51 protein-coding genes are annotated in these 57284 nt (G+C 62.1%); 37 read left to right on the top strand and 14 right to left on the bottom strand.

Features of this window, described 5'->3' with window-relative positions; genetic code table 11:
* The first annotated feature begins 55 nt into the window (after positions 1 to 55).
* Together HNP49_RS09315 and HNP49_RS09310 are read left to right on the top strand one after the other, a co-directional pair.
* Positions 56 to 1450 carry a transglycosylase SLT domain-containing protein gene (locus tag HNP49_RS09315; RefSeq protein ID WP_184682646.1) on the top strand — a complete coding sequence of 465 codons (1395 nt, stop codon included), beginning with the start codon at positions 56 to 58 and terminating at the stop codon, positions 1448 to 1450.
* A gap of 101 nt (positions 1451 to 1551) precedes the next feature.
* Positions 1552 to 1986, top strand: a complete 435-nt coding sequence (locus HNP49_RS09310; protein ID WP_184682644.1) for a DoxX family protein — start codon at positions 1552 to 1554, stop codon at positions 1984 to 1986.
* 59 nt (positions 1987 to 2045) lie between these two features.
* On the opposite strand, the gene HNP49_RS09305 is transcribed toward HNP49_RS09310, so the two are convergent.
* Both HNP49_RS09305 and HNP49_RS09300 read right to left on the bottom strand, forming a co-directional pair.
* Complete coding sequence (locus HNP49_RS09305) at positions 2046 to 3083, bottom strand: lipase secretion chaperone (protein WP_184682642.1); 1038 nt, start codon at positions 3081 to 3083, stop codon at positions 2046 to 2048.
* Positions 3084 to 3151: 68 nt separating this feature from the next.
* Positions 3152 to 4087 (bottom strand): triacylglycerol lipase, encoded by a 936-nt coding sequence (locus HNP49_RS09300; protein WP_184682641.1) that lies wholly within the window; start codon positions 4085 to 4087, stop codon positions 3152 to 3154.
* A 554-nt stretch (positions 4088 to 4641) separates the two neighbouring features.
* Between HNP49_RS09300 and HNP49_RS09295 the strand changes: the two genes are divergently transcribed.
* Positions 4642 to 4953 (top strand): class I SAM-dependent methyltransferase, encoded by a 312-nt coding sequence (locus HNP49_RS09295; protein ID WP_184682639.1) that lies wholly within the window; start codon positions 4642 to 4644, stop codon positions 4951 to 4953.
* A gap of 17 nt (positions 4954 to 4970) precedes the next feature.
* Here HNP49_RS09295 and greB read toward each other — a convergent pair whose 3' ends face one another.
* From greB to HNP49_RS09280, 3 genes are read right to left on the bottom strand one after another with little or no spacing between them, the layout of a single operon-like run.
* The gene (gene greB, locus HNP49_RS09290) at positions 4971 to 5468 is read right to left on the bottom strand and encodes a transcription elongation factor GreB (RefSeq protein WP_184682637.1); all 498 of its coding nucleotides are present in this window, start codon (positions 5466 to 5468) and stop codon (positions 4971 to 4973) included.
* A gap of 28 nt (positions 5469 to 5496) precedes the next feature.
* The gene (locus HNP49_RS09285; protein WP_184682635.1) at positions 5497 to 7989 is read right to left on the bottom strand and encodes an ABC transporter permease; all 2493 of its coding nucleotides are present in this window, start codon (positions 7987 to 7989) and stop codon (positions 5497 to 5499) included.
* A complete protein-coding gene (locus HNP49_RS09280; protein WP_184682633.1) occupies positions 7989 to 8672 on the bottom strand; it encodes an ABC transporter ATP-binding protein in 684 nt (227 codons plus the stop codon). Before HNP49_RS09280 ends, HNP49_RS09285 begins: the two co-directional genes overlap by 1 nt.
* A gap of 10 nt (positions 8673 to 8682) precedes the next feature.
* Here HNP49_RS09280 and HNP49_RS09275 point away from each other — a divergent pair, with 10 nt between their 5' ends.
* The 3 genes from HNP49_RS09275 to HNP49_RS09265 all read left to right on the top strand — a co-directional run bounded on the left by HNP49_RS09275 (position 8683) and on the right by HNP49_RS09265 (position 10668).
* Entirely contained in the window at positions 8683 to 9288 is a 606-nt protein-coding gene (locus HNP49_RS09275; RefSeq protein ID WP_221445176.1) for an arylesterase, read from the top strand.
* A gap of 56 nt (positions 9289 to 9344) precedes the next feature.
* The gene (locus HNP49_RS09270) at positions 9345 to 9626 is read left to right on the top strand and encodes a hypothetical protein (protein WP_184682631.1); all 282 of its coding nucleotides are present in this window, start codon (positions 9345 to 9347) and stop codon (positions 9624 to 9626) included.
* A 76-nt stretch (positions 9627 to 9702) separates the two neighbouring features.
* Positions 9703 to 10668: a L,D-transpeptidase family protein gene (locus tag HNP49_RS09265; RefSeq protein WP_184682629.1), complete on the top strand. Its 966-nt coding sequence runs from the start codon at positions 9703 to 9705 to the stop codon at positions 10666 to 10668.
* Positions 10669 to 10786: 118 nt separating this feature from the next.
* On the opposite strand, the gene HNP49_RS09260 is transcribed toward HNP49_RS09265, so the two are convergent.
* A complete protein-coding gene (locus HNP49_RS09260; protein WP_095938783.1) occupies positions 10787 to 11032 on the bottom strand; it encodes an Lpp/OprI family alanine-zipper lipoprotein in 246 nt (81 codons plus the stop codon).
* Between the two features lie 328 nt (positions 11033 to 11360).
* On the opposite strand from HNP49_RS09260, the gene HNP49_RS09255 reads away from it, so the two are divergent.
* Both HNP49_RS09255 and HNP49_RS09250 read left to right on the top strand, forming a co-directional pair.
* Positions 11361 to 12629, top strand: a complete 1269-nt coding sequence (locus HNP49_RS09255) for a hypothetical protein (RefSeq protein WP_184682627.1) — start codon at positions 11361 to 11363, stop codon at positions 12627 to 12629.
* Between the two features lie 18 nt (positions 12630 to 12647).
* The gene (locus tag HNP49_RS09250) at positions 12648 to 12926 is read left to right on the top strand and encodes a GNAT family N-acetyltransferase (RefSeq protein WP_184682625.1); all 279 of its coding nucleotides are present in this window, start codon (positions 12648 to 12650) and stop codon (positions 12924 to 12926) included.
* Between the two features lie 55 nt (positions 12927 to 12981).
* Here the strand turns inward: HNP49_RS09250 and HNP49_RS09245 are convergent, their stop codons facing one another.
* Together HNP49_RS09245 and HNP49_RS09240 are read right to left on the bottom strand one after the other, a co-directional pair.
* Entirely contained in the window at positions 12982 to 14055 is a 1074-nt protein-coding gene (locus HNP49_RS09245) for a 3-deoxy-7-phosphoheptulonate synthase (RefSeq protein WP_184682623.1), read from the bottom strand.
* A 130-nt stretch (positions 14056 to 14185) separates the two neighbouring features.
* A complete protein-coding gene (locus HNP49_RS09240; protein WP_184682621.1) occupies positions 14186 to 14599 on the bottom strand; it encodes a PilZ domain-containing protein in 414 nt (137 codons plus the stop codon).
* Here HNP49_RS09240 and HNP49_RS09235 point away from each other — a divergent pair.
* The 5 genes from HNP49_RS09235 (at position 14598) to cysB (ending at position 18477) form a co-directional block, all read left to right on the top strand.
* Entirely contained in the window at positions 14598 to 14984 is a 387-nt protein-coding gene (locus HNP49_RS09235; protein WP_184682619.1) for a thioredoxin family protein, read from the top strand. The genes HNP49_RS09240 and HNP49_RS09235 overlap by 2 nt on opposite strands.
* The gene (locus HNP49_RS09230; RefSeq protein ID WP_184682617.1) at positions 14984 to 15919 is read left to right on the top strand and encodes a putative 2-dehydropantoate 2-reductase; all 936 of its coding nucleotides are present in this window, start codon (positions 14984 to 14986) and stop codon (positions 15917 to 15919) included. Before HNP49_RS09235 ends, HNP49_RS09230 begins: the two co-directional genes overlap by 1 nt.
* 12 nt (positions 15920 to 15931) lie before the next feature.
* Positions 15932 to 16837 (top strand): 5'-nucleotidase, encoded by a 906-nt coding sequence (locus HNP49_RS09225; protein ID WP_184682615.1) that lies wholly within the window; start codon positions 15932 to 15934, stop codon positions 16835 to 16837.
* A 39-nt stretch (positions 16838 to 16876) separates the two neighbouring features.
* Entirely contained in the window at positions 16877 to 17377 is a 501-nt protein-coding gene (locus tag HNP49_RS09220; RefSeq protein WP_184682613.1) for a universal stress protein, read from the top strand.
* 125 nt (positions 17378 to 17502) lie between these two features.
* On the top strand, positions 17503 to 18477 hold the full coding sequence (gene cysB / locus HNP49_RS09215; protein ID WP_184682611.1) for an HTH-type transcriptional regulator CysB: 975 nt from the start codon (positions 17503 to 17505) through the stop codon (positions 18475 to 18477).
* Positions 18478 to 18533: 56 nt separating this feature from the next.
* Here the strand turns inward: cysB and HNP49_RS09210 are convergent, their stop codons facing one another.
* Positions 18534 to 19268 (bottom strand): phosphoadenylyl-sulfate reductase, encoded by a 735-nt coding sequence (locus HNP49_RS09210; RefSeq protein WP_184682604.1) that lies wholly within the window; start codon positions 19266 to 19268, stop codon positions 18534 to 18536.
* A 192-nt stretch (positions 19269 to 19460) separates the two neighbouring features.
* Here HNP49_RS09210 and thrH point away from each other — a divergent pair, with 192 nt between their 5' ends.
* A complete protein-coding gene (gene thrH, locus HNP49_RS09205) occupies positions 19461 to 20078 on the top strand; it encodes a bifunctional phosphoserine phosphatase/homoserine phosphotransferase ThrH (protein WP_095938794.1) in 618 nt (205 codons plus the stop codon).
* A 54-nt stretch (positions 20079 to 20132) separates the two neighbouring features.
* On the opposite strand, the gene pabB is transcribed toward thrH, so the two are convergent.
* Positions 20133 to 21479, bottom strand: a complete 1347-nt coding sequence (gene pabB, locus HNP49_RS09200; RefSeq protein ID WP_184682602.1) for an aminodeoxychorismate synthase component I — start codon at positions 21477 to 21479, stop codon at positions 20133 to 20135.
* 164 nt (positions 21480 to 21643) lie between these two features.
* Between pabB and HNP49_RS09195 the strand changes: the two genes are divergently transcribed.
* The 7 genes from HNP49_RS09195 to HNP49_RS09165 all read left to right on the top strand — a co-directional run bounded on the left by HNP49_RS09195 (position 21644) and on the right by HNP49_RS09165 (position 32417).
* Positions 21644 to 24355, top strand: a complete 2712-nt coding sequence (locus tag HNP49_RS09195; protein WP_311772094.1) for a LuxR C-terminal-related transcriptional regulator — start codon at positions 21644 to 21646, stop codon at positions 24353 to 24355.
* Positions 24355 to 27063 carry a LuxR C-terminal-related transcriptional regulator gene (locus HNP49_RS09190; protein WP_184682598.1) on the top strand — a complete coding sequence of 903 codons (2709 nt, stop codon included), beginning with the start codon at positions 24355 to 24357 and terminating at the stop codon, positions 27061 to 27063. The genes HNP49_RS09195 and HNP49_RS09190 overlap by 1 nt, the downstream gene beginning before the upstream one ends.
* A 242-nt stretch (positions 27064 to 27305) precedes the next feature.
* Positions 27306 to 27749 (top strand): DUF6160 family protein, encoded by a 444-nt coding sequence (locus HNP49_RS09185; RefSeq protein WP_184682596.1) that lies wholly within the window; start codon positions 27306 to 27308, stop codon positions 27747 to 27749.
* 84 nt (positions 27750 to 27833) lie between these two features.
* Positions 27834 to 28601 (top strand): C39 family peptidase, encoded by a 768-nt coding sequence (locus tag HNP49_RS09180; protein WP_184682594.1) that lies wholly within the window; start codon positions 27834 to 27836, stop codon positions 28599 to 28601.
* Positions 28602 to 28639: 38 nt separating this feature from the next.
* Positions 28640 to 29644, top strand: a complete 1005-nt coding sequence (locus tag HNP49_RS09175) for a transporter (RefSeq protein WP_184682593.1) — start codon at positions 28640 to 28642, stop codon at positions 29642 to 29644.
* 18 nt (positions 29645 to 29662) lie between these two features.
* The gene (locus tag HNP49_RS09170) at positions 29663 to 31255 is read left to right on the top strand and encodes an outer membrane protein transport protein (protein WP_184682591.1); all 1593 of its coding nucleotides are present in this window, start codon (positions 29663 to 29665) and stop codon (positions 31253 to 31255) included.
* A gap of 1 nt (position 31256) precedes the next feature.
* Complete coding sequence (locus HNP49_RS09165) at positions 31257 to 32417, top strand: MalM family protein (protein WP_184682589.1); 1161 nt, start codon at positions 31257 to 31259, stop codon at positions 32415 to 32417.
* A gap of 57 nt (positions 32418 to 32474) precedes the next feature.
* Here HNP49_RS09165 and HNP49_RS09160 read toward each other — a convergent pair whose 3' ends face one another.
* The 3 genes from HNP49_RS09160 to HNP49_RS09150 are packed head-to-tail and all read right to left on the bottom strand — an operon-like array spanning position 32475 to position 35527.
* Complete coding sequence (locus HNP49_RS09160; protein ID WP_184683428.1) at positions 32475 to 33458, bottom strand: alpha-L-glutamate ligase-like protein; 984 nt, start codon at positions 33456 to 33458, stop codon at positions 32475 to 32477.
* 6 nt (positions 33459 to 33464) lie between these two features.
* Positions 33465 to 34988, bottom strand: a complete 1524-nt coding sequence (locus HNP49_RS09155; protein ID WP_184682588.1) for an inactive transglutaminase family protein — start codon at positions 34986 to 34988, stop codon at positions 33465 to 33467.
* Between the two features lie 5 nt (positions 34989 to 34993).
* Entirely contained in the window at positions 34994 to 35527 is a 534-nt protein-coding gene (locus HNP49_RS09150; protein ID WP_184682586.1) for an ATP-dependent zinc protease, read from the bottom strand.
* Between the two features lie 263 nt (positions 35528 to 35790).
* Here HNP49_RS09150 and HNP49_RS09145 point away from each other — a divergent pair, with 263 nt between their 5' ends.
* The 5 genes from HNP49_RS09145 (at position 35791) to prpF (ending at position 42549) form a co-directional block, all read left to right on the top strand.
* Entirely contained in the window at positions 35791 to 36519 is a 729-nt protein-coding gene (locus HNP49_RS09145) for a GntR family transcriptional regulator (protein WP_184682585.1), read from the top strand.
* Positions 36516 to 37403 (top strand): methylisocitrate lyase, encoded by an 888-nt coding sequence (gene prpB / locus HNP49_RS09140; protein WP_184682584.1) that lies wholly within the window; start codon positions 36516 to 36518, stop codon positions 37401 to 37403. Before HNP49_RS09145 ends, prpB begins: the two co-directional genes overlap by 4 nt.
* Before the next feature lie 32 nt (positions 37404 to 37435).
* Positions 37436 to 38563, top strand: a complete 1128-nt coding sequence (gene prpC / locus HNP49_RS09135; RefSeq protein ID WP_184682583.1) for a 2-methylcitrate synthase — start codon at positions 37436 to 37438, stop codon at positions 38561 to 38563.
* A gap of 64 nt (positions 38564 to 38627) precedes the next feature.
* Positions 38628 to 41237 (top strand): Fe/S-dependent 2-methylisocitrate dehydratase AcnD, encoded by a 2610-nt coding sequence (acnD, locus tag HNP49_RS09130; protein WP_184682582.1) that lies wholly within the window; start codon positions 38628 to 38630, stop codon positions 41235 to 41237.
* A 124-nt stretch (positions 41238 to 41361) separates the two neighbouring features.
* The gene (gene prpF / locus HNP49_RS09125) at positions 41362 to 42549 is read left to right on the top strand and encodes a 2-methylaconitate cis-trans isomerase PrpF (protein ID WP_184682581.1); all 1188 of its coding nucleotides are present in this window, start codon (positions 41362 to 41364) and stop codon (positions 42547 to 42549) included.
* Positions 42550 to 42601: 52 nt separating this feature from the next.
* On the opposite strand, the gene HNP49_RS09120 is transcribed toward prpF, so the two are convergent.
* Positions 42602 to 43420, bottom strand: coding sequence for a pyruvate, water dikinase regulatory protein (locus HNP49_RS09120; RefSeq protein ID WP_184682580.1), 819 nt, complete (start codon positions 43418 to 43420; stop codon positions 42602 to 42604).
* Positions 43421 to 43579: 159 nt separating this feature from the next.
* Between HNP49_RS09120 and ppsA the strand changes: the two genes are divergently transcribed.
* The 11 genes from ppsA (at position 43580) to HNP49_RS09065 (ending at position 56726) form a co-directional block, all read left to right on the top strand.
* Positions 43580 to 45949, top strand: a complete 2370-nt coding sequence (gene ppsA, locus HNP49_RS09115; protein ID WP_184682579.1) for a phosphoenolpyruvate synthase — start codon at positions 43580 to 43582, stop codon at positions 45947 to 45949.
* A gap of 75 nt (positions 45950 to 46024) precedes the next feature.
* Complete coding sequence (locus HNP49_RS09110) at positions 46025 to 46978, top strand: alpha/beta fold hydrolase (RefSeq protein ID WP_184682577.1); 954 nt, start codon at positions 46025 to 46027, stop codon at positions 46976 to 46978.
* 145 nt (positions 46979 to 47123) lie between these two features.
* Complete coding sequence (gene rraA, locus HNP49_RS09105; RefSeq protein WP_184682575.1) at positions 47124 to 47612, top strand: ribonuclease E activity regulator RraA; 489 nt, start codon at positions 47124 to 47126, stop codon at positions 47610 to 47612.
* A gap of 56 nt (positions 47613 to 47668) precedes the next feature.
* Positions 47669 to 48661: a zinc transporter ZntB gene (locus HNP49_RS09100; protein ID WP_184682574.1), complete on the top strand. Its 993-nt coding sequence runs from the start codon at positions 47669 to 47671 to the stop codon at positions 48659 to 48661.
* Positions 48662 to 48721: 60 nt separating this feature from the next.
* Positions 48722 to 48967, top strand: coding sequence for a CrfX protein (locus HNP49_RS09095; RefSeq protein ID WP_184682572.1), 246 nt, complete (start codon positions 48722 to 48724; stop codon positions 48965 to 48967).
* Between the two features lie 2 nt (positions 48968 to 48969).
* Positions 48970 to 49794, top strand: a complete 825-nt coding sequence (locus HNP49_RS09090; RefSeq protein WP_184682571.1) for a mechanosensitive ion channel family protein — start codon at positions 48970 to 48972, stop codon at positions 49792 to 49794.
* A 93-nt stretch (positions 49795 to 49887) separates the two neighbouring features.
* Positions 49888 to 50466 carry an RNA polymerase sigma factor SigX gene (sigX, locus tag HNP49_RS09085; RefSeq protein WP_260407125.1) on the top strand — a complete coding sequence of 193 codons (579 nt, stop codon included), beginning with the start codon at positions 49888 to 49890 and terminating at the stop codon, positions 50464 to 50466.
* 112 nt (positions 50467 to 50578) lie between these two features.
* The gene (locus HNP49_RS09080; protein WP_184682567.1) at positions 50579 to 51616 is read left to right on the top strand and encodes an OmpA family protein; all 1038 of its coding nucleotides are present in this window, start codon (positions 50579 to 50581) and stop codon (positions 51614 to 51616) included.
* Positions 51617 to 52055: 439 nt separating this feature from the next.
* The gene (locus HNP49_RS09075; protein WP_184682565.1) at positions 52056 to 54302 is read left to right on the top strand and encodes a molybdopterin oxidoreductase family protein; all 2247 of its coding nucleotides are present in this window, start codon (positions 52056 to 52058) and stop codon (positions 54300 to 54302) included.
* 18 nt (positions 54303 to 54320) lie between these two features.
* Entirely contained in the window at positions 54321 to 56291 is a 1971-nt protein-coding gene (locus HNP49_RS09070; protein WP_184682563.1) for a DmsC/YnfH family molybdoenzyme membrane anchor subunit, read from the top strand.
* 57 nt (positions 56292 to 56348) lie between these two features.
* On the top strand, positions 56349 to 56726 hold the full coding sequence (locus tag HNP49_RS09065; RefSeq protein WP_184682561.1) for a hypothetical protein: 378 nt from the start codon (positions 56349 to 56351) through the stop codon (positions 56724 to 56726).
* Positions 56727 to 57284: the final 558 nt, after the last annotated feature.

Here is a 57284-nt window from a genome sequence, read left to right as displayed (position 1 = left end):
TCACCCCGGCCGCAGTGGTCCGGCTTATGCCCAGCCTGTCCGGTCAGGCGCCGCGTTGCTGAGAATTCTGTTGGGCCTTTGGCTGGCGCTGCTGTGCATGCCGGCCAGCGCGCGCCTGGCCGATCCGCAGCAGGCCTGGAACAGTCCGGCGGCGCGCGATCTGGCGCAGATCCGGCGCAGCGGCGAGTTGCGTGTGCTGGTCAACGAGAGCCGTGCCAGCTCTGGCGAAGTGCGTGGCCAGGCGGTGGGCGGGGAGTACCACCGGCTCAAGGCATTCGAGCGCTACCTCAATCAGCGCCAGCAGGGCAGCCTGCGCCTGAAACTGCTGCCGCGGCCCAAAACCGACCTGCTCAAGGCCCTGCAGCGTGGTGATGGGGATCTGGTGGCCAGCAGCGAGTTGTTGCAGAGCGAGGCGGCCATTCATGTCAGTTCCAGCCAGGCGCTGCGCGAGGCGGTGCCGCTGGTGGTGGTGACTCGCCAGGGCGTGCGGCGCAACCTGCGCTTCGAACATATGGCCGGGCGTAGCCTGGCGCTGCCGCGCGGCAGTGCGGCGGTGGAGGCGGTACGGCGGATCAACCAGCAACTGGCCGAGCGCAAGCTGGCACCGCTGATGATCGAGTGGGTGGACGATTCGCTGGCCGTGGAAGATGTGCTGGAGATGGTCCAGGCCGGCATCTACAACTACAGCGCGGTGGAGCAACCGCTGGCCGAGCGCTGGAGCAAGGTGCTGCCGCGCCTGCGTATCGACCGCCATCTGGTGCTGGATAACCGCCGCGATCTCAACTGGTACGTGCGGCCGGATGCACCGACCCTGCGCGCCAGCCTGGATGCGTTTCTGGAGGATTACCGCGCGCCTGCGGATCAGGACAGCGCGTTTCAGCGGGTCTACCGGCGTTCGTACAAGGTGCATTACCCGCTCAACCGTGCCGATCGCCAGCGTTTGGAAAAGGTCCGGCCGGTGTTGCAGAAGTATGCCGCCCAGCAGGATTTCGACTGGCTGGCGCTGGCGGCCATTGCCTACAAGGAGTCCAGCCTCAACCCGGCTGCGCGGGGTGCCAACGGGGCGAGCGGGCTGATGCAGATCACCCCGGCGGCAGCTCGCAGTGTGGGGGTGGGCAATATCGCGGCACTGGACAGCAATGTGCAGGCGGCAACGCGCTACATGGCAAAGATCCGCCGCAGTTTTTTTGCCAATCCGCGCCTCGATCCGGATGAGCGCCTGGCGTTCATCCTGGCGGCCTACAACATGGGCCCGCAGCGGGTGCAGAGTCTGCGCGCCGAAGCCAGGCGCCGCGGGCTGGATGCCGATCGCTGGTTCTTCCAGGTCGAGCGGATTGCCCTGGAACAGGTCGGCATGGGGCCGGTCAGCTATGTGGCAGCGGTCAACAAGTACCGCCTGGCTTTCGATCGGGAGCGCGATGTGCTGGAGCCGCGAGTCGTGCATAAATAATCAATTAATTCGATATTTTTACGGAATTTTTTGCGCTTTTTATATCGATTAGCCGCATCTAAGCTGTCTCTCACCTGCTACCCATTCGTGAGGACTTCACCATGCACAACCTTCGTCGCGTTCTGTTCAATACCCAGGCCGGCTATGCCATCACTCTGCTGCGCATCACCACCGGTCTGACCTTTGCCGCCCATGGCGCACAGAAACTGTTTGGCTGGTTTGGCGGCTACGGGCTGGAAGGCACCGGGCAGTGGATGGCATCGATCGGCCTGGAACCGGGCGTGCTGATGGCGTTGCTGGCCGGCAGTGCGGAGTTCTTCGGCGGGTTGTTGCTGGTCATCGGCCTGCTGGTGCGTCCGGCCGCTCTGTCGTTGATGGTGGCCATGCTGATCGCCCTGTTCTGGGTCCACCTGGGCAACGGTTTCTTCATGGCCAGCAATGGCTTCGAGTACGCCATGACCCTGGCGGTGATCAGTGTGGTACTGCTGGTCGAGGGGGCTGGGCGGCTGTCGGTGGATGCCCGTCTGCAAGGCTGATCCTCTGAGGATCTGACAGGTTATGAGACTCCGGGGCCGCTAATGCGGCCCCGGTTGTTTCAATTGCTGTTGTTGTCCTGCCGGCTTTGATGGAGTGCCAGGGCGGCGTCGAGTCGCAGGCGCTCCTGTTCGTTGAAGTGGCTGGCGATCAGTTCGTCGAGGGCCGCCTGCCTGTCCGTCTGGCTGAGTCCGGGGTTACTCTCGATTTCGGCTTTGGCGCTGCTGTATCGCTTGAGGCGTTGCTGCCAGTCGGCACGCTGCTGGTCCAGCGCCTCCAGGCGAGCGGTGGCTTCGCTTCCGACCAGTTGCTGGCGCAGGGCGCGTAATTCCTCGGGGCTGCCGTTGCGCGCTCGCAAGGCTTGGGTCTGCTGGTGCAGCTCGCTTTGCAGCTGGGGCAGTACGGCTTGTTCGAGGATTTCCGGCAGGCTGTCGCGCAGTGCCTGCATGGCCTGGCCCTTTTGCTCGGCGCTGAGGCTGGCGTCGTTCTGGATGCTCAGGCGGTTGAGGGTGAACTGGTTGTAGGCCTCTTCCTCGGCGAAGAACGCCTGATGAGCCTCCTGGCTGAACAGTCGGGCGCGCAATGCGCTGACGGCCTGCTCGCGCTGACGAATGCCATCCAGATGAGTCAGCTGTGGCAGGTCGCGTTCCAGGTCGACCAGCTGGCGTTTGTAATCGAGGTATTGCTCAAGCAGCTGCAGGGCCTGGCCTTCGGCCGGCTCCGCCAGTTGCGCGGTGATATAGCTCTGCAGGCGTTCGATGCTGGCCTTGAGTGGCTCTTCGCCGAAGCTGCTGAGGAAGTAGTCGAAAAGGTGGCGAATCTCGCCTTCGATGATCAGGTTGCCGCTGGCATCGACGCGCAGGCGGCCGTCAATCTCGGTGCCCTGAAAAGACGCCGGCAGAGGCTGCAGCGTGTTTGGCAGCGGTCTGGCCGCTTCTTCTCGGCTGGCTGTGGGCGTAATGATGCTAACGGCTGCGGCGCTGGGACCGCTCGGCTGGGGTGTATCCGTCGCCGGCTGCGACCACCAGACCACGCCGGTGATGGTGGCCAGCGCCAGAGTCAGCGTCAGTACATAGGTCCTGCGTTCGGTAGGCTTCATCAGGCAGGCAGTCTCGCAATCGGAAGAGAAGGTGCAGGGCGGGAGCCCTGCACCGGGTCTAGCGGGTGTCAGACACCGTCGTTCTTCAGGCGGTTGGCGACCTGGCGGTAGACCGTCACCGGGCTGGTTTCGAACAGGCTGGTCAGGCCAAAGGCCTGGTTCACTTCGTCGAGGTGGTTCATCCGGTAATTGTCGCGAATGACTTTGCCCAGGTGCGAGCTGCAGCGCCCGACCAGGCCGTCGTTGGGCTCGTCGAAGGTCAGCGAGGCGGCGCCGGTGAGCAGGTCGCTCGGGTCGAGCATGTTGGTCAGCGGGCTGGTGCCGCTCCAGGAGTAGTAGCGCACGCCATTGACCTTGTAGGCGCCTTCACCGCAGGCGCTGGTTGGCAGGCCTTGCGGATACTTGGCGTTGAACACGGCAGCGCCCTTGCTGTTCAGCGACTCCAGGCTGCCGAGGGCGTTTTGCGGCGTCATGCTGCTGCTACCGGAGAGGAAGTTGATCACGGTGCCGAGGGCATTGACGATGCCGACCAGCAGCGGGGTGGCAACCGGGCCAACGGGGCTTTCGGTGATCGACTTGAGGAAGTCGGCGGTATCCGAGCCCTTGTGCGGAGCGCCAACACTGACGGCGGAGGCCACCAGATCCGGGCGCACGGCAGCGACATAACGGATGGTCGGGCCACCATGGCTGTGGCCGATCAGGTTGACCTTGCCGGCACCGCTGATGGCGGCAATTTCTTCGACCTGTTCCAGCAGCTCTTCGCCGCGAGCTTCAGAGGTGTTCAGTTGCGACACCTCGCTGATGTAAACCTTGGCGCCGCCGCTGCGCAGGGCCGAAGGAATGCCGTACCAGTAGTCGATGCCCAGCAGGCTGTCGAAACCGAGCATGCCGTGGGTCAGCACGAGCGGGTATTTGGTCTGGGTATAGGAGGCCTGGCTGACCTGGGCGGTAGCCGCCAGACCGAGACCAATGCAGACAGCGAGCAGAGTCTTGTTCTTGTTCATGGATGCTCTCAAAAGATGGTTGGGCAGAACCGTCCTTGCAGGCTGTCACGCCCCTCCTGGACGTGCACATCAGCTGGCGGGGATATGGCAGGAACCATGCCATAAGGGCTCAGAATTAGAGCGAAGGCTCTAGTTCGGGCTGTATGGAAATACAGTGAACAAATGTTCACCTTCTGTGTGTCTGTGCCGGCGTTACAGGGCGCTACGGTCACAGTGGCCTACGGTGTCAGTGAGCTGCGCCGAAGTGCCCGGAAATGCGGCATTTTCCAGGCCGTTTTGGGGTGAGACAGGCGTGTTTCGCGGCCCGCCCCATCAAAGGTTGGTGTGCCCGTTGGCTATGCGCCATCCGTGTGGCGTTGAGGACGGGGCGAAGAGCGTTGAAGGTGTCCGATAACCTTGACAGGGCCGGGAGGCATTTTTACGATTGCTGCCTGGCGCCGATTTAACAGCAAATTGCGGGGCGCCGCCCGGTTGGGCACATACCGCTAAAGCGCTGGCCTCGGTGTCGCCTCCCACCGCTGCCCGGCGGTAACTCCGAGGCCGAGATCGATGCCATGAGCTGTCCACGTCCCCAGCTGCAATTCTCTCCGCTGCCGTCCTGCAGTGTCGTTCGCCACCCGCATGTTCTGCTGATCGGTCAGCACTCGCCGAGCCTGCTCAAATACCTCGAAGGCTGGCCCAAGAACTGGGCGGCCGACCGTCAGAGCCTGCTGAAGTTTGCGGCGGCACAGGCTGCCGAATTGCGTGAACTGCCGGACGCGGCTTTCGATCTGGTGGTGCTTGGTGAATCGTCCAGCGTGCTGACGGACGAATTGCTGCACGAGGTACTGCGGGTCGCACGCCAGGGGCTGATCTGCTTGCGCTGAAGTGCTGCAGGCGACCGTCAGGGATAGTCGATCGCGGTGATCACGTAGTACTGCTCGCCAGTCGGCGTCTGCACTTTGACTTCGGCATCCAGCGGCTTGCCGACCAGGGCTCTGGCCAGGGGCGAATCGATGCTGATCAGGCCCTGGCGTAGATCCAGTTCGTCCGGGCCGACGATGCGATAGCGGGCCTCGCTGCCGTCTTCATCTTCGACGGTGACCCAGGCACCGAAATAGACTTTGCCGGCGTCTGCCGGGCGGTCGCTGACCACCTTGAGGTTTTCCAGGCGCTTGCTGAGAAAGCGCACGCGGCTATCGATTTCGCGCAGCATCTTCTTGCCGTAGGTGTACTCGGCATTTTCCGAGCGATCACCCTGGGCGGCCGCTTCGCTGACGGCCTGGGTTACCTGCGGCCGGCGCACATGCCACAGCTCGTGCAGTTCGGCGCGCAGGCGCGCCTCGCCTTCCGGGGTAATCAGGGGAGTGCCGGCACTGCGCGGCGGACGATAACGACTCATGGCGACTGTTCGTTCAGCTCTTTTTGTTTCAGCTTTCGCGCAACACCGACAGCGGGCTGGCGTGAATTACCCGGCGGGTTCCCAGGCTGCCGGCAAGGCTCACCAGCAAGGCACCGGCCAGTGGCAACAGGAGCAGCCAGGGATGGGGCTGCCAGGCGATATCGAGGACGAAATGATACAGCAGGTAGCTGACCAGCTCGCAGCCGAGCATGGCCAGGATGCCGCTGCTGGTACCCAGTAGGGCGAATTCGCGCAGGCGTGCCTGTTGCAACAGGCGCCGTGAACTGCCCAGGGCGCGGAGAATGGCGCCCTGCTTGAGGCGTTCGTCGAGGGTCGCCTGCAGGCCGGCGAACAGCACGCAGAGGCCGGCGGCCAGCACGAACAGCAGCACGTACTCCACGGCCAGGCTGACCTGAGCCAGGATGCTGCGCAGCTGTTCGAGAATGGCGTCGACCTGCAGCAGGGTGACACTGGGGAACTGCCGCGACAGCGGCAGCAGGGCGTCTTCCTGGCTCTTGGGCAGATGGAAGCTGGTCAGGTAGGTCAGCGGCAGGTCATCCAGCACGCCGGGGGCGAAGACCATGTAGAAGTTCGGCTGGAAGCTGTCCCAGTCGACTTCGCGCAGGCTACTGACTTCCACCTCGCGGGTTTGCCCGGCGATGCTGAAGGTCAGGCGGTCACCTAGCTGGATTTTCAGGTTTTCCGCCAGTTTGCTTTCCACCGACACACCTGGCAGGCCACTGCGTGTGGTACCCAGCCAGGTGCCGGCAGTCAGCTTGTTGCCGGCTGGCAGGTCGCCGGCCCAAGTCAGACCGAGATCACGCTGGATCGCCCGTTCGCCCTGGGAGTCCTTGCTGACGAGCTGCTGCACGGCCTGCTGATTGATGGCGATCAGGCGGCCGGGGACCAGCGGGAACAGTGGCTGACTCTGCGCGCCCTGTTGTTCGAGGGCGCTGACAAAGGCCTGCCGCTGCTCGGGCAGGATGTTCATGGCGAAATGGTTGGGCGCATCGCTGGGTAGCTGGTTCTGCCAGTTGTCCAGCAGCTCGCCACGCAGCAGGCCGATAACGCCCATGGCAAGCAGAATCAGGCCGAACGCCATGGCCTGGCCGGTGGCCGCCAGTGGATGGCGCAGCAGTTGGCCAAGTCCCAGGCGCCAGCTCAGTGTGGCGTTTTCCAATATCCGGCGCAGGCTGCGCAAGGCTAGCCACAGCAGGCTGCCGAGCAACAGACAGGCGAACAGGCCGCCGCCGAGCAGGGCCAGGGTCAGGCGCCAGTCTAGACTCAGTCGCCACATGATCAGGCCCAGCGCGGCGATGGCCAGGGCATAGCTGAGCCAGGCCGCGACGGGAAGGGGCTGCAGGTCCCGACGCAGCACCCGCAGCGGCGATACGCGCCCCAGGTTGAGCAGCGGTGGCAGGGCAAAGCCGGCCAAGGTAATCAGGCCACTGGCGATTCCCGCCAGGGCCGGTAGCCAGCCAACGGCCGGCAGTTCTTCCGGTAGCAAGCCGCCCAGCAGATGCAGCAGGCCGAGATGGCCAAGCCAGCCGAGCAGGGCGCCGAGCAGGCTGGCAAACAGTCCCAGGGCCAGCAACTGGATGCAGAACAGCTGGGTGATCTGCCGGCGTTGCAGGCCAAAGCAGCGCAGCAGGGCGCTGGTGTCATAACGGCGTGTGGCAAAGCGACTCGCCGACAGCGCCACGGCGACGCCGGCCAGCAGCAGGGCGGCCAGGCTGGCCAGATTGAGGTAGCGCTCGGCCCGGCTCAGCGCGCCCCCCACCTGGGTGTTGCCGCCACGGGCGTCGAGCAGTTGCTGATGGGCGGCCAGGCCAGGTTTGGTCTGCTGCCGGTAGGCCAGGACGGCTTCGGCAGAGCCCCGCCAGTAATCGCGGTAACGCACCCGGCTGCCCGGCTGTACCACCTGCGTGGCAGCCAGATCGCTCAGGTTGATCAGGGCGCGCGGCGTAAGGCTGTAGAAGTCACCGGCGCGATCCGGTTCATAGGTGAGCAGGCGGGTCAGGGTCAACTCTATCGCGCCAACCTCGATCCGTGCGCCTGGCTCGATGCCCAGGGCCTGAGCCAGGCGTGCTTCGGCCCAGAGCTCGCCCGGTTGCGGCAAGCCGCCGGCCTGTTCTTCAGCAAAGCGGCGGGGAGTGGATTTCAACTCGCCACGCAGTGGGTAGGGTGCCGCCACGGCCTTGACGCTGGCCAGTTGCAGGCCCTGGGCGCTGGCCAGCATGCTGGGGAACTCGACGCTCTGCGCATGCTGAAGGCCTAGGGCCTGTCCCTTGTCGATCTGTGCAACGGAAGCTGGCTGGCTGCCACTCAAGACCAGATCGGCGGCGAGAAACTCGCTGGCGCGCAGCACCATGGCTTCCTGCAGGCGGGCGCTGAAGAAGCCGATGCTGCAACTGGCGCTGACGGCAATCAGCAGCGACCAGAACAGCGTGCGCACCTCGGCGGCGCTACGCTCGCGCCACAACAGGCTCAGTGCCAGACTCAGCAGGGCTGGAGTACGCATCAGGGCTCCACGCTCGCCAGCAGGTGCCCGGCTTCCAGGCGAATCTGCCGGTGGCAACGGTGCGCCAGGCGCTCGTCGTGGGTCACCAGGACCAGGGTGGTGCCTTGCTCGCGGTTGAGTTCGAAGAGCAGGTCGCTGATGCGTTCTCCGGTCTGGCTGTCGAGATTGCCGGTGGGTTCGTCGGCGAACAGGATCGCCGGGTTGCAGGCAAAGGCACGGGCCAGGGCAACCCGCTGCTGTTCACCGCCGGAGAGCTGGCGAGGCAGGTGGCGCAGGCGCTGGGCCAGGCCGACCCGCTCCAGGAGTTGCTGGGCATGTGCGCGGGCATCGCGGCGCCCGGCCAGTTCCAGCGGCAGCATGACGTTTTCCCAGGCGCTCAGGCTGTCGATCAACTGAAACGATTGGAAGACGAAACCGACCCGTTCGGCCCGCACTGCGGCGCGCTGGTCTTCATCCAGCGTGGCGAGTTCAAGTCCGTCGAGCACAATCCGACCCTGGCTGGGCAAGTCGAGTCCCGCGAGCAGGCCGAGCAGGGTGGATTTGCCCGAGCCGGAACTGCCGACGATAGCCAGGCTGTCGCCGGCTTGGAGATCAAGACTGAGTGGGTGCAGCAGGGTCAGTTCACCTTCCGCCACGGGGACCACTTTGCTAAGGTCTTGCGCACTCAGAATACTGTTGCTCATGGAGATCTCGATGTTGCTGCGCCTGCGCTGGATCGGCCTTGCCCTGTTGCTACTGGCAGCGCCGCTGCGTGCTGAAGTCTGGCTGGTGGTGGGCGATAGTATCAGCGCCGCTTTTGGCCTGGATACGGCGCAGGGTTGGGTTGCCCTGCTGCAAAAACGCCTCGATAAGCAGGGCAGGAGCATCCAGATCGTCAATGCATCGATCAGTGGTGATACCAGTGCAGGCGGTCTGGCCCGCCTGCCGGCGCTGCTTGCGGAGCATCGACCGGCACTGGTGCTGATCGAACTTGGGGGCAACGATGGCCTGCGCGGGACCCCTTTGGCGCAATTGCAACAGAATCTTGCCGGCATGATCTCGGCAAGCCAGGCTAGTGGCGCGCAGGTCATGCTGCTGGGGATGCGTTTGCCTCCCAACTACGGCAAACGCTACACCGAGGGTTTTGCTGGGGTCTATGAGCAACTGGCCGCAACCCATCAGGTGCCGTTACTGCCCTTTTTCCTTGACGGCGTGGGCGGTGTGCCTGGCTTGATGCAGGCTGACGGTATCCACCCAACGGCGGACGCCCAGCCACGCCTGCTCGACAATCTCTGGCCCTTGCTGGAGGCGCGCCTCTGAGGCTTTTCCGCGCCAGGCCTTTCGGCTAAGGTGGCGCACCTTCTCCGGAGCCTTCGATGCCGCGCTTTGTCTGGTCCCTGCATGCCTATCAGCTGATCGAGCCTGACGAACAGCTGGACCTGTTTGCCTGCCGGGAAGTGCGTGTGCATCTGCTGGCGCGTCAGCTTGAGCTTGGCGGCTACGCCGACCGTACGCTCTGTGGTGGCCTGCTACCGGCGCAACCCCAGCTGTTGCCGCTGACGCGGGGCGACCTGCGTGATCGTCGTTTGTGTGCCGAGTGTGAGCGTGTCCTGCGCGCGCAAAAGGCCGGTCAGCGCCTGCCCTGGGGCGACGACTGAGGTCTCCCCGGCCTTGGCGGGCCTGGTGTACAATTCCGCATCTTTTTCTCAACTATTGCTAATCAAGGACTTTCGGATGTTGTCGCGCGTATCTGCCGTCGCCCGTGGCCTGTCGGTCGCTGGTTTGTGTCTGGCTGGCCAGGCTGTTGCTCTGGAATTGCCCCTGCCGCCGCCAGGCGAGGATGTCGTCGGTGAAGTCCGGGTCATTCAAGCCAAGTACGAAGACACCTTTGCCGATATCGCCACGGCCAACGATCTGGGCTACCTGGAAATGGTGGCCGCCAACCCAGGCGTGGATGCCTGGCTGCCGGGTGCCGGCACTGAAATCATCCTGCCGACCCGCTATATCCTGCCGCAGGGGCCGCGCGAGGGTATCGTGATCAACCTTGCCGAGTACCGCATGTACTATTTCCCGAAGGGCAAGAATGTGGTGCATACCTATCCTCTGGGTATCGGTCGCGAAGGCTGGGGTTCGCCGGTCGCCACCACGACCATCATCGGCAAGCAGGCCAACCCGGCCTGGTATCCGCCAAAGTCGATTCGTGAAGAGCACGCCGCCGATGGCGATCCGCTGCCGACCGTGGTGGCGCCGGGGCCGAACAATCCTCTGGGGCCGTTCAAGTTCAGCCTGGGTACTACGGGATACCTGATTCACGGCTCGAACAAGAAATTCGGCATCGGCATGCGCGTCAGCCATGGCTGTTTCCGCATGCTCAATAACAACGTGCTGGAGCTGGCCAAGATGGCACCGGTGGGTACCAAGGTGCGCATCATCAATGAGCCCTACAAGTTCGGCGTGAGCGGCGGCAAGATCTATCTGGAAGCCCATGCGCCATTGACCGATGCGCCTGAAGGCCAGGTTTCCGCTGTCGACAAGAATGCCGCCGTGGTCAATGCCCTGCTCAAACGCGAGGATCTGGTGCAGCAGGTGCAGATGGACTGGGATCGCGTTCGTGAGGTGGTTACGGCCGAAGACGGTCTGCCGGTACAGATCGCCGCGCCACATGAGGCGATGGCCAGCAGCGAAACACCGCTGCACTGATCCTGTCCTGAGTAAAAAGCCCGCCTAGTGCGGGCTTTTTCATGCCTGGTGAAAAATGTCAGGCATAAAAAAACCGACCCATTGCTGGGTCGGTTTCACAAGATAGCCTGAGGGGCTATTACTTGCGGCTGGCTTTTTCCAGCATGCGCAGAGCGCGCTCGTTAGCCTCGTCAGCAGTCTGCTGGGCTTTCTGAGCAGCGGCCAGAGCTTCGTCGGCCTTGTTGTAGGCTTCGTCAGCACGAGCTTGAGCGCGGGCAGCGGAGTCTTCAACAGCGGTCAGACGGGCTTCGGTTTCGCTGGAAGCACAGCCGGTAGCCAGAGCAGCGGCCAGGGCCAGAGCAGAGAATTTCAGAACGTTGTTCATTGGTTTCCCCTTAAGGTGGACTTTTTCCATAAAAAGCAATTCCCCAAGGCTGGGAAATTTGCCGGCCTACATAGTACCCGTTAGTTGTCGTAAGTAAACCGACAGCAGTAACTACACGCTGTTTTTTTTGAGTTGTCTGCCGACATTGTGAATGTGTTGTGGGTGGGTTGTTCAATAAACATCCAAACTGAGCAAAGTTTGTTCAGTGTTGCCGAGCAGCTGCGTGCGTTGCTGTTTAGATGGCTCAAGGGGCGTGGCTGCAGTTGCCTGCGCCTGATAGGCTTGGCGTCAGCGCAATTGTTGCGAAACATCATCAGGGAAGACTTGCATGTCGAAACTTATCAAGTGGCTGGTACTGGCTGTAGTCGCCGTTGCACTGTTGATCAAGCTGTCACTCTGGTGGTCGGTGCGCAACATCATGGAAGAGGCTGCCAATAGCCTGCAGCCGTTTGCCGAGATCACTTACCGAGGGGTCACGTCATCCTTTGATGGCCGTGTAGGGCTCGAGGGATTGCAAGTTCGGGTGCCGATGGCGCGCGACAGCGTCACCATCGAGCATGCCCAGCTCAAGTTCAATGGGCTCGGCGAGCTGTTGCGCTTCAAGGAGCGTCTGGAACAGGGCAAGTTTCCAGAGCAGATGGCCATCGATCTCAAGGGTATTGCCCTGGAAGTGCATGGTCCTTTCATGCAGACGCTTTACGATGCACCGGCCGAGCGCAGCGTGTTCACCGCCATGAGTGAAGTCAGCTGCGGCAAGATCAAGCACATCGGCACGGTCGAGCTGCTGGACATGGGCTATCGCACCCTGGAAACGGATGCCGAGTTTTCCTATCGGCTGGAGCCTGGTGCGCAGAAGCTCACCTTCAACCTGCTCGCCGACACGCGCGATATGCTGGAAACCCGTCTGAGCATGGCGCTGATCAACGTCTCGGATAATCCGGGCGATCTGCGCATGAATCCGCCGCGGGTTTCCTCGATGACGTTCGAGATGAATGACAACCAGTACCTGCGCAAGGTGCAGGCTTTCTGCGCTGGCAAGCTGGGGCAGAGCGAGGCGGAGTACCAGCAGACCGCATTGGCCAAGTTCGATGCGGTGCTGCGTAGCCAGCGCGTCGGCCTTGATCAGCCGGTGCTTGATGCCTATGCGCGCTATCTCAAGGATCCGCAGTCGTTGCGTCTGGAAATCAATCCTACCGAAGGCATGGCCTGGGATGGCTTGCAGTTCTTCGAGGCCAAGGATGTGCTGCAGATGGTCAATCCGGTGCTGTTGATCAACCAGGAATCGGTACAGCCATTGAGCTTTGCCTGGGTCGATCCGGGGCAGATTCGCGAGATGGGGGCGCTGGAGAAGGTGGTGGCCGAGGAGTCGCAATCGTCTCGCGAGAACTCGTCCCAATATGACTTCGTGCCGGTGGAGCATTTGGCGCAATATGCCGGTAAACGCTTGCAGTTTCTCACCTATGATGGCACCTATTACCAAGGCATCCTGCACAAGGTGGAGAATGGCAGGGCTTACCTGACGGTTCAGTTTGGGGCAGGTAGTGCCGAGATGTTCCTGCGGCTGGACAAGATCGACAAGGTTCGAGTGAATTTCTGAGCGGAGGTGAGAGGCGCGATGAAGCAAAGCCTGCCCATTGAGCATGATGTGATCAAACACCAGTTCGAGTTGGTGGTGGATGGTCATCGCGCCTATCTGGCCTACATGGACTTGGGCAAGCAGACCCTGGATTTCTATCGCACCTTTGTACCCAATGACTTGCGTGGGCGGGGTATCGCCGCGCACCTGACCGAGCATGCTCTGGATTACGCCGAACGCATGGGCTACAGCGTCATTCCTTCCTGCTCCTACGTCGAACGTTACATGCAACGGCGTGACCGGCATCCGCCGGCCTGAGGCTGAGGCACAAAAAAACCGGGCATTGCCCGGTTTTTTTGTGCCTGCAGAAAACTCAGCGCTGACGTTTGGGCAGTACGTCCTTGAGTTTGGCGTGCATGCTGCGCACGCTCTTCTCGGTAGCTTCCCAATCGATGCAGGCGTCGGTGATCGAAACACCGTATTGCAGTTGGCACAGATCCTTCGGAATGGGCTGGCTGCCCCAGCCGAGGTGACTTTCCACCATCAGGCCGACGATCGAGTTGTTGCCTTCGAGAATCTGATTGGCGACGTTGTCCATCACCAGTGGCTGCAAGGCCGGGTCCTTGTTGGAGTTGGCGTGGCTGCAATCGACCATGATGTTGGCCTTGATCTTGGCCTTGCTCAGCTCCTGCTCGCAGAGCGCGATACTGACCGAGTCATAGTTCGGCTTGCCATTGCCGCCGCGCAGAACCACGTGGCCGTAAGGGTTGCCTTTGGTGGTGACGATGGAGACGCCACCCAGCTGATTGATGCCGAGGAAGCGATGCGGGCTGGAAACCGATTGCAGCGCGTTGATGGCGACCGTCAGGCTGCCGTCGGTGCCGTTCTTGAAGCCCACGGCCGAGGACAGGCCGGAAGCCATCTCGCGGTGAGTCTGCGATTCGGTAGTGCGTGCGCCAATCGCCGACCAGCTGATCAGGTCCTGCAGGTACTGCGGGGAAATCGGGTCGAGGGCTTCGGTAGCGGTCGGCAGACCCATTTCAGCGAGGTCGCGCAGCAGTTGGCGACCGATGTGCAGGCCGTCCTGAATCTTGAACGAGTCATCCAGATACGGATCGTTGATCAGGCCTTTCCAACCGACCGTGGTACGCGGCTTCTCGAAGTAAACGCGCATCACCAGGAACAGGGTGTCGGAGACTTCGGCGGCCAGAACCTTGAGGCGCTCGGCGTATTCCTTGGCGGCTTTGAGGTCATGGATCGAGCATGGACCGATCACCACGAACAGGCGGTGATCCTTGCCATCAAGGATGTCGCGAACGACCTGGCGGCCATGGGCAACGGTCTTGAGCGCTGCATCGCTCAGGGGGATTTCGCGCTTAAGTTGCTCGGGAGTGATCAGGGTTTCATTCGAGGCAACGTTAAGGTCGTCAATCGGTAAATCAGCCATCGGGGTACTCATCAGGTCACGGATGCCGGCCGCCAGCCTCCCCGCGCGGCGGAGCACAGCACGACGGGCGCTGCGGGGAAGGCCGAACCTTAGCGCGTCGGGCGGGCGGAAACAATGGGCAGGGCGGGCTTCAGGCGTGGCCGGATGCCGCAAACGCTGCGCCGTGCAAGGCAATCCAGTCGCGGGCGACCTCTTCTATCGGTAGGCTGTGGCCGACTTCGGCTTCGCGTTGCAGGCGATAGCACTCGATCTGGCAGACCTGTTCGACCATGCGTGCGCGGAACAGGTTGTCTTCGTCGGTGAAGGCGATGCCCACCAGATAGTCGCTGGCGCGCTTGCGGCACCAGGCAATCACGCCGCTGTAGTGGGCTTCGCTGCCGAGTAGGGGCACGTGCAGCTCGACCCAGAGGCCGCGTTTGAAGTTGCGCTGCGAGTTGCAGGCAACCCCACCGAGACTGATATTGTTGAGCTGCTGGTGCACCTGCTGCTTGCGGGCAATCAGCTCCACCGGCATTTCTGTAGGGTGACGCAGGTATTGACGCATGGCGGCGTACTCCGAGTGCCGACAAACGCAAGGCGGTGATGTCAGTATAGTGGCTAATCTGCGGCTGTCGGATCTGGATGCCGATCGCCAGTTACTGGATCTGCCGGGCGCCTCGCTGGTGATCTTTACCAGCATGGGTTGTGCCAGTTGCCGTTTTCTGGAGCAGTGGTTGCCTAAACAGGCGCTGCCCGTTCAGCGATTGATCTGGATCGATGCCGGCGAGAGTCAGGGATTGGTCAGTCGTTACGAGGTTTTCCATCTGCCAGCTCTGTTTCTGGTCCGTGATGGTCATTTTTTTGGCGAGGTGCGCGCAGCTCTGCGTGGCGACTCGCTGGTCAAGGCGCTGGCCGTGCAGTGGCAACAGCCAGCCGAGGAGCTTCCCTGATGGTTGAACAACGCTCGCCGCGGATCGGCATCATTGGTGCCGGGGCGATTGGCGGTTATTACGGCATACTGCTGGCCCGTGCCGGTCTGGATGTCCATTTTCTCTTGCGCAGCGACTACGCCGTTGTAGCTGAACAGGGCCTGCGACTCGACAGTGTGGTGCATGGCCAGCTGCATCTGAGCAACCTGCAGGTCTATGCCGATGCGGCCAGCATGCCGGCGTGCGATTGGCTGCTGGTGGGAGCCAAGACCACCAGTAACGCCGAGCTGGCCCCACTGCTGGTGCAGATTGCCGCACCCGGAGCCAAGGTGGTGTTGCTGCAAAATGGGTTGGCTGTGGAAGAGGCGCTGCGCCCGCTGCTGCCGGATTCCCTGCATCTGCTGGGCGGCCTGTGTTTCATCTGCGTGCACCGTGCTGCCGCCGGGCAGATCGTGCATCAGGCTTATGGCGGCATCAATCTGGGCTACCACTCGGGCCCCGGTGATGGCGAGGCTGTGCTCGCCGAAGGCGTGGCACTGCTGCGACAGGCTGCTATCGAGGCCAATCCGGTCGCCAATCTGGCGCAGGCGCGTTGGCAGAAGCTGGTGTGGAACGTTCCCTATAACGGGCTTTCCGTGCTGCTCAACAGCGGTACGGCAGCCATGATGCAGCAGGCCGATAGTCGTGCCCTGATTGCCAGCCTGATGGAAGAGGTGATCGCAGCGGCCGCCGCCTCTGGTCATGCGTTGCCGGAGGGCTTGGCGGACAAGCTGCTGCTGGCGACCGACCGCATGCCGGATTATCTGCCGAGCATGTACCACGACTGGCAACTGGGCCGGGTGATGGAGCTAGACGCGGTTTATGCTGCACCGCTTGCCGCTGCGGCCGCCGCGGGCGTACGCATGCCGCAGACGCGCATGCTGCTGCAAAGCCTGCGCTTCCTCGAAGCGCGCTGAAGGAGCCTGATCATGGCCAAGGGATTGGGCGACAAACTGGTGGTGGCGATTTCCTCGAGTGCCTTGTTCGACTTGAGTGCCAGTCACCGGGTCTATGAGACAGAGGGCATCGAAGCCTACCGGCAGTATCAGATCGAGCATGAGGATGAGTGTCTGCAGCCTGGCGAGGCCTTTCCGCTGGTGCAGAAACTGCTGGCGCTCAACCCTCCGAGCGGTGAAGCGCGTACCGAGGTGATCCTGGTGTCGCGCAACAGCGCCGATACGGGCCTGCGCGCATTCAATTCGATCCAGCAGCATGGCCTGCCGATCTCCCGTGCGGCATTCGTGGGGGGGCGCAGTCCCTATCCCTATCTGGCGGCGTTTGGCTGCCATCTGTTTCTATCGACCCATGCCGAGGATGTGCGCAACGCGCTGGCCGCTGGTTTTGCCGCGGCGACCATCCTTTCCGGTGGCAGTCGCCGGGCCGACAGTGGTGAGCTGCGCATTGCCTTCGACGGCGATGCCGTGCTGTTTTCCGATGAGTCCGAGCGGGTCTACCAGCAGAGCGGGCTGGATGCTTTCCAGCGTAGTGAGCGTCAGGCAGCGCACCAGCCGCTGGCGGGCGGGCCGTTCAAACCCTTTCTGGCCGCCCTGAACCGGTTGCAGCAGGCCTTTCCGATAGAGGCTTGTCCGATTCGCACGGCATTGGTCACGGCGCGTTCGGCGCCTGCCCACGAGCGGGTGATTCGCACCCTGCGCGACTGGGACATCCGTCTGGATGAGTCGCTGTTTCTCGGTGGCCTGGACAAGTCGGGGTTCCTCGAGGCTTTTGCTGCCGACGTGTTTTTCGATGATCAGCTGGGCCACTGCGAGAAGGCCCGCGGTGTTGTACCAACTGGTCATGTGCCCCACGGCATCAGCAATAGCGAGCAGGGCTGACTACCCTGTAGAAGCCACGTTGGTAGTTAAGGAAGTCACATGGTGCAGTCGATCCTGTATGCCACTGATCTGGGCCTGTATTCGCCCTACGTCCTGCAGCACGCTCTGAGTCTGGCGCGGTCATTCGGCGCCCAGTTGCATGTGGTGCATGCCGTGGAGCCACTCAGTCTGTTTGCCGAGTCGGTGTTGCAGACCTATGTCGAGGAAACGCGTTTGCGCGAGTTGCGCGAGAAGGGCATGCAGGTGGTGCTGGAGAGTATCCGCCAGCGTGTGCTGGAAAGCTTTCGCGAGGAAATGCAGGACGCCGGGCAGGACATGCAACTGATTGCTTCGTTGCAAGTGGTCCAGGGTGATCCGCCACAGGTGATTCTCGATGAGGCCAATCGATTGGGCGTGGAGCTGGTGGTGGCGGGAAGCCACAGCCACGGCACCGCCTGGGATGCGCCGCTGGGCCGAACGGCTCTGCGCTTGCTGCAGCTGGCCGAGGTGCCGGTGTACCTGGTGCCCATGCTGCAGCACCGCGGGCGCGGGGATTTCTGATAGGTCGTCGGACGGACGGCAAGCAGAATAAAAAAAAGCGACTAGCTTTACTGGTTAAACCATTAATATGGTTATAACAAAGGTCGTTGTTGACGGGGGCGGTGCCGCCGCTCCGAGGGAGAGTCATGAAACTGCAGCAGCTGCGCTACATCTGGGAAGTCGCGCACCATGATCTGAATGTCTCGGCGACGGCGCAGAGCCTGTATACCTCGCAACCGGGTATCAGCAAGCAGATTCGTCTGCTTGAGGATGAGCTGGGTGTCGAAGTGTTTGCCCGTAGCGGCAAGCACCTGACCCGCATCACCCCGGCGGGTGAGCGGATCATCACCACCGCCGGCGAGATTCTGCGCAAGGTCGAGAGCATCAAGCAGATTGCCCAAGAGTTCTCCAACGAGAAGAAGGGCACCCTGTCGATCGCCACCACCCACACCCAGGCGCGCTATGCATTGCCGCCGGTGATCAGCAGTTTCATCAAGCAGTACCCCGACGTGGCGCTGCACATGCATCAGGGCACGCCGATGCAGATTGCCGAGATGGCCGCCGACGGCACCGTCGACTTTGCCATTGCCACCGAGGCGTTGGAGCTCTTCGGCGATCTGGTGATGATGCCCTGCTATCGCTGGAACCGTTGCGTTATCGTGCCTCAGGGGCATCCGCTGACCAAATTGCCGAAGCTGACCCTGGAAGCATTGGCTGATCAGCCGCTGGTGACCTATGTATTTGGCTTTACCGGGCGCTCGAAGCTCGATGATGCCTTCAGTCATCGCGGCCTGACCCCGAAGGTGGTGTTTACCGCCGCCGACGCGGACGTGATCAAGACCTATGTCCGACTGGGGCTGGGCGTCGGTATCGTGGCGCACATGGCGGTTGATCCCAAGCTCGACAGTGATCTGGTAATGCTCGATGCCAGCGAGCTGTTCGAATCCAGCGTGACCAAGATCGGTTTCCGCCGCGGTACCTTCCTGCGCGGCTTCATGCATGACTTCATCGAGAAGTTCGCCCCGCACCTGACCCGCGAACGGGTGGCCAAGGCGCTGCAATGCCATAACAAGGCTGAGCTGGATGAGCTGTTCGAGGGCGTCGAGCTGCCGGTTTACTGAGGTTCTTCTGCGCAACAAAAAGCCCGGCCTAGGCCGGGCTTTTTCATGGCACTCGATCAACCTTTAGTAATCAGGTTGCCGGCGTGCAGGCCACACTCTTTGTGCGTGGCTTCCTCCCACCACCAGCGGCCTTCGCGCTCATGCTGGTTGGGCAGCACCGGGCGGGTGCAGGGCTCGCAGCCGATGCTGATGAAGCCGCGCTCGTGCAGTGGGTTGTAGGGCAGCTCCAGCATGCGGATGTAGCCCCAGACTTCCTCGCTGCTCATCTGGGCCAGCGGGTTGAACTTGTACAGGGGATGTTCCGGCGTCGAGAAGGCCGCATCCAGTTCGAATACGGCCACCTGGCTGCGTGTGCCGGGGCTCTGGTCGCGGCGCTGGCCGGTGGCCCAGGCCTTGACCGTAGCCAGTTTGCGCTTGAGCGGGGCGATCTTGCGCACGCCGCAGCATTCGCCGTGGCCATCCTTGTAAAAGCTGAAGAGGCCCTTGTCCTTCACCAGTGCTTCGACGGCTGCGGCTTCCGGCGACAGCACTTCAATGGCGATGCCGTAGTGTTCACGGACCTGCTCGATGAAACGGTAGGTCTCAGGATGCAGGCGACCGGTGTCCAGGCTGAACACCTTGACGTTTTTGTTCAGCTTCCAGGCCATGTCGACCAGCACCACGTCTTCGGCACCGCTGAAGGAAATCCACAGCTCGTCACCGAAATGCTCGAAGGCGAGTTTGAGGATGTCTTGCGGCGACTTGCTGGCGTAACTGGCAGCCAGCTCGGCGGCGTTGAAGGGTTGGCTCATCAGGCGTTTCCTTATCACTGGCGCCTGTGCGCGGCGCTTTCGTGGGTGCGATGGTAGCAAAGCCGCTTTATATTCCTAAATAACGATAGCTAACGGTGACCTTATGCTTTGGGTATAAGCCACGCGTTGCACTGCGGCAGGCGAGTCGCTAGAGTGCCGCCTTCTTTCATTACCTCGTTCAAGGAGTCGCCTGTGGAAATCGCCTGTCTCGACCTGGAAGGCGTGCTGGTCCCGGAAATCTGGATCGCATTTGCCGAGAAAACTGGTATCGACGCGCTGAAGGCGACCACCCGCGACATTCCCGATTACGACGTGCTGATGAAGCAGCGTCTGCGCATCCTCGATGAGCATGGCCTGAAGCTCAAGGATATTCAGGACGTGATCGCGACCCTGAAGCCGCTGGAAGGCGCCGTGGAGTTCGTCGACTGGTTGCGTGAGCGTTTCCAGGTGGTGATCCTGTCCGACACCTTCTACGAGTTCTCCCAGCCGCTGATGCGTCAGCTGGGCTTCCCGACCCTGCTGTGCCATAAGCTGATCACCGATGAGACCGATCGCGTGGTGGATTACCAGCTGCGCCAGAAGGACCCCAAGCGTCAGTCTGTCATTGCCTTCAAGAGTCTGTACTACCGGGTGATCGCTGCCGGCGATTCGTACAACGACACCACCATGCTCAGTGAGGCCCATGCTGGCATCCTGTTCCATGCACCGGATAACGTGATTCGCGAGTTTCCGCAATTCCCGGCCGTACACACCTATGAGGATCTCAAGAAAGAGTTCCTCAAGGCCTCGGTACGCAATCTCAGCCTGTAAGGCTGAGTCATAAAAAAGGCCCGCGAATGCGGGCCTTTTTTCTTGTGGACACGCTCAGAGCGTCTGTTCCAGGGTGCGCAGCAGCACATCAACCTTGGTCAACGACTCCTGGTATTCGGCCTGCCAGTTGGAGTCGGCCACGATTCCACCACCGCCCCAGCAGGAGACCTGGCCGTCCTTGAACAGCAGCGTACGGATGGCGATCGAGCTGTCCATCTCGCCGCGCACGTCCAGATAGAGCAGGGAGCCGCAGTAGATGGCGCGGCGGGTCGGTTCCAGTTCGTCGATGATCTGCATGGCACGGATTTTCGGCGCGCCGGTAATCGAGCCGCCCGGGAAGCTGCCGAGCAACAGGTCGATGCTGTCTTTGCCGGGCGCCAGCTGTCCGGTCACGCAACTCACCAAGTGGTGCACGTTGGGGTAGCTTTCCAGAGCAAAGAGCTCCGGTACCCGCACCGAGCCAATGGCGCAGCTGCGCCCCAGGTCATTGCGCAGCAGGTCGACGATCATCAGGTTCTCTGCGCGATCCTTACGGCTGCTCAGCAGTTCTGCCGCGTTGGCTTGGTCACTTGATTCGGTGTTGCCACGTGGCCGGGTGCCCTTGATCGGTCGCGTTTCCACGTGCCCCTGGCTGACCTTGAGAAAGCGTTCTGGCGACAGGCTGACGATGGCGTCATCAACGCCCAGGCTCAGATAGGCAGAGAAGGGTGTCGGGCAGGCCTGGCGCAGCAGGCCGAAGGCAGGCCAGGGGTTGCCCTGATAGGGGGCCTGGAAGCGTTGCGCGAAGTTGACCTGGTAACAGTCGCCACTGTGGATGTAGTCCTGAATGCGCCCGATCGCCTCGGCGTAACCCGCCTGACTGATGTCCGCCTGAAAGGGGGCCTGCAAGGCAAAGCTGCCCGCCGCCGGTGGGGCGTCGCTGCGTAGCAGTTGCAGCAGTCTGTCGCGGCGGGCATCTGGCAGACTGGGGTGGCAGACCAGCTGGCAGCGCTGTTCATGGTGATCGGTGATCAGCGCCCAGTCATACAGGCCGAAGCTCGCCTGCGGCATCTGCAGGTCATCCCGTGCCTGGCTGGGCAAATCTTCCAGTCGACGGCCGAAGTCGTAGCTGAGGTAGCCGATCAAGCCGCCTGCGAACGGCAACTCGCACCCATCAGGCAGCGTGGCGTGGCCCAGTCGGGTGAGGGCGTCACGCAGGCGCGCGGCAAAGTCGTTGGCCGATTCGTCACTGCCGATTTGCAGCTGGGCCAATGGCCAGGCACTGATTAGGTCATAGCGTCCGCGCTCGGCATTGGGGCGCCCGGCATCGAGCAGTACGGCCCCCTCTGCACAACGGAGTCGCTTGAAGTAGTCGGCAGGGTCAGCTCGGTAGGCGAGCGCAATAACGGAGCAGGTCGGCATCAGGTCTGGCCAGGGAGGCGAGGACGCCGATTGTAGACTGCCGGCTGCCTTCGTCCTAGAGCCTCTCTGCGGGTTTACTTGAACGGCGGGTGCTGATTAGTATGAGCGTATCCCAGAGGGACGATAGCCCTCACTACAATGATAATGAACCAGGGATATTGGCTGTGGACGATGTTCAGGATCCGGCTGCTGACAGCCTTTTGCGTTCCAAATTGACCCCTCCGCGGGTACCTGCCGATAACGTGCCCCGCCCGGGTTTGCAGCGTGCGCTGGCCGAGCATGCCGATGCACGTCTGCTGCTGCTGTGCGCGCCAGCCGGCTTCGGCAAGACCACGGCGCTGGCCACACTGGCCGAACAGCGCCAGCAGGGCGGCGACAGCACGGCCTGGTTGTTTCTCGCGGCCGAGGATGATGATCCTGCGCGCTTCTTCACTCACCTGATCGACAGTCTCGCCCTGGCCGTGCCGGGTTTTGGCGAGCAGGCACTGGGCTATCTGCAGAACGTGATTCAGGTGCCGGTGGCGGCGGTTGTCGATTGCCTGTTGCTCGATCTGGCCAATCTGGAGCGACCACTGTTTCTGGTACTGGATGATCTGCACCTGGTACAGAATCGCGAGATTCTCGCTGCCCTGACTCGTCTGGTGCAGTTGGCGCCGGCTGCCTTCACCCTGGCGATTGGCAGTCGCAACCTGCCATCGATGAGTCTCGCGACCCTGCGGGCCAAGGGCCAGCTGCTGGAAATCGGTCAGGATGAGCTGCGTCTGTCCGCGGTCGAGGCACGGCATTATCTGGAACGCAGCGGCCTGTCGCTTGGCGAGGAGTCCTTCGCCCAGTTGTATGACCATACCGAGGGCTGGATGATCGGCCTCAACCTGGCCAGCCTGTGGTTGCGCAATCGACCGGAGGCGGCGGCCGAAGTGCGTGGCCTCAGTGGTGATCAGAGTGCCGTGGGCAACTATCTGCTGAGCGGGGTGTTCGAGCGACTGCCGGCCGATTTACAGGAATCGCTGCTGGCCCTGGGCGTGCCCAGCCAGCTGTGTGGCGACCTGGCCAGCACCCTGTGTGGCCGCCAGGATGGTCAGGCGTTGCTGGAACAACTGGAGCAGCAACAGCTGTTTCTGGTGCCGCTGGATCGCGAACGCCAGTGGTATCGCTTCCATCATCTGTTTGCCGAATTTCTCCGCCAGCGCCTGCGCGAGCGCGATCCTGACCGGCTCAAGCAACTGCATTTCAATGCCTGTCTGTGGTTTGCCAACCACCGCATGCAGAACCTGGCGATCGAGCATGCGGCGCTGGCCGAAGACCCGGAGATGCTGGCCGCGCTGGTCGATGGTTGCGGCCTGGAGCTGATCAATCGCGGCCAGCTGAGCTCCATCTATCGCTGGCGCCTGAAGGTGCCGGATGAGATCGCCGAGCGTTATCCAATCCTGATTCTCGCCGACGTCTGGGACAAGGCCTCGACCTTGGCACTGCCCGAAGCCAATCGCATGCTCGATGAGCTGCTGGCGCGCTGGGGCGATGGCAAGGCCGATGCCCTGAATAACGACAGCTATGTGGCAGCGCTGGCCGTCAAGGCTGTGATCTCGCTGCAGAAGGATGACCTTGAGCAGTGCGTGACCCTGGTGCGCCGGATCGAACCGCGCCTGGGTCAGCAGTCGGCCTTTCTCGAGGTGGCCATGCTGGTCATCGGAGCACTGGCTCACACCATGCTTGCGCAGCCGGACCAGGCGCGGCGCTTGCTTGGCTTGGCGCAACAGCGCAATCACTTCCTCGAAGGGCGTTACCTCGACATGCAGCTGTCCAATGTCGAGGTGATCCTGGCGCTGGAGCAGGGCAGCATCAAGCAGGCGCATGACCTGTGTGCGCAGTTGCACGCGAAGGCCATGCCGAGCTTTGCCGGCTCGGCTACCGCGCTGGCCTTGCCGACCATTACCGAGGCGCTGATCGACTACCAACAGGGCCGTTACAGTGGTCTGGAAGAGCGCCTGATGCGCGGTCTCAAGCACGTCGACGTGATCAATCCGATCGATCTCTACGCCCAGGGCATGCTTGGTCTGGCGCGTGTGCAGCGCATGCAGATGCGGCCCAAGGATGCCCTCAATACCCTGCTGACCATGCAGAATCTGGCAGCGCGCAACCAGTCCTGGCGTTTTTACGCGCTGGCACTGGTCGATGAGATTGCCTTGATCCTGCAGGAACCTGCCACCGACCGTCTCAAGCGTGCCGAGCAGCGGCTCAAGAGTGTCGATTGGGACAAGCTGGCGGTGCAGTATCGCCAGCAGGGCTACAACCCGGTTCATTGGCTGCAGGGCCTGATTCGGGTGCGCCTGCAGCAGGCACGCGGGCATTTCAGTGAGGCCCTGCACGAGATCACTCAGTTGCGTGGCCAGCTCTTGCCCAACTGGCATGGCCTGCAACGCCTGCGTCTGGATCTGCTGGCGGCCCTCAGCTATCAGCGGCTGGGCTATCAGGAGCGTGCTTATAGCCTGCTGGTGCAGTGCCTGGTCGGTGCCGAGCGCGAAGGCGTGCGCAGTCTGTTCGTCGAGGAGGGTGAAGCCATTCGCCAGTTGCTGCAGCAGCTGGAGGCAGCCGAACGCCAGCCCGCGTTGCAGGGCTTTATCCGCAGTCTGCTGGCGATCTGGCCGGGAGAGGCCGCGAGCAAGGCGCAAGATGTACTGGAGGAGGGGTTGACCGAGCGTGAGCGCGAGGTGGTCTGCCTGGCGGCACGCGGCCACTCCAACGAGGAAATCGGCCAGCAGTTGAGTCTGGCCCTCGGCACGGTGAAGTGGCACCTGCACAACATCTACGAGAAGCTCAAGGTACGTAATCGGACGCAAGCGATCCGGCGTGCCCGCGAGTTGGGATTGCTTGAATAATGACTGCGAAAAGCCTCGCGAAAAAACGCCTACCCCTGCTGCCAACCAAACTTTACCCGCCGGAGTTGGGTGGGCGTCCGATGCTGGTGCGTGGTGCATTGATCGAGCGTCTGTTCGATCAGCGTGACAAGCGCCTGCTGATCCTAAGTGCCCCCGCTGGCTTTGGCAAAAGCACGGTGCTTTATCAGTTCGGTCAACGTTTGCAGCAGACCGGTGCCCGGCTGGCCTGGTTGTCCTGCGATGAGGCCGACAGCGAGCCGCAGCGCCTTCTGCTCTATCTCATCGGTGCCATCGAGCGTGTGGTGCCCGGCTTTGGCGAACAGGTCAGCAACCTGTTGCACAGCGAGATCACGTTGCCACTCGAAGCGCTGGTCGATGCTTTTCAGGCCGATTTGCAGAAAGTCGAAGGCGAGCTCTACGTGGCCCTGGATGACTTTCATCGCATTCGTCATCCGGGCCTGGTCAGCGGTGCCCGTTATCTGGTCGAGCGCCTGCCGAAGAATGTCCACCTGATTACCTGTACCCGTTTCAAGCCACGTTTCCTGTATGACGAGCCGTGGGCGTTCTGGCTCAAGGCCGAGGATCTGCGCCTGAGCCTGGCCGAAACCCAGGCCTACCTGCTGGATGTGCGTCAGCTGGAACTGTCCGAGGCCGAAGTGGAGTTGCTCTACCGGCGCACCGAGGGCTGGATAACCGCGTTGCACCTGGCGGTGCTGGCCTTGCAGCGGCACAGCGATCGGGCGGCGTTCCTGGCCGAACTCAGCGGCACTGAACGCAATATCGCCGACTACCTGGCCGAGGATGTTCTCGACAGTCTGCCCGAAGACCTGCAGCGCTTTCTCGAGCAGACCTCGATACTCGATGAGTTCAATGCCGACCTATGCAATGCCCTGACGGGTGAGCGTGACGGGCAGGATCTGCTGGATCGCCTGCAGGGGGATCAGTTGTTCCTGATCGCCCTGGATGATCATGGCGAGTGGTTCCGTTATCACCATCTGTTTGCCGAGTTCCTTCAGGGGCGCCTGAATAAGCGTGGCGATGCCGGGCGTCTGCTACATGCGGCGGCGCGCTGGTGCGAAGGCCATGATCTGGCGGATCGGGCGATTCGCTACGCACTTCGGGCGCGCGACTACAGCTTCGCCGCCGAGTTGCTCGAGCGCCAGGGTGCGCGCCTGGTAGCCGGCAACCGGGTCTACGCGATCCTGGCCATGCTCAAGTCGGTGCCGGCCGAGGTGATTCGCGATCATGTGGTGTTTCAGATCTTCTACGCCTGGCAGCTGGCTTTCGAGCAGCGCTTTGCCGAGGCCGAGGCATTGATCGAGGAGCTCAGCGGACGTTTGCTGCAGGGGCGTGGCAAGGCCATGCACTTTGGCATGACCGAACTGCTGGCTGTCACCCAGGTGCTCAAGGCGCTGGTGCTGCTCTATCAGGACAAGCTGGAGGCATGCCTGAAGATTGCCCGTCAGTGGTTGGCCATGGTGCCGGAAAATCAGCCCGTGTTCCGCGCCAGCCTCAGCTGCGTGCAGGCGGCCGCTTATGCCTTGCTTGGCGAGTTTGGCGAAGCGAGCAAGGCGATTACCGTGGCGCGCACCTGTCTGCGGGTGGCCGATAGCGAATACCTCAACGTGGTGACCAGCCTGATCGAGGCGCTGATCTGCAAGGAGTGCGGCGAGCTGGAGAGAGGGCGCTCGATCTCCGAGGCGGCCCGGGCTCGGGTTGAACGGGTGTTTGGCCGGCGCAGCCGGGTGGGTGGCCCGTTGTCGCTGGCCTATGCCGACCTGCTCTACGAACAGGATCGCCATGCGGCAATCCTCACCGAGCTGCCGCGGGCCACGACCTGGCGCGATGTGGCGACGCCTGTCGAGCTGGTCAGTCGTGGTCAGCTGGTCATGGCGCGTGGGCGTTTCTTTGCCGGCGAAGCCGAGCAGGCGCTGGAGCAGCTCGATGAGTGGATCGCCGGCCTGCATGGCCCGGGCTACGAGCGGGTCTATGCCCATGCCATCGCCTGCAAGGTGCAGTTTCTGCTGTGGCTGCGCAGGCCCAATGAGGCGGAGCGCAGCTGTCTGCAGCTGGAACGTCACCTGGCGGTACTGCCCGAGGGGCGCTATCCGGACGCTCATGTTTCCCTGGCATTGGCGCAGGCGCATCTGGCGCTCAGTGAGCGACGTGCCGACAAGGCTCAGGCTCAGCTGGAGCAGTGTTTGGCAAAACAGACAGCAGAGCACCAGCGTGATCGGCGTCTGCGTCTGTCGTTGTTACTTTCTGTGGCAAGCTGGCGCAAGGGTAACAGTGACAAGGCCTTCGCCCTTTTCCAGTCTGTGCTGGAGGAAGCCTGGGCGCGTGGTTACCGGCGCCTGTTTCTCGATGAAGCACTGTGGCTGCTGCCGCTGTGGGAGGCCTGGAGTCAGGCCGAGCCGCTGCAAGCCCAGGGCTGGAGCGGCCTGGCCGAAGGGTTGCGCGAGCAATGCCGGCGGCTGGCGGTGGATCCTGAGGCCTTCGAAGAGAATCAGGACATCAGCCACAGGGAGCGAGAAATCCTCCGGTTTGTCGCGGCCGGCCTGTCCAATCGTGATATCGCCCAGGCGGTTCACCTGTCCGAGGCCACCATCAAGTGGCATCTGCACAACCTCTTTGCCAAGCTCGGTGTTCGCAGCCGGACCCAGGCAGTACTCAAAGGCAAGAGCATGGGGTTACTCAGCGAGGCCTGAGCCGGGTGTTTGGAAAAATGCTCGGCAATCCGCCATCCCTTGGATGGGCTGGCAGGTGGGGGTGAGGAAAGTAGCTTGTGTCCCAGGACGAGAGGCAACCCGCCTCACGGAACCAGGCCCGATCGACCAGGGATAACCGGTCGGGCTTGGCGATCGGCGAAAGTCGGTCCTGCTGGTGCTGACAGGCTGTCAGCATGAGTAACCGGGGAAACCCCACCTGCGAACTTTGGAGACATAAAATAATGAAAAGCTTCAAACAACTGGCTCTGGCTGCTGCTGTTCTGTCTGCTTCCTTCATGGCTCAAGCCGAACTGAAATCCATGGATGACGCTTCCATGTCCGCGGTAACCGGTCAGGCCGGTATCAGCATCGCCGGTGACTTCTCCGGCACCGTCGGTAACGTTGCCTACATCGACGATGGCAACAAGCTGAACCTGAGCGGTATCTCCATGACTGGCTTTGCCATTGCCGATGCCAACCCGCTGACCGTCGACGTAATCGACGATGGCGGCGTGCAGAAGCTGCAGATTGGCCTGCCTGCCATGACCGGTACCGTCACCGTGGCCAACATCAACATCGGTGGCAACTATGCCGGCGGTACTCTGACCGGTGGCACCAGCATCGGCGGTCTGGCTATCTCCGACATCAACATGGGTGGCTCGGCCATTCGTGTTTGGGGTCACTGATTCCTGATTTAAGCGGTACATGGAAGGCCTTATCGGCGCAAGCCGATAAGGCCTTTCTCTAGGTGGTCATTTGGAGTTGTAGGCATGATCGAGATTTTGCTGGGGAGTCTGCTGGGGGTGTTCGGTTTCACCCAGGCGGTGGACACCAAGCCGCAGCCGGAAGGCGCTGTGAATATCTCCCAGCCGTTGACCACCAGTTCCGCCACGGTCAATCGTGAGCGCGTGCAACTGGAGCCGATGAGCGAACTGCAGTTTCGCAATGTCGTCAGGCAGGCTTACGACTACAGCTGTGGATCTGCTGCGTTGACCACCATGCTGGACTATTACCTGGGGCGTAACCTGGAGGAGCGCCAGGTGATGGAAGGCTTGCTGCGTTTTGGCGAGGCCGAAAAGATTGTCCAGCGCCGCGGTTTTTCGTTGCTCGACATGAAGCGCTTTGTCGGTGCCTTGGGTTACAAGAGCGGCGGCTTCAAGGCCGAGTTCAAGGATCTCGACGACCTTGAGCACCCCGCGATCGTCCCGGTGCACTATGCCGGTTTCAAGCACTTCGTCGTGGTGCGCGATGTCTACAACGATCATGTATTCATCGCCGACCCGTCGCTGGGCAATATCAGCTTTACCCGTGCCCGCTTCGAAGAAGTGTGGGACCAGAATATCTTGTTCGTGATCTACCCCAGTGGTCAGGAGCCGCAGAATGCTCTGGCACTGGCTGATCGCGATTTGCGCATCATCGATGATCGTACGGTCAGTCTGCTGGCTTTTCGCGAGTTTCCGCAGATCACCAAATTCAGTGAGAACCAGGCTACCGAGCTCGGCTCGAATGGGAACATTCACTACATTCGCCGAAAATAATTCACCCGGCATAACAATAAAGAACTGGGGATAGAGTGATGGATGTTAGGGGGTATGCGGTCGTCGGGCTGCTCGTGCTGTGCAGTGCGGGCAGTGTCTGGGCTGACGAGGCGGCGGTTGAAGATGCGCGTCAGGCGCTGACCAAGAAGGATGACGATGCCGACAGCGCCAAGGCGCTTGAGGAGGTCTTTCAGGCCGCCGAGCAGAGCTACACCCTGCTCAAGAAGGGCGAACGCACGCTGACCTACGGTGTCGACTACTCGCTGGTGCGCGACACCATGATCGAGACCGTTCAGCGCGGCACCGACAGCTATAGCGTCATTGGCCAGAGTGAAGCACAGCATACCTTCACCAACTCATTCACCTTCGACTATGGCGTGTGGGACAACATGACCTTCAGCGTGCGACTGCCGCTGGTGGCCAAGTTCGATACCGAACGCGACATGAATGCCTACAGCCTCGGCGACGTCTCGGCCAGTCTGCGTTACCAGCCCTGGGCGTCGGTTGCTGGCAAGCCTGTCACCACGCTGTATGCGACCCTCGGGTTGCCCACCGGCGATAGCCCGTATGAAATGAATATCGATGATGACCTGTCGACCGGCAGCGGCTTCTACAGCCTGGGTTTCGGCAGCAACATGTCCTATGTGGTCGACCCGGTCGTGCTGTTCGGCTCTCTGGGTTACACCATCAATTTCGCCGACACCGATATCAGTCAGGTTCGCGGTGGGCGCCTGCTTAACAAGGTTGAACCTGGCGACACCATTTCCGCCAGCATGGGCTTTGCCTACGCGCTGTCCTATGACGTTTCGCTTTCGGCGTCCTATCAGATGGCCTACACCCTGGCCGACAAGTACTACTTCCAGGATCAGACGATCGAAGGTACCGAACAGACCAGTGCGGTCATGAACTTCTCTCTGGGCTTGCGCACGGCGCCCGATTACATCGTCAACGTCAACGCCGGTTTCGGCATGACCGAAGACTCCCCCGATGTGTTGCTGGGCGTTTCTGTGCCTCTGGACATCAAGGGCCTCAAGGCCGAATAACGCGCAAGCAGGTGCAGCATGAAGTTTTCTTTTCTGCCGCTGGCGCGGTTGCTCGCCGGGGTTGGGGCGATCATGGCCGGTGTTGCTCAGGCGCAACTGGCCAACAACCTGACCATTGGCAACCCCAAGGCCATGGGGCTGGCCAATGCGGTGACGGCCGACTCCACTGGTATCGATGCCGTGCATTACAACCCGGCGGCACTGACCAAGCTCAAGGGGCGGCAGACCACGGTGAAATTTCTCACCGGGGTCATGGATATCCGCGCCGGGTTTGATGCGCCGGCAGGCTATGGCGAGGATTTTTTTGGCTACAGCGATGATCCTGAAGCCAACAGCAGCAGCCGCACCCTGACTCCGGCGATGTACCTGCCTGGCCTGGGCGGCATGACCGAAGTGCCCATGCTGTTTGCGCCGCTGGCGGGTCTGTCGATCAATCCGCCGGGCTCCAAGTTCACCTTCGCCACCAACGTTTATGCACCGATGGCGTTGGGTTATTCGCGCGATGACGATGACCCAGGGCGCTTTCAGGGCAAGGAAGTGGCGCTGCAGCGCATCACCTATTTCTCGCCATCGCTGGGCTACGAGGTCAACGACGAGCTGGCCCTGGGCCTGTCGATCGGTTTTTCCCATCAGGCCATGGCACTCAATCAGGATTTCCGTAACCCGGGTTTGCTGACCGGGGTCGCGCGACTGTTCAACGAGGCGCTGTGCGTGCCGGGGCTGGAGCTGGTCCAGATATTGGCCAACTTCTGTGGTGGCAAGTTGAGCCCGTTCGATTCGCTGGCCAATCTGGATCTTGACCTGCAGCAGAGCCTCTCGCCGACCTACAACCTGGGGGTGCTGTGGGAGCCGACAGACTGGTTCGCCTGGGGCGCGACCTATCAGAGCGAGGCGCGCATGCACCTCAAGGGCAAGTACCGGGTCGACTATTCCAAGGACTGGCAGGGCTTCTGGAGTGGCATGCAGGGCTCCTTGTTCGGCGCGATCCTGTCGCCGCTGTTTCCTTACGGCAATGTCGACGAGGAAATCGGCAATGCCTCACTCGATCTGACTTACCCGGACAACTTTTCCACCGGTATCAAGCTCAAGCCGTTCGACAAGTGGCAGTTCAACATGGACTGGCGTTGGAGCGGCTACAGCGACTGGAACGAGTTCGAAATCAAGTTCGACCGCGAGCTGGATGTGCTGCGCATTGCCAAGAACTTCGATCCGGCCAATGCCACGGCCAATACCCTGACCCTGGATCGTGGCTACGAGGACACCTGGAGCTGGGCCCTGGGTGTGCAGTATGACTTGAATGAGCGGGTGCAGCTGCGTGCCGGTTATGAGTGGCGTCCATCAGCAATTCCCGATGACAAAGCCGATGCCTTGGCGCCTATCGGCGACGCACATCTCTATGGTCTTGGCGTGGGTTATCGCTGGGACAAGGAAACGCAGATCGATCTGGGCTTCAACTACTTTGTCAGCAAAACCGATATCCCGGCCAATACCAGCTGCAACATCAACTGCACGGGCCTGGATAATCTGGTCTACAACCCTTACGCCGGCATGGATGTGGAAACCTCGGTGCATGCGTATATTCTGGCGCTGACCTACCAAACGGTGTTCTGACGTGCGTGCCAGTCCTTTTGTGTTTCTACCGCTGCTTCTGGCCTCGGCTACCCTGCAGGCGGCCGCAGGTCGCTATCTCACCTGGGTCGACGAGCAGGGGCGGGTGCACAATACCTTCGTCGATGGCCGATATGCCGAGCAGCAGCGTCAGGCCGAGAGACGTATCAGTCTGAGCGATGAAGCGCGCCAGCTGGATGAGCAGAACGCGCGTTGGCCGGGCAGCAAGGCTTCAGGTGAAAGCAAGCGGCGCTATTTCACCTGGGTTGATGGCAGCGGCAACCTGCAGAACAGCTTCTATGCCAACAACCCGGTGGGTGGTCAGGGACGCGACTACCTGCTGCCCAATGGCGAGCGCAGCGGCGAATACATCGATGCCGATGTGCTGGAAGGCAAGGGCTTTCGCCGCAGTGAGAATGGCGAATCCTATTACACCTGGGTCGACGAGCAGGGGCGTATGCATAACTCGACCGTGCCCAGCGGCGACCCTGCCGCGCGCTCGTCGGGGCAGGATGGAGCGATCAAGTACACCGAAGGGCGTCAGGTCCAGTTCAAGCAGGCTGCTGCCAATCTGCCGGGCCTGGATGGCCAGCCAACCGAGGCCATGCGTGCCTTGCTGGGTGGTAGCCCCGAAGAGCAGGAGGGCCTGTATGCCGAGCTGGTCGATCAGTGTTGCGGGCAGATGCTGGATGATGATTTCAGTGAGCTGAGTGCTGCGGAGCCGCGTTACGAGGAGATCAATAACTTCTCGCCGAGTTTCGATTTCCCCATGGGGCGCAGCTACTACGCAGCGGTGAAGCTGCCCAGTTCCTATCGCACCTACGGTTTGCGAGTGCGCAGTTTTGCCAACCAGAAGGTGGTTTATCCCTCGCTGCTGTTCCTCGATGAGGCCAAGCGGCCGACGCGTCTGGTCAGCGATGCGGTGTATCAACTGCATGGCGAAACCTGGTATCGCTATGCCTTCATCGAGGGAACCGTGCCAGTCGAAGCTGACAAGGGCGAGCGCTACGTCCTGCTGCTGAGTACCGATGAGGATCGCAGCCTGAAGACGCTGGACAACAAGCCCTTCAAGCGCCCTCTGCAAGATCTGGCAGTCAATGAGGCAGGGATGCAGGTGCATGAGCATGCCGAGCAGGGTTCATTCGAGCTGGCTGTGGTGCGCTGATCGCCGCGCAATAAAAAGCCCGGATCAACCGGGCTTTTTTGTTTCTGCCAGAGCGCTTCAGACTTCGCTTGTGACGACGTGACCGAAGGCCTGCTGGGAGAAGCGAACGCGTTCTTCCGGGGTTTCCTGAATACCTTTCTTCTGCATCTCGGCGATATGGGCCTCAATGGCATTGGTACGCAGGGCCAGGCCGCAGTCGTTGGCGATCTGGATGTTGAGGCCCGGGCGGGCGTTGAGCTCGAGGATCAGCGGTCCCTTGTCCTGGTCCAGCACCATGTCCACGCCGATATAGCCGAGGCCGCATAGCTCGTAGCAGCCGGCCGCGAGCTTCATGAAACCATCCCAGTTGGGCAACTGTACGCCGTCCACGGCGTTGGCCGTGTCCGGGTGCTTGCTAATCTTGTTGTTCAGCCAGGTGCCCTTGAGGGTGATGCCGGTCGCCAGGTCCACACCGACGCCGATGGCGCCCTGGTGCAGGTTGGCCTTGCCGTTGGACTGGCGGGTCGGCAGGCGCAGCATGGCCATCACCGGGTAGCCCATCAGCACGATGATGCGAATGTCCGGCACGCCTTCATAGCTGATGCTCTTGAAGATCGGGTCCGGCTTGACGCGGTACTCGATCAGCGCGCGGTCACGGTGGCCGCCCAGGGAGTAGAGGCCGGTAAGGATACTCGACAGCTGGTACTCGATTTCGTCATGGCTGACGATCTTGCCCGAGACGGTCTTGTAGCGCCCTTCGAAGCGGTCGGCGATCACCAGGATACCGTCACCGCCGGCACCCTGCGCCGGCTTGATGACGAAGTCATTGTGCTCGCCTATGATCGAGTCGAGTTTCTCGATCTCCTTCTCGGTGGAGATCACGCCATACATTTCCGGCACATGAATGCCGGCTTCGATGGCGCGCTGCTTGGTGATGATCTTGTCATCGACAATGGGATACAGGTGACGCTTGTTGTACTTCAGCACGAAGTCCGCATTGCGTCGGTTGATGCCCATGATGCCTTTGGCATTCAGGTCCTTCCAGCGTTTCCAGAGACCGATCATGGCTCAATCCTTCAGGAAGGCTTTGAAACGGAACAGTTCGGTCAGGCGGTAGCCGCGGTAGCGACCCATCGCCAGCATGAAGCCCACCAGAATCAGCAGGACCGCCGGGAAGGTGAAGACGAAGTAGGTCAGTTCCGGAATGCTCATCAGGGCGTGCGCCAGCGAGGCGGCAATGATGGTGCCCACGGCGACCTTGAAGGCATGGTTGCCGCCACGCTCTTCCCAGGTAATGGACAGGCGCTCGATGGTCATGGTCAGGATCACCATCGGGAACAGGGCCACCGACAGGCCGCGCTCCAGGCCCAGCTTGTGGCTGAACAGGCTGATCACGGCGATCAGGACCACCACGAAGGTCAGCACCACCGACAGCCTGGGCAGCATCTGCAACTTGAGGTGCTCAAGGTAGGAGCGCAGCGACAGGCCCAGGGCGGTGATCAGGGTGAACAGGGCGATACCGAAGCCCAGCTGGGTTTCGCGGAAGGCCAGGGCAATCAGCACCGGGGTGAAGGTGCCGAGCGTCTGCAGGCCGCCGAGGTTGCGCAGGATCAGGATCACCAGCACGCCGATCGGGATCATGATCATGATCTGGTAGGTCTGCTGGGTCTGCAGCGGCAGGCCGTACAGCGAGTATTCGAGGAAGCCGGCACTGGTGTTGGCGTCCGACAGCTTGGCCAGGTGAATGGCATTCATTTCGCTGTTGTTCAGGCTGAACGTCACCTGGGCTTTCTTGCCACCATCCAGATTGACCAGCGGCTCGTCACCGGTCCACCAGATCACGCGATCATTGGGCAGGCCCTGCTCGCCGGTTTCCGGGTTGAAATACAGCCAGTTCTCACCATTGAAGGTGCGCAGCCACAGTTCCGGGGTCTGCTGCTCGCTGGCCAGGCGTACGGTGTGCACGCGCTGCAGCGGGACGTGGGCGATGGACAGCAGCAGATCGGCGATCTTGGCTTTGTTGCCGACCGAGCTGTCGCCGCCGAGCAGTAGTTTGACGTTGTCGTCCTTCTCGTTGTTGACCCGCTTGATGGTCTCGCTGACGAAGGTTTCGACGTCGGCCGAGTGCTGGCGAATCGGGGCGAGCAGGGCTTCGGCGGCAATCTTCTCGGCGCCTTCAACTGGCAGGCTGTCGCGGAAGATCGGTCCCTTTTCCTTGGGCTTCTCGCCGCTGTAGCGCTTGGTCAGTACCAGACGGTAATACAGGGTCTGCTTGCCACTGGCGCGGCGGGCCGACCAGGTTACCTTGCGGTTGCCTTCGGCACGGTTGACGCTGACGCCATAGTTATTGGAGATGAAACTCTCGTTCAGGCTCACGTAGTCCTGATTCAGCGGCGGGACAAACATCTGCATTTTGACCGGCACACTGGGCGAGGCCTGGAACTCGACCTTGGCGTCGATGTTCCACAGATCGTCGGTCTCATCTTCGGTCACCGGAATGCCAAGGATGAAGATCTGGTAGGCCGTAATCAGTACACCCAGGCTCACCAGCAGGGTGATGAGAACTTTCAGATGCAGATTCAGAGAGCGCATGTAGGTTACTCGGCAGCAAGAGCTTCAGACGTGCAGCGCGGTTTGCCGGCTGCGTATTTCACACTGGGGTCAATCAGGGCGCCGAAGCGCTTGAGCGCCTCGGAGCCAATCAGCAAGGGGTACTGGAAGGCGCTGCGGTCGGTCAGGTTGACCTCGATGTTGCGCAGCGCCGTGCCCATGCACAGTTCAAGCTCGATCACCGGCCGGGCCGTGTAGGTTTTGCCTTCCTCGGGATTGAAGTCGCCGGCGCGGCGCTTGATCTTGCTGATGCGCGACAGCGGCCGTTCGATCGGATGTTCGTGGGCGTCGTCGATGGCCAGGTAGAAACGTACCCAGGTCTCGCCATCGCGCTTGAATCGCTCGATATCGCGGGCGCTCAGCGAGGCCGTCTTGGCGCCGGTATCGAGCTTGGCCGCGACCTGCAGATCCATGCCTTGCAGGCGCGCGTATTCGTTCAGGCCATACACGGTCTTTTCCACGGCGAGCGCGGTGCCCGAGAGGAAAGTCAGCAGGGTGGCAAGAAGGGCTAGGCGGGTCATAGGGTCCGGATGGCTGCGGGGCGTGCGAATGACTATCGAGTCTAGCAGCTGACTGGGTGCTGCCGACCGGATGTTATTTCGCGGCATTCTAACACGCGCTTTTTCAGTGGCGACAGGTGCTTAGCGCACGATCTGAAGTCCTGCCCGAGCTTTGGCGACGAATCCGTTTGTCGCTAGATTGTCGACAATCAAATAAAAATGTTTGACATGTGTGGCTCTGGATTGCTGATAATTGCCTCAATCAAAGCGATGGTGTCGACAATATGTCCGAGCAGGCGCTGCCCATTCTGGATGACACGGAAACCCTCTCCGAGCAGGTGTTCCGTACTATCCAGGCGGCCATTGTCAAAGGTGAGATCGCTCCCGGCAGCAAGATTTCCGAGCCGGAGCTTGCACGCACCTACGGCATCAGTCGCGGGCCGCTGCGCGAGGCCATTCACCGTCTGGAAGGACAGAAGCTGCTGGTCCGCGTTCCCCATGTCGGTGCGCGCGTGGTGTCGCTGTCGCATGCCGAGCTGATCGAGCTGTACGAGATCCGTGAGTCTCTGGAGGGGATGGCCTGTCGTCTGGCGGCCGAGCGCATGACTCAGGCCGAGATCGATGATCTGCGCCGGGTGCTCGACCTGCATGAGCAGGACGCCGCCTTCAAGGCCGGGGTTGGCTATTACCAGCAGGAAGGCGATTTCGACTTCCATTACCGGATCATCCAGGGCAGCGGCAATCAGACCCTCAGCCGCATGCTCTGTGGCGAGCTGTACCAACTGGTGCGCATGTACCGCCTGCAGTTTTCCGCCACGCCCAATCGGCCGCGACAGGCCTTTGCCGAGCATCACCGCATTCTCGATGCCATCGCCGAGCGTGATGGCGAGCTGGCCGAACTGCTGATGCGCCGCCATATCGCAGCCTCCAAACGCAATATCGAACGCCACTACCAGGCCAGCCAGGCCCGTGGCGCCACCGTCAAACCGTCGAAGTCCCGAGGTGAGTCATGAGTCAAGCAACTCCCGGCCAGCGTTTCCGCGCGGCGATTGCTGCCGAGCAGCCACTGCAGATCATCGGTGCCATCAATGCCAACCACGCGCTGCTGGCCAAGCGTGCCGGCTTCAAGGCCATTTACCTTTCCGGTGGCGGTGTGGCGGCTGGCTCTCTGGGCTTGCCGGACCTGGGCATCAATACCCTGGATGATGTGCTCACCGACGTGCGCCGCATCACCGACGTCTGCGATCTGCCGCTCTTGGTGGACATCGACACCGGCTTTGGCCCCAGCGCCTTCAACATCGAGCGCACCATCAAGAACCTGATCAAGGCCGGTGCCGCCGCGGCCCACATCGAGGATCAGGTCGGCGCCAAGCGTTGCGGCCATCGTCCGGGCAAGGAAATCGTTTCCTGTGAGGAGATGGTTGACCGCGTGCGCGCCGCCGCTGACGCCAAGACCGACCCGGACTTCTTCCTTATCGCCCGCACCGACGCCATCCAGGCCGAGGGCGTGGACGCAGCCATCGAGCGCTGCCAGGCCTACGTCGAGGCTGGTGCCGACGGCATCTTTGCCGAGGCTGCCTACGACCTGCCGACCTACAAGCGCTTCGTCGACGCGCTGAAGGTGCCGGTGCTGGCCAACATCACCGAGTTCGGCGCGACCCCGCTGTTCACCCGCGACGAGCTGGCCTCGGTTGGTGTGGCCATGCAGCTCTATCCGCTGTCGGCGTTCCGTGCCGCCAACAAGGCCGCCGAGGCGGTCTACACCTCGATTCGCCAGAACGGTCACCAGAAGGATGTCATCGACCTGATGCAGACCCGCATGGAACTGTACGACCGCATCGGCTACCACGCTTTCGAGCAGAAGCTCGACGCGCTGTTCGCCCAGAAGAAGAACTGACCAGATCACTTGCCTGAAGAGGACCGATAACCATGGCTGAAGCAAAAGTATTGGGTGGCGCCGGCCTGCGTGGCCAGGTGGCCGGGCAGACCGAACTGTGCACCGTGGGCAAGACCGGTGCCGGTCTGACTTACCGTGGCTACGACGTGCGTGAACTGGCGGAAAAATGCTGCTTCGAGGAAGTGGCCTACCTGCTGCTGTACGGCGCTCTGCCGAACAAGAGCCAGCTGGCTGTCTATAAGGAAAAACTGCAGGGCCTGCGTGGCCTGCCGCTGGAACTGAAGGAAGTGCTGGAGCGTATTCCGGCCGACGCCCATCCGATGGACGTGATGCGCACCGGCGCTTCCATGCTCGGCACCTTGGAGCCGGAGCTGTCATTCGAGCAGCAGCGCGACGTGGCCGACCGCCTGCTCGCCGTGTTCCCGGCGATCATGTGCTACTGGTACCGCTACAGCCATGACGGCGTGCGTATCGACACCATTACTGACGAAGACGGCATTGCCGGTCACTTCCTGCATCTGCTGCACAGCAAGCGTCCGAGCGAGCTACATGTGCGGGTGATGAACGTCTCGCTGATCCTCTACGCCGAGCACGAGTTCAACGCCTCTACCTTCACTGCCCGTGTCTGCGCCTCGACCCTGTCCGACCTGTACTCCTGCGTCACCGGTGCCATCGGCTCGCTGCGCGGCCCGCTGCATGGCGGTGCCAACGAGGCGGCCATGGAACTGATTGAGCGTTTCAGCAGCCCCGAAGAGGCAGTCACCGAGCTGCTGGCCATGCTGGCGCGCAAGGACAAGATCATGGGCTTCGGTCATGCGATCTATAAGGAAAGCGACCCGCGCAACGAAGTGATCAAACAGTGGTCCCAGCGCCTGGCCGAAGAAGTGGGCGACAGCGTGCTGTTCCCGGTTTCCGTGGCCATCGACGAAACCATGTGGGCGCAGAAGAAACTGTTCCCCAACGCCGACTTCTACCATGCTTCGGCGTACCACTTCATGGGCATCCCGACCAAGCTGTTCACCCCGATCTTCGTCTGCTCGCGCACCAGCGGCTGGACCGCGCACGTGTTCGAGCAGCGGGCCAACAACCGCATCATCCGCCCGAGTGCCGACTATATCGGCGTCGAGCAGCGTGCCGTGCCGGCCCTGGATCAGCGCTGAGTAGGGCGGGGCGCCCACTGCCGGTGCCCCGACTGCCTTCCTTATTCGAAAGAGTCTTTCCGTGATGAACACCGCCTACCGCAAAGCCCTGCCGGGCACCGTGCTGGACTATTACGACACCCGTGCCGCCGTTGATGCCATCGTGCCGGGCGCCTACGCCAAGCTGCCGTACACCTCCCGTGTGCTGGCCGAGCAGTTGGTGCGCCGCTGCGAACCCGAGGCGCTGACCGATTCGCTCAAGCAGCTGATCGAGCGCAAGCGCGACCTCGACTTCCCCTGGTATCCGGCCCGCGTGGTGTGCCACGACATCCTCGGTCAGACCGCGTTGGTCGACCTGGCTGGCCTGCGCGATGCGATTGCCGAGAGGGGCGGTGACCCGTCCAAGGTCAACCCGGTGGTGCCGACCCAACTGATCGTCGACCACTCGCTGGCCGTTGAGTTCGGCGGTTTCGATCCGGATGCCTTCGAGAAGAACCGCGCAGTGGAGGAGCGTCGCAACGAGGATCGTTTCCACTTTATCGAGTGGACGAAAACGGCCTTTAAAAACGTCGATGTGATTCCGGCCGGCAACGGCATCATGCACCAGATCAACCTGGAGAAAATGAGCCCGGTGATCCAGGCGCGCGGCGGCGTGGCCTTCCCCGATACTTGCGTCGGCACCGACTCGCACACTCCGCACGTGGATGCCCTGGGCGTGATCGCCATTGGCGTCGGTGGCCTGGAAGCGGAAACCGTGATGCTCGGTCTGCCGTCGATGATGCGCCTGCCCGATATCGTCGGCGTCAGGCTCACCGGCAAGCGCCAGCCCGGCATCACCGCCACCGACATCGTGCTGGCCATCACCGAGTTCCTGCGCAAGGAGCGTGTGGTCGGCGCCTATGTCGAATTCTTCGGCGAGGGAGCGGACAGCCTGTCGATCGGCGACCGCGCGACCATTTCCAACATGTGCCCGGAATACGGCGCCACTGCCTCGATGTTCTACATCGACCAGCAGACCATCGACTACCTCAAGCTGACCGGTCGTGAGCCGGAGCAGGTGGCGCTGGTCGAGAACTACGCCAAGCTCACCGGCCTGTGGGCCGACGCGCTGGTCACCGCCGAGTACGAGCGCGTGCTGGAGTTCGACCTATCGACCGTGGTGCGCAACATGGCCGGCCCGTCCAACCCGCACAAGCGCCTGCCGACCTCGGCACTGCATGAGCGCGGCATTGCCGACGAAGCCAAGCTCGCTGCAGCCAAGGCCGAGGAAGCCGAAGGCCTGCTGCCCGATGGCGCGGTCATCATTGCCGCCATCACCAGCTGCACCAACACCTCCAACCCGCGCAACGTGGTCGCCGCAGGCCTCTTGGCGAAGAAGGCCAACGAGCTGGGTCTGGTGCGCAAGCCCTGGGTCAAGACCTCGTTCGCCCCGGGTTCCAAGGTCGCCAAGCTGTATCTGGAAGAAGCCGGCCTGCTGACCGAGCTGGAAAAGCTCGGCTTCGGCATCGTCGCTTACGCTTGCACCACCTGTAACGGCATGTCCGGTGCGCTGGATCCGGTGATCCAGCAGGAAATCATCGACCGCGACCTGTATGCCACCGCCGTGCTATCGGGTAACCGCAACTTCGACGGCCGTATCCACCCCTACGCCAAGCAGGCCTTCCTGGCCTCGCCGCCACTGGTGGTCGCCTACGCGATCGCCGGTACCGTGCGTTTCGATATCGAGCAAGACGTACTGGGCACCGACAAGAACGGCAACCCGATCACTCTCAAGGACCTGTGGCCGAGCGATGAGGAGATCGACGCTATCGTCGCTGCCAGCGTGAAACCGGAGCAGTTCAAGCAGATCTACATCCCTATGTTCGATCTGGGCACCGTTCAGGAGGCCGAAAGCCCGCTGTACGACTGGCGTCCGATGTCCACCTACATCCGCCGTCCGCCTTACTGGGAGGGCGCGCTGGCTGGTTTACGCACGCTCAAGGGCATGCTGCCGCTGGCGATCCTGCCGGATAACATCACCACCGACCACCTGTCGCCGTCCAATGCCATCCTGCTGGATTCGGCTGCCGGCGAGTACCTGGCGAAGATGGGTTTGCCGGAAGAGGACTTCAACTCCTACGCCACCCACCGCGGCGATCACCTGACCGCTCAACGCGCCACCTTTGCCAACCCGCAGCTGGTCAACGAAATGGCCGTGGTCGACGGTGTGGTGAAGAAGGGTTCGCTTGCGCGCGTGGAACCCGAGGGCAAGGTGATGCGCATGTGGGAAGCCATCGAAACCTACATGAACCGCAAGCAGAACCTGATCATCGTTGCCGGTGCCGACTACGGCCAGGGCAGCTCGCGTGACTGGGCTGCCAAGGGCGTGCGTCTGGCCGGCGTGGAAGTGATCGTGGCGGAAGGCTTCGAGCGCATCCACCGCACCAACCTGGTGGGCATGGGCGTGCTGCCGGTGGAGTTCAAGCCGGGTACCACCCGCCTGACCCTTGGCCTCGACGGTACCGAGACCTATGACATCGAAGGCGATATCTCGCCGCGTTGCGACCTGACTCTGGTGGTCAATCGCCGCAACGGCGAGGTGGTCAAGGTGCCGGTGACCTGCCGTCTGGATACTGCCGCCGAGGTGCATGTGTACAAGGCTGGCGGTGTGCTGCAGCGCTTCGCCCAGGACTTCTTGGAGTCCACTGCTGGCTAAGGTCGACGCTCGTCCCTCTCCCTTCGGGAGAGGGACGAGGTGAGGGCGGCGGTCTCCCTCATCCGCCCTTAGGGCACCTTCTCCCAGGGGGGGAAGGGTATTAGAAGCCTTTCAGGACATATCCATGGCTCACGTATCCCAGATCAAGATTCCCGCCACCTACATGCGTGGTGGTACCAGCAAGGGCGTGTTCTTCCGCCTGCAGGATTTGCCGGCCAGTTGCCAGGCGCCGGGTGAGGCCCGCGACAAGCTGTTCATGCGCGTAATCGGCAGTCCCGATCCCTATGCCGCGCATATTGATGGCATGGGCGGCGCGACTTCTTCGACCTCCAAGTGTGTGATCCTGTCGAGAAGCAGCCAGCCTGAGCATGACGTCGATTACCTTTACGGCCAGGTCTCCATCGACAAGTCCTTCGTCGACTGGAGCGGCAACTGCGGCAACCTCTCCACCGCCGCCGGCGCCTTCGCCATCCATGCCGGGCTGGTCGATCCGGCGCGCATTCCGGATAACGGCGTGTGCGTGGTGCGCATCTGGCAGGCCAATATCCAGAAAACCATCATCGCCCATGTGCCGGTGAGCAATGGTCAGGTGCAGGAAACCGGCGACTTCGAGCTGGATGGGGTGACCTTTCCGGCCGCCGAGATCGTGCTGGAGTTCCTTGATCCGTCCGATGATGGCGAGGAGGGTGGCTCGATGTTCCCTACCGGCAACCTGGTCGATGACCTGGAAGTTCCGGGTGTTGGTACCTTCAAGGCGACCATGATCAGCGCCGGCATCCCTACCGTGTTCGTCAATGCCGAGGACATCGGTTACCAGGGCACCGAACTGCGCGAGGCCATCAATGGTGATCCGGCGCAACTGGCGCGTTTCGAGCAGATCCGCGTGGCCGGAGCCCTGCGCATGGGGCTGATCAAAACGGCCGAAGAGGCTTTGACCCGGCAGCACACGCCGAAGATCGCCTTCGTCAGTCCGCCCAAGTCCTACCAGGCGTCCAGCGGCAAGCAGATCGAGGCGGGCGAAGTGGACCTGCTGGTGCGTGCGCTGTCCATGGGCAAGCTGCATCACGCCATGATGGGCACCTGTGCGGTGGCCATCGGCACGGCGGCGGCCGTTCCGGGCACGCTGGTCAATCTGGCGGCGGGTGGTCAGGAGCGCGAAGCGGTGCGCTTCGGTCATCCGTCCGGCACCCTGCGAGTCGGTGCGCAGGCTGCGCTGGTCGATGGGCAGTGGGTGGTGACCAAGGCCATCATGTCGCGTTCGGCACGCATCCTGATGGAAGGCTGGGTGCGTGTGCCGGGTGATGCGTTCTGATGTATGAAAAAGCCCGGCACTGGGCCGGGCTTTTTGTGGGGCAACGCCGGTTTTACTTGAGCCGGCGTTCCACGCCTTTTTCCACCAGGATCTTGGCGGAGATTTCCTCCACCGAGAAATGGGTGGAGTTGATGTGCGGGATGTTCTCGCGGCGGAACAGGTTTTCCACCTCGCGGACCTCGAACTCGCACTGGGCAAAGCTGGAATAGCGGCTGTTGGGTTTGCGCTCGTGACGGATGGCGGTCAGGCGATCCGGGTCGATGGTCAGGCCGAACAGCTTGTGTTTGTGCTGCTTGAGGGCGGCGGGGAGCTGCAGGCGCTCCATGTCTTCCTCGGTCAGCGGGTAGTTGGCGGCGCGGATGCCGTATTGCATGGCCATGTACAGGCAGGTCGGGGTTTTGCCGCAGCGGGAGACGCCAACCAGGATCAGATCGGCCTTGTCGTAGTGGTGGGTGCGGCCGCCGTCGTCGTTGTCGAGGGCGAAGTTCACCGCCTCGATGCGCTCCATGTAGTTGGAGTTGGCGCTGATTGAGTGCGACTTGCCCACCGAGTAGGACGAGCCGGCGGTCAGCTCCTGCTCCAGGGGGGCAAGGAAGGTAGAGAAAATGTCGATCATGAAGCCGTTGGACTCGGCCAGCACCTCGCGAATCTCGCGATTGACGATGGTGTCGAAGATGATCGGGCGGGCGCCGTCTGCCTCGGCAGCTGCATTGATTTGCTGTACCATCACCCGGGCTTTTTCCACGGTGTCGATGTACGGTCGTGTCAGCTTGCTGAAGGCAATGGTTTCGAATTGTGCGAGCAGGCTTTGACCGAGGGTTTCGGCAGTGATGCCGGTGCCGTCGGAGATGAAAAAGGCAGTTCGTTTCATAGCGCTGCAGGCCTTAAGGTAGTCTCGGATCTTGGCTAAGATGGCCGCACGATCGGGCCTTGCCGGGCGTCATTGTGACGCATTTGTCTGCAGCTTTGCCAGAATCCTGCGGCCGGGAGTGCCACAGGGTTGTACCAACATTCATGTGGAGAGATCACCTTGGTAGAGTACGTAGTGTCCCTCGATAAGCTCGGCGTCCACGATGTTGAGCGGGTAGGGGGCAAGAACGCTTCCCTGGGCGAAATGATCAGCAACCTTGCCGGTGCCGGCGTTTCGGTTCCTGGCGGTTTTGCCACCACGGCCCAGGCCTACCGTGATTTTCTCGAGCAGAGTGGTCTCAACGACCGCATTCATGACCTGCTTGATGCTCTCGATGTGGATGACGTCAATGCCCTGGCCAAGGCCGGCGCGCAGATCCGCCAGTGGGTGATGGACGCCGAGTTCCCGGCCCAGCTGGATGCCGATATCCGCACCGCCTTCGCCGAAATGAGCGGTGGCAACGAGCACATGGCCGTGGCCGTGCGCTCCTCCGCCACCGCCGAAGACCTGCCGGACGCGTCTTTTGCTGGCCAGCAGGAAACCTTCCTCAATATCCGTGGTGTGGATAACGTGATCCGCGCGGCCAAGGAAGTCTTCGCCTCGCTGTTCAACGACCGCGCCATCGCCTACCGCGTGCACCAGGGCTTCGACCACAAGCTGGTCGCCCTGTCCGCTGGCGTACAACGCATGGTCCGCTCGGAAACCGGCACCGCCGGTGTGATGTTCACCCTCGATACCGAGTCGGGCTTCCGTGACGTGGTTTTCATCACCGGCGCCTACGGCCTCGGCGAGACCGTGGTGCAGGGCGCGGTGAACCCCGACGAATTCTACGTGCACAAGCCGACCCTGGAGGCCGGTCGCCCGGCAATCCTGCGCCGCAACCTGGGCAGCAAGGCGATCAAGATGGTCTACGGCGACGAAGCCAAGGCCGGCAAGTCGGTGAAAACCGTCGAGGTCGATCGTGCCGATCGCGCCCGCTTTGCCCTAAGCGATGCCGAGGTGAACGAGCTGGCCAAGCAGGCGCTGATCATCGAGAAGCACTACCAGCGTCCGATGGACATCGAGTGGGCCAAAGATGGCGACGACGGCCAGCTGTACATCGTCCAGGCCCGTCCTGAAACCGTGAAGAGCCGCAGCAGCGGTAATGTCATGGAGCGTTATCTGCTCAAGGAGAAGGGCAAGGTGCTGGTGGAAGGCCGCGCTATTGGCCAGCGCATCGGCGCCGGTCCGGTCAAGGTCATCCACGACGTCTCCGAGATGGACAAGGTGCAGCCCGGCGACGTGCTGGTTTCCGACATGACCGATCCGGACTGGGAGCCGGTGATGAAGCGCGCCAGCGCCATTGTCACCAACCGCGGCGGACGCACCTGCCACGCGGCGATCATCGCCCGCGAGCTGGGCATTCCGGCCGTGGTCGGCTGCGGCAATGCCACCCAGGTGCTGAAAGACGGCATGGGCGTCACCGTGTCCTGCGCCGAGGGTGATACCGGCTTCATCTTCGAGGGCCAACTGGGCTTCGACATCCGCAAGAACTCGGTCGATGCCATGCCCGAGCTGCCGTTCAAGATCATGATGAACGTCGGTAACCCGGACCGTGCCTTCGACTTCGCCCAGCTGCCCAACGAGGGCGTGGGCCTGGCGCGTCTGGAGTTCATCATCAACCGCATGATCGGCGTGCACCCCAAGGCGCTGCTGAACTTCGCCAACCTGCCGGCGGACATCAAGGACAGCGTCGAGAAGCGCATCGCTGGTTACGATGACCCGGTCGGTTTCTACGTCGAGAAACTGGTCGAGGGCATCAGCACCCTGGCTGCGGCGTTCTGGCCGAAGAAGGTCATCGTGCGCCTGTCGGACTTCAAGTCCAACGAATACGCCAACCTGATCGGCGGCAAGCTCTACGAGCCGGAAGAAGAGAACCCGATGCTCGGCTTCCGCGGTGCCTCGCGCTACATCAGCGAGAGCTTCCGCGATTGTTTCGAGCTGGAATGCCGCGCGATGAAGAAAGTGCGCAACGAGATGGGCCTGACCAACGTCGAGATCATGGTGCCTTTCGTGCGTACCCTTGGCGAAGCCAGTCAGGTGGTTGATCTGCTGGCCAGCAACGGCCTCAAGCGCGGCGACAATGGCTTGCGCGTGATCATGATGTGCGAGCTGCCATCCAACGCCCTGCTGGCAGACGAATTCCTCGAATTCTTCGACGGCTTCTCCATCGGCTCCAATGACCTGACCCAACTCACCTTGGGCCTGGATCGGGACTCCGGCATCGTCGCTCACCTGTTTGATGAGCGTAACCCGGCGGTGAAAAAGCTGCTGTCCAATGCCATCCAGGCGTGCCGCAAGGCCGGCAAGTACATCGGTATTTGCGGTCAGGGTCCTTCGGACCATCCTGATCTGGCCAAGTGGTTGATGGAGCAGGGTATCGAGAGTGTGTCGCTGAACCCGGACTCCGTACTGGATACCTGGTTCTTCCTGGCCGAGAACCACGCCTGATAACCGTTCCTGAGAGCCAGAAGGGCGGGCCACTTACCCGCCCTTTTTTGTGCAATAGAGCCATGCAGTCGAACCATGCAAAGTAGCAGTGAGCTTTTTCCCGTCGCCCTGATCAGCGCCGAAATTCGCGGTGAACTGACCGAGGACGTCTACCTTCTCAAACCCAACAACAGCCCGGACAACAGCGTCGAGCTGGCGCTGACGCGGATTGGCCTGCGTGACCGCACTGGTGATTACGGTGAGCCGGTGGTGCTGCTGCATGGCAGCTTTTCCAACCGGCGCTTCTGGTGCTCGCCGCTCGGTATCGGTGCCGGTGCCCATCTGGCCCGCCAGGGCTTCGATGTGTGGATTCTGGAGATGCGTGGCCACGGCCTGTCGCCGCGCAACCGTGACTACACGAGGAATCGCGTCAGTCAGTACGTACGCTATGACCTGCCGGCGGCAGCGGCCTTCGTTCAGGAGCAGAACGGCCTGGCGCCGCACTGGGTCGGCCACTCGCTGGGTGGCATTGTGCTGGCGGCAGCCTTGGGTGGCGGTTATCTGGATGAGGCCAGTGCCGCCTCCGCGGCCCTGTTCGGCAGCCAGATCAGCCGTATCTACTGGCCGCTCAAGGTGCCGCCGGTGGAGTGGGCCGGGCGCTTGCTGCTCAAGGGTTTTGAGCAGGTGTCGGGCAGTCGCCTCAAGCGTGGGCCGGAAGACGAGCCGATCGGTCTGGTGAAGGAAAGTCTGCGTTGGCATGGTCTGTTCGGCCGCTTCGGCGACAGTGAGAAGGATTGGTGGGCCGGCCTGGCCGATGTGCGGGTGCCGCTCCTGGCGGCTGCCGGCGCTGGCGATACCCAGGATCCGGCCTGGGCCTGCCGCAAGCTGTTCGAACAGTTCGGCTCCGCGCACAAGGAGTACCACTCCCTGGGCAAGGCCGATGGTTTCAGTCAGGACTACGGGCATGTCGACATGCTGGTGAGCAAGGGCGCGCAAAAGGAAGTCTGGCCGTTGCTCGCTGCTTGGCTGATGCGCGCCGGCAAGGCCTGAATGCGCATTCCAGAGCCTGACTGCAGCAGTTAAACTGCGCGCAGTCCGGGCTGCCATGGACGTTGCCATGGCGCTTGAAATGTTCAACGCGGCGCGGTCGTTGCGGTTGGCCGCTGAATCTTCTCTCTGCAACTAGGAGCTTGCCATGCATTACGTTACCCCTGACCTGTGCGATGCCTATCCGGAGCTGGTACAGGTTGTTGAGCCGATGTTCGCCAACTTCGGCGGGCGCGACTCCTTCGGCGGCCAGATCGTCACCGTCAAGTGCCATGAGGACAACTCGCTGGTCAAATCCCAGGCCGACGAGCCGGGGCAGGGCAAGGTGCTGGTAGTCGACGGCGGTGGCTCGCTGCGTCGCGCGCTGCTGGGTGACATGATTGCCGAGAAGGCCGCCAAGAACGGCTGGGAAGGCATGGTGATCTACGGCTGCGTGCGTGACGTCGATGTCCTGGCGCAGACCAACCTGGGCGTGCAGGCGCTGGCCAGTCATCCGATGAAGACCGACAAGCGCAACATCGGCGATCTCAACGTGCCGGTGACCTTTGGTGGCGTGACCTTCACGCCGGGCGAATACGTGTATGCCGACAACAACGGCATCATCGTTTCTCCGCAGCCGCTGAAAATGCCCGAGTAAGCTGTTGATGTTGCCAGGCCCGGCGCACTGCCGGGCTGCTGGTTGATGGAGCAAGCATGTACGACGAGCCCAATCCACCTGCAGGCCTGATCCACGCACAACTGCTCGACGGCCGCGGTGGCGCTCGCCAGGTCGAGTTTGACGAGCTGGCCACGCTGCAGGTCGGACCAGGCGAAAGTCTCTGGTTGCACTGGGATCGCAGTCATCCGCAGGCGCAGACCTGGTTGCGCGAGCAAAGCCTGTTGAGCGGCTTTGCCTGTGACCTGTTACTGGAAGAAAACACCCGGCCACGTTTGCTGACCCTGCCGGATGAACAGTTGCTGCTGTTCCTGCGCGGCGTCAACCTCAATCCTGGGGCTGAGCCCGAGGACATGGTCGCGGTGCGCATCTTTGCCAGCGCCAACCAGGTTATCTCCCTACGTTTGCGTCCGTTGCGGGCTACCGATGAGGTGCTGGCCGAGCTGGCGCAAGGCATCGGTCCGCGCAGCAGCGGCGAGTTGCTGCTGCGATTGACGGAGGCGATGACCGACAAGAGCGACCAGTTGATGATCAAGCTGTCGGAGCAGCTCGATACCCAGGAAGAACTGATGGAGCTGGATGAGCGCCATCATCCTGAGCATCAGCAACTGCTCCAGGTGCGTCGCCGCGCGGCCGGTTTGCGCCGATTCCTGGCGCCCCAGCGTGATCTCTATGCGCAACTGTCGCGCACAGGGTTTGGCTGGCTGGGCGGTCTGGCCGAGCAGTGGAACGAGCTGCACAACCGGCTGACGCGTCAGCTGGAAGAGCTCGAAATGCTGCGCGAGCGAGTCAGCCTGGTGCTGGAGTCGGAGCATCGGCGCATGAGCGAAGGCATGAATCGCACCATGTACCTGCTCAGTATCGTCACCTGTTTCTTTCTGCCGCTGAGTTTCATCACTGGCTTGCTGGGTATCAATCTGGGCGGTATGCCGGGTGCTGAACACCCTTATGGCTTTGTCATGGCCTGCGTTCTGATTGGCGTCCTGGCACTTTCCCAGTGGTTGCTGTTTCGTCGGCTGCGCTGGCTGTAAACGCTGTGACTTCGCCGAAGATGGCGGCGTCTAGCCGACATAGTGCCTGTGGAGGTGAGTATGCAAGATCCCTTTGAAGAGTCGCTGCGCGACTTGCTGAAAGCCTCGCCAGGTAGCCATGACGACGATGCCTGCCTGGGGCGGGTGTTGAAGACCGCCAACCGCCAGGTCGGCGCTGGCGATCTGTTTTCCATGATGGGGCGCTGGGTGCCGGCTCTGATGATCGCGCTGAACAATGGTTCGGCGCACTGGGCTCCGGTATCGCGTCTCAACCGTTCTCATCGTTCTGCTGACAAGGCTGAGTGACTATGCAATTCGATCCCTGGACTCAAGGTCTGGTGAGTGCCATGACCGCCATCTGGACCAAGGCGGCCGGCTTCATTCCCAATCTGTTTGCTGCGCTGGTACTGGTGCTGGTCGGCTTTGTGGCCGCCAAGCTGCTCGATACCCTGCTGTCCAAACTGCTGGCCAAGCTGGGGCTGGACCGCCTGATGGGCGGGACGGGTCTGACCAAGCTGCTGGTGCGCGTCGGTATCCATGCGCCGGTCTCCAGCCTGGTTGGCAAGGTGGCGTACTGGTTCATCGTCCTGATCTTTGTGGTCACCGCCGTGGACTCGCTGGGTCTGGAGCGCTTGTCGGCCACCCTGGATCTGTTTGCCCAATACCTGCCGAAGATGTTCGGCGCAGCCCTGGTGCTGCTCGGCGGTTTGCTGCTGGCGCAGCTGGCCAATGGCTTGGTGCGTGGTGCGGCGGAAGGTGTGGGGTTGGAGTACGCCGCTGGCCTGGGGCGGATTGCCCAGGGTCTGGTGATCATCATCAGTATTTCGGTGGCCATCGGCCAGCTGGAGATCAAGACCGATCTGCTCAATCTGGTGATTGGCATCGTGCTGATCAGTGTCGGCCTGGCTGCCGCTCTGGCGCTGGGATTGGGCAGTCGCGAGGTGGCTGGGCAGATCATTGCCGGGATCTATGTGCGCGAACTCTATCAGGTCGGCGATGTCCTCAAGGTCGGCGACGTTGAGGGGCAGATCGAGGAGATCGGCACGGTCAAGACCGTGCTGCTGACCGACAGCGGAGAGTTGATTTCGCTGGCTAATCGCGCTTTGCTTGAACAGCGCGTCAGCAGTCGCTGATTCGCGCGTTCGCCAGCGTCACGCGTGGCGCCGGACTGGTTTGTCCGGCGTCCTCGATCAGGCTATCGGCTGACTCCCTTGAACGATCTGCATTTGTCCAAAACGGCTTACGACCCGCGCCAGCTCACGGATGAGGAACTGGTTCAGCGGGCGCATGTCGAGCTGTTCCATATCACCCGCGCCTATGAAGAGTTGATGCGGCGTTATCAGCGCACGCTGTTCAACGTCTGCGCGCGCTATCTGGGCAATGAGCGTGATGCTGACGATGTCTGTCAGGAAGTCATGCTCAAGGTGCTGTACGGCCTGAAAAACTTCGAAGGCAAGTCGAAGTTCAAGACCTGGCTGTACAGCATTACCTACAACGAATGCATTACCCAGTACCGCAAGGAAAAGCGCAAGCGTCGCCTGCTCGATGCATTGAGTCTGGACCCACTGGAGGAAGCCTCGGAAGAGCAGGCTCCCAAGCCGGAGGAGAAGGGCGGCCTGGATCGCTGGCTGGTGCATGTCAATCCGATCGACCGGGAAATCCTGGTGCTACGTTTTGTCGCAGAGCTGGAGTTCCAGGAAATCGCCGACATCATGCACATGGGCCTGAGTGCCACGAAAATGCGCTACAAGCGCGCCCTCGATCGCCTGCGGGAAAAATTTGCCTCGCCAGTCGCTGACGAATAGTTGACGCTATTCTTCAAAATTTCGTGAAAGCAATGGTAGAATCGCGGCATTGAGTCGCCTGGATATTTTTTTGACGACTCTCGGACCACTAAATTAGATGGGGATTTAACGGATGAAACTGAAGAACACTCTGGGCCTGGTTATCGGCTCTCTGCTGGCCGCTGCTGCTGCGAACGCAGTGGCTCAAGGTCAAGGCGCTGTTGAGCTGGAAGCATTCGGCAAGCGTTACTTCACCGACAGCAGCAGCAACATGGATGAAGGCAACCTGTTCGGCGGCTCCATTGGTTACTACCTGACCGAAGACGTCTCCCTGGGCCTGTCCTATGGTGAATACCATGACATGCGTTCCGAGAACGGTACCGGCAACAAGGACATCAAGGGCAACCTGGCTTCCCTGGATGCCTTCTACCACTTCGGCACTTCCGGCGACGCTCTGCGTCCTTACGTTTCCGCCGGTTTTGCTCACCAGAACATCAGCAACGTTCCGGATCGTACTGGCCGTGACCACAGCACCTTCGCCAACATTGGCACCGGTGTTAAGTACTTCCTGACCGAAAACTTCTTCGCCAAGGCTGGCGTTGACGCCGCCTACAACATCGACGCCGGTGAAACCGAGTGGCTGGCCGGTGTTGGCGTTGGTCTGAACTTCGGTGGCGCTGCTGCCCCGGTCGCTGCTGAGCCGGCTCCGGAAGTCTGCACCGACAGCGACAACGACGGCGTCTGCGACAACGTTGACAAGTGCCCGGACACCCCGGCCAACACCACCGTTGATGCCGATGGCTGCCCGGCTGTGGCCGAAGTGGTTCGCGTTGAGCTGGACGTGAAGTTCGACTTCGACAAGGCCCAGGTCAAAGAAGAAAGCTACGGCGACATCAAGAACCTGGCTGACTTCATGGGTCAGTACCCGCAGACCACCACCACCGTTGAAGGTCACACCGACTCCGTTGGTACCGACGCTTACAACCAGAAGCTGTCCGAGCGCCGTGCCGGTGCCGTGCGTGACGTGCTGGTCAACCAGTACGGTGTAGGCGCCGAGCGCGTCAGCTCCGTTGGTTACGGTGAGTCCCGCCCGGTTGCCGACAACGCCACCGAAGCTGGTCGCGCTGTTAACCGTCGCGTAGAAGCTGAAGTAGAAGCCCAGGCCAAGTAATTCGCCCGGCGCTTCACGAAAAACCCGGCCTAGGCCGGGTTTTTCTTTGCCTGAAGAAAATCAGGCAAAGGTGGGTATATCGCCTGCCTGCTGCTGGTGCGGCAAATGGCCAAGATGCCTCCTATTGGGGCGAGAGGGCTGATCTTCCTTGTGCCCGCATATTGCGTAGGTCGTTGTTTATTAAGTTGTTTTTGGTTTTTGTTGGTGATGTTCTGTTGGCCCGGATATTGCCATTCATAGCGTGCAGAGTGCTGCGCAACGCCGCGTAGTCATCATTCACTGATCCTGTCGAAGCGGTACTTCGGGCGCTTCCCGGCCGGTCGATAGGGTCAACAATGAGCGCCGCGCCCCTGAACCAATGAAGGTCTCCCATCGCGTGCCGGGTCAGCTATTGACCGGCAGCAGGGGCTGGCCTTCGTCGGTACAGGACAGACAAGACATGATCTTCGGTCGCAGAAAGCGCAAGCCCATCAGCATTCCGGCCAAACCGGTCAAGGAATGGAAGTACACCACCTGCAACTACTGCTCGACCGGCTGTGCCATCGAGCTGGGCCTGGGCGAGGACGGTCGCATCGTCACCAGCCGTGGCCATGCCGGCGCCGACGTCAATCGCGGCAAGCTGTGCATCAAGGGGCTGCTGGAGCACGAGCTGTTCGAATCCCCCGGGCGTGGCACGGTGCCGCTGGCGCGCGAGAAGGCGCACGAGCCGTTCCAGCCGACCAGCTGGGATGCCGCGCTGGATACCACCGCGACCAGGATCAAGGAAATCCAGGCCAAGTACGGCCGTGATGCCTTCGCCGTGGTCTCCACCGGCCAACTGCTCACCGAGGAGTTCTACACCCTGGGCAAGCTGGTGCGCGGGCAGATCGGCACCAACAACTACGACGGCAACACCACTCTGTGCATGGCCTCGGCGGTGTCCGGCTACAAGCGCAGCTTCGGCAGCGACGGCCCGCCCGGCTGCTACGACGATTTCGAGCACACCCACTGCCTGATGGCCTTCGGCTCCAACCTGCCGGAGCAGCACCCGATCATCTACTGGCGCCTGAAGGAGGCGCTGGAGAAGCGCAAGTTCCCGCTGATCGTGATCGACCCGCGGGTGACCATGCTGGCGCAGTTCGCCGACATCCACCTGCCGATCACCCCGGGCACCGACTGCGTGCTGATCAACGCCATGCTCCACGTGATCTTCAAGGAAGGCCTGGAGGACAAGAACTACATCGCTGCGCACACCAACGGCATCGTCGAGCTGCGCGCGCTTGTGGCCGACTACGATCCCAAGACCGCCCAGCACATCTGCGGCATCGACGAGGACCGCATCCGCACCGTGGCGCGCCTGTACGCCAAGGCGCCGGCGGCCATGAGCATCTGGACCATGGGCATCAACCAGTCCACCCATGGCTCGGACGGTGTGGTCAACATCAACAACCTCAACCTGGTCACCGGCAACATCGGCAAACCGGGGGGCACCAGCCTGTCGATCACCGGCCAGTGCAACGCCATGGGCACCCGAGAGTGGTCGTCCTGCTCGGGCCTGCCTGGCTATCGGGCGCTGGAGAAGGACAAGGATCGCAAGGCCGTGGCCGAGTTCTGGGGCATAGCCCCGGACTTTTTCCCGCCGGCGCGCGGCCTGTCGCAGACCGACATCTTCCCGGCCATCGAGACCGGCGAGATCAAGGGCCTGTGGCTGGTGGCGACCAACCCCATGACCTCCATGCCCAACCAGCCGCGCATCCGCAAGGCGATGGAGAAGCTCGAGTTCCTGGTGGTGCAGGACGTCTACCAGGACGTGGAGACCACCCAGTACGCTCATGTGTATTTCCCCGCCGCGGTCTGGGCCGAGAAGCAGGGCTGCCACACCAACACCGAGCGGCGGGTGAACCTGACGCGCAACGTGCTGCCGGCCTATGCCGATTCCAAGCCGGACTTCTGGATCTTCAACCAGATGGCCAAGCGCTTCATGGACCGCAATGTCATCCACTTCCCGGACGACACCGAGTCGGCCTTCGACGAGATGCGCGAGCTGTCCAAGGGCGCCGGGCGCACCCTGGACATCTCCGGCATGAGCTACGACCGCATCGAGGCGGCGCGCGGCATCCAGTGGCCCTACAGCGAGGCGCAGGCCGCGGCCGACGAGGCCGTGCACGGCGCGCCGGGGACCTTCGACATGCTCAGGCGCCAGGACTATCTGGGTGAGCGACGGCTCTACGCCGACGGGCGTTTCCAGACCGACGACGGCCGCGCCAAGCTGATCCCGATCCGCTTCGTCAACAACAACGAATGCCCGGACGCCGAATACCCTTTCTGGCTCAACTCCGGGCGGGTGGTCGAGCATTTCCACACCCGTACCCGCACCGGCAAGATCGGCAACTGCAACAAGTTCAGCCCCACGCCCTACATGGAGATGAACCCCGACGCTGCCCGCGAGCTGGGCATCGAGCATTCCAGCTACGTGCGCCTGGTCAGCCGGCGCGGCGACGCGGTGGTGATGGTGCAGCTGACCCACAGGGTCGGGCGCAACATGCTGTTCATCCCCTTCCATTTCCACGACTGCGTCAACCGCCTGACCCTCGGGCTGCTCGACCCCTATTCGCGCCAGCCGGCCTTCAAGCAGAACGCCGTGCGGGTGGAATTGATCGACCAGCAGGAAGCCGCACGCCTGAACCTCGAACGCCGCGCGTTCTGATTGCCGGGGAGAGAAGCCATGACCCACAAGGAAAACCTCAACGCCAACGGCTGCGGCGGCGCCTCGCTGGCGCCCATCCAGTTCACCCCCAGTGCCGATGCGAGCATCTGGGAGGTGCGCACCGAGGAGCAGCCCTACGCCTTCCTGCCCGAGCAGCCGATCGCCGAGCGTAACCGCTACGGCCAGCTGATCGACCTGATCGACCTCACCGAGCACAAGCTGCCGGTCGGCCGCTCGCTGCACATCAACGAGAACCCGGCGGTGGGCAGCAACCCCAACCGTAACAAGCAGCACGGCTTCTTCTTCACCGCCGACAACTGCATCGGCTGCCACGCCTGCGAGGCCGCCTGCAGCGAGAAGAACGAGAACCCGGCGCACCTGGCCTTCCGCTCGGTGGGTTATGTCGAGGGCGGCAGCTACCCCGACTACAAACGCATGAACATCTCCATGGCCTGCAACCACTGCGACGACCCGGTGTGCCTCAAGGGCTGCCCGACCCGCGCCTACACCAAGCACGTGGAATACGGCGCGGTGCTGCAGGACCCGCAGACCTGCTTCGGCTGCGGCTACTGCACCTGGGTGTGCCCGTACAACGCGCCGCAGCTGGACCCGGTGCAGGGCCAGGTGTCCAAGTGCAACATGTGCGTCGACCGCCTGGAGGTGGGCCTGAAGCCGGCCTGCGTGTCGGCCTGCGTGGGCAACGCGCTGGACTTCGGCGTGATCGAGAACGTGCCGGCCAATCGGGAGCAGGCGAGGGCGGAGATCCCCGGCTTCCCGGACCCGGCCATCACCCACCCGAACATCCGCTTCCAGCAGATCAAGCAACTGCCGGACGAGCTGACCCGTACCGACTCGATGCCGGTCAAGTACCACAAGGACGAGCAGGGGCGCTATCGCCCGGCTATCGACCAGAAACAGGGCAAGACCCGCCACTGGAACCTGGCGCGGCTGAGCTCGCGGGAGAATCCGCTGGTGCTCTTCACCCTGGCCACCCAGGCGGCCATCGGTGCCTTCGGTCTGGCCTTCGTCGGCGCCCAGGCGGGCCTGGCCGGCTTCGTCCAGTTCGCCCAGTCGATGGTCTACCTGCCGCTGATGCTGCTGGCCTTCGGCATGGTCGCTTTCGGCCTGTTCATGTCGACCATGCACCTGGGCAAACCCAAGCGCTTCTACCGTGGCTTCAACAACCTGCGCCACTCGCCGGTGTCGCGCGAGGGCCTGGGCATCGCCCTGTTCATGGCCTTCCTGGGCCTGCATATCGGCTGCAGCCTGCCGGGCAACGCGTTGGTGGTCGATCTGGCGGCCGTCTTGGGCCTGGACCTGGCCCCCTGGCAGGGACTGGCAATCCAGGGCGCGACCCTGTTCGGCGCCCTGGCGCTGCCGGCCGGGCTGACTGGGCTGTACTACATGAACCGCTGCTACCGCATCAAGGCGCGGCCGTTCTGGAACCACTGGCAGGTGGGCACCGCCTTCTTCGGCAACATGCTCTCGCTCGGCGCGCTGGTGAGCGGCCTGCTGCTGCTGCCGACCCTGCTGCTGACCGGCGCCGACTGGAGCGGCGCGCTGCTGGCACTGGGCGGCGCGCTGCTCTTGGGCCTGGGCGCCGAGGGCCTCGGCCACCTGGCCCATGCCCGTGCCATGGGTGCGGCCGAGCACGAGGGTGGGGCGTCCTACTACGTGCAGAGCACCACCTTCGGCAAGACCTTCGTCCTGCGCAACGCGCTGATCGGCGCCAACCTGCTGCTGGTCTCCGGCCTGCTGGCCACGCAGGTCGCGGGCCTGGACAGTGCCTGGCTGCTGGTTGGCTGGGCGCTGGCCGGCCTGGTGCTGCTGGCCTGTTGCCTGATCAGCCGCGCGCTGTTCTACGTGCTGGTGATCCCCACCACCATGCCTGGCGCCTTCTTCTGGAAAAACAAGGGTTTCGAGCAGCATGCCCGCGACATTGGCCTGGCACACATGCCACAGGTCGGCGTGGTGCCGCTGACGCACTAAGAAGCGTTGTAACACTCGGGTCGGCCTTGCCGGCCCTGTTTCATTGGAGGGCGTTGTATGCAACTGGAAGATCTGCCGGGCGCGCGCTGCGTAATCGGCCTGCGCTACTTCGACGAGCAGGGGCAGCTGCTGCACCAGAGCCAGCTGTGCGGCACGGTGGAGTCGGCCGATGCCGAGCAGGGCATCCGCGTCCTGCTGCAGGGCGCGGCCGACGGCGAGGCGGCGCACTTCAGCCTGCCGCCTGCCCTTCAGGCCTGGTTCCGCGCGCCGCCCGGGCACTACCGGGATCAGGAGGGACGCGTGGATATGCGTGATCCGGATTACCTGGTCAGCTGGGACATCGAGCGCACCCGCGGCAACGCCGGCGAAGGTCAGCACCAGTGGTGGCGCTGGAAGGCGGTGAGCGTGGCGCCCAGCGTTGGTGCGGCGCAGTAGCGACTTCTATCGTCCGGGCTAACCACTGGCAAGCTTGGCCTCGTGCCTAACCGCTTTTCGAGTTGGCTGTTGGTTCTGGTTTCGCCCTTCCTGGGCGACTCACTTTCTTTGCTTGCGGATCGCCGCCCGGTGCAAAGAAAGTAAGCAAAGAAACCCCCCACTTCATCCGGCCCTGCGCTTTGCGCCGAGAAATAAACCTTCAGGCAGCTCGGTGCTGGGTCCCCGTCAGGAGGCCGAGTGGAGGTGTCACGCAGGGGGACGAGCGGCCTGGATGGCCGCGAGAGGCATAACGGGACAGGGACGTCCCGTGTATGCCGGCCCCCGGAGCGGCACCGGAGGGAGGGAACCCCGCCGCAGGCGGGGCCGGATGTCGGGGTGGCCTTCTCTTTGGTTTCTTTCTCTTGGCCAAGCAAGAGAAAGAAACTCGCCCGGCAAGGGCGAAACCCGGGCTATCGGAAAGCACGGAAAGCACGGAAAGCACGGAAAGCACGGAAAGCACGGAAAGCACGGAAAGCACGGAAAGCACGGAAAGCACGGAAAGCACGGAAAGCACGGAAA

The organism is Pseudomonas fluvialis (assembly GCF_014207935.1).
GTDB lineage: Bacteria > Pseudomonadota > Gammaproteobacteria > Pseudomonadales > Pseudomonadaceae > Aquipseudomonas > Aquipseudomonas fluvialis_A.
The sequence above is the reverse complement of the archived record's forward strand: the minus strand, read 5'-3'. Positions and strand labels throughout refer to the sequence as shown.

Coding starts and splice junctions, on each gene's coding strand:
- HNP49_RS09075 (WP_184682565.1), top strand. CDS start 52,056: ATGATCTTCGGTCGCAGAAAGCGCAAGCCCATCAGCATTCCGGCCAAA.
- prpC (WP_184682583.1), top strand. CDS start 37,436: ATGGCTGAAGCAAAAGTATTGGGTGGCGCCGGCCTGCGTGGCCAGGTG.
- HNP49_RS09120 (WP_184682580.1), bottom strand. CDS start 43,420: ATGAAACGAACTGCCTTTTTCATCTCCGACGGCACCGGCATCACTGCC.
- HNP49_RS09090 (WP_184682571.1), top strand. CDS start 48,970: ATGCAATTCGATCCCTGGACTCAAGGTCTGGTGAGTGCCATGACCGCC.
- rraA (WP_184682575.1), top strand. CDS start 47,124: ATGCATTACGTTACCCCTGACCTGTGCGATGCCTATCCGGAGCTGGTA.
- HNP49_RS09245 (WP_184682623.1), bottom strand. CDS start 14,055: ATGGCTGATTTACCGATTGACGACCTTAACGTTGCCTCGAATGAAACC.
- HNP49_RS09170 (WP_184682591.1), top strand. CDS start 29,663: ATGAAGTTTTCTTTTCTGCCGCTGGCGCGGTTGCTCGCCGGGGTTGGG.
- HNP49_RS09145 (WP_184682585.1), top strand. CDS start 35,791: ATGTCCGAGCAGGCGCTGCCCATTCTGGATGACACGGAAACCCTCTCC.
- HNP49_RS09095 (WP_184682572.1), top strand. CDS start 48,722: ATGCAAGATCCCTTTGAAGAGTCGCTGCGCGACTTGCTGAAAGCCTCG.
- HNP49_RS09190 (WP_184682598.1), top strand. CDS start 24,355: ATGACTGCGAAAAGCCTCGCGAAAAAACGCCTACCCCTGCTGCCAACC.
- HNP49_RS09260 (WP_095938783.1), bottom strand. CDS start 11,032: ATGAACAACGTTCTGAAATTCTCTGCTCTGGCCCTGGCCGCTGCTCTG.
- pabB (WP_184682602.1), bottom strand. CDS start 21,479: ATGCCGACCTGCTCCGTTATTGCGCTCGCCTACCGAGCTGACCCTGCC.
- HNP49_RS09265 (WP_184682629.1), top strand. CDS start 9,703: ATGTTGTCGCGCGTATCTGCCGTCGCCCGTGGCCTGTCGGTCGCTGGT.
- prpB (WP_184682584.1), top strand. CDS start 36,516: ATGAGTCAAGCAACTCCCGGCCAGCGTTTCCGCGCGGCGATTGCTGCC.
- HNP49_RS09225 (WP_184682615.1), top strand. CDS start 15,932: ATGGCCAAGGGATTGGGCGACAAACTGGTGGTGGCGATTTCCTCGAGT.
- HNP49_RS09155 (WP_184682588.1), bottom strand. CDS start 34,988: ATGCGCTCTCTGAATCTGCATCTGAAAGTTCTCATCACCCTGCTGGTG.
- greB (WP_184682637.1), bottom strand. CDS start 5,468: ATGAGTCGTTATCGTCCGCCGCGCAGTGCCGGCACTCCCCTGATTACC.
- HNP49_RS09255 (WP_184682627.1), top strand. CDS start 11,361: ATGTCGAAACTTATCAAGTGGCTGGTACTGGCTGTAGTCGCCGTTGCA.
- HNP49_RS09300 (WP_184682641.1), bottom strand. CDS start 4,087: ATGAACAAGAACAAGACTCTGCTCGCTGTCTGCATTGGTCTCGGTCTG.
- HNP49_RS09080 (WP_184682567.1), top strand. CDS start 50,579: ATGAAACTGAAGAACACTCTGGGCCTGGTTATCGGCTCTCTGCTGGCC.
- HNP49_RS09240 (WP_184682621.1), bottom strand. CDS start 14,599: ATGCGTCAATACCTGCGTCACCCTACAGAAATGCCGGTGGAGCTGATT.
- HNP49_RS09185 (WP_184682596.1), top strand. CDS start 27,306: ATGAAAAGCTTCAAACAACTGGCTCTGGCTGCTGCTGTTCTGTCTGCT.
- prpF (WP_184682581.1), top strand. CDS start 41,362: ATGGCTCACGTATCCCAGATCAAGATTCCCGCCACCTACATGCGTGGT.
- HNP49_RS09285 (WP_184682635.1), bottom strand. CDS start 7,989: ATGCGTACTCCAGCCCTGCTGAGTCTGGCACTGAGCCTGTTGTGGCGC.
- HNP49_RS09230 (WP_184682617.1), top strand. CDS start 14,984: ATGGTTGAACAACGCTCGCCGCGGATCGGCATCATTGGTGCCGGGGCG.
- HNP49_RS09100 (WP_184682574.1), top strand. CDS start 47,669: ATGTACGACGAGCCCAATCCACCTGCAGGCCTGATCCACGCACAACTG.
- HNP49_RS09235 (WP_184682619.1), top strand. CDS start 14,598: ATGGCGGCGTACTCCGAGTGCCGACAAACGCAAGGCGGTGATGTCAGT.
- HNP49_RS09180 (WP_184682594.1), top strand. CDS start 27,834: ATGATCGAGATTTTGCTGGGGAGTCTGCTGGGGGTGTTCGGTTTCACC.
- HNP49_RS09220 (WP_184682613.1), top strand. CDS start 16,877: ATGGTGCAGTCGATCCTGTATGCCACTGATCTGGGCCTGTATTCGCCC.
- HNP49_RS09275 (WP_221445176.1), top strand. CDS start 8,683: ATGTTGCTGCGCCTGCGCTGGATCGGCCTTGCCCTGTTGCTACTGGCA.
- HNP49_RS09210 (WP_184682604.1), bottom strand. CDS start 19,268: ATGAGCCAACCCTTCAACGCCGCCGAGCTGGCTGCCAGTTACGCCAGC.
- HNP49_RS09110 (WP_184682577.1), top strand. CDS start 46,025: ATGCAAAGTAGCAGTGAGCTTTTTCCCGTCGCCCTGATCAGCGCCGAA.
- HNP49_RS09270 (WP_184682631.1), top strand. CDS start 9,345: ATGCCGCGCTTTGTCTGGTCCCTGCATGCCTATCAGCTGATCGAGCCT.
- HNP49_RS09175 (WP_184682593.1), top strand. CDS start 28,640: ATGGATGTTAGGGGGTATGCGGTCGTCGGGCTGCTCGTGCTGTGCAGT.
- HNP49_RS09305 (WP_184682642.1), bottom strand. CDS start 3,083: ATGAAGCCTACCGAACGCAGGACCTATGTACTGACGCTGACTCTGGCG.
- HNP49_RS09280 (WP_184682633.1), bottom strand. CDS start 8,672: ATGAGCAACAGTATTCTGAGTGCGCAAGACCTTAGCAAAGTGGTCCCC.
- HNP49_RS09070 (WP_184682563.1), top strand. CDS start 54,321: ATGACCCACAAGGAAAACCTCAACGCCAACGGCTGCGGCGGCGCCTCG.
- cysB (WP_184682611.1), top strand. CDS start 17,503: ATGAAACTGCAGCAGCTGCGCTACATCTGGGAAGTCGCGCACCATGAT.
- HNP49_RS09295 (WP_184682639.1), top strand. CDS start 4,642: ATGAGCTGTCCACGTCCCCAGCTGCAATTCTCTCCGCTGCCGTCCTGC.
- acnD (WP_184682582.1), top strand. CDS start 38,628: ATGAACACCGCCTACCGCAAAGCCCTGCCGGGCACCGTGCTGGACTAT.
- HNP49_RS09150 (WP_184682586.1), bottom strand. CDS start 35,527: ATGACCCGCCTAGCCCTTCTTGCCACCCTGCTGACTTTCCTCTCGGGC.
- HNP49_RS09310 (WP_184682644.1), top strand. CDS start 1,552: ATGCACAACCTTCGTCGCGTTCTGTTCAATACCCAGGCCGGCTATGCC.
- HNP49_RS09065 (WP_184682561.1), top strand. CDS start 56,349: ATGCAACTGGAAGATCTGCCGGGCGCGCGCTGCGTAATCGGCCTGCGC.
- HNP49_RS09250 (WP_184682625.1), top strand. CDS start 12,648: ATGAAGCAAAGCCTGCCCATTGAGCATGATGTGATCAAACACCAGTTC.